The 54,909-nt window shown below is 68.5% G+C and carries 60 protein-coding genes, 1 tRNA gene and 1 other RNA gene (2 of these 62 cut by a window edge); 26 read left to right on the top strand and 36 right to left on the bottom strand.

Translation table 11 applies throughout. The features are described 5' to 3' along the window. The 4 genes in view from A3CU_RS0113985 to nth are tightly spaced (each overlapping or abutting the next) and all read right to left on the bottom strand, a layout consistent with a single transcriptional unit that may run on beyond the window. Positions 1–1,011: the 5' portion of a MarP family serine protease gene (locus A3CU_RS0113985; protein WP_027942819.1), read on the bottom strand. 186 nt of this gene lie to the left of the window's left edge; the window shows 1,011 of its 1,197 coding nt (coding positions 1–1,011); it begins with the start codon at positions 1,009–1,011; its stop codon lies off the left edge, out of view. After that, positions 1,008–1,673, bottom strand: a complete 666-nt coding sequence (locus tag A3CU_RS0113980) for an NUDIX hydrolase (protein ID WP_027942818.1) — start codon at positions 1,671–1,673, stop codon at positions 1,008–1,010. Before A3CU_RS0113980 ends, A3CU_RS0113985 begins: the two co-directional genes overlap by 4 nt. Beyond that, on the bottom strand, positions 1,670–2,260 hold the full coding sequence (locus A3CU_RS0113975; RefSeq protein WP_027942817.1) for a TlpA family protein disulfide reductase: 591 nt from the start codon (positions 2,258–2,260) through the stop codon (positions 1,670–1,672). Before A3CU_RS0113975 ends, A3CU_RS0113980 begins: the two co-directional genes overlap by 4 nt. Next, the gene (nth, locus tag A3CU_RS0113970; RefSeq protein ID WP_027942816.1) at positions 2,257–2,940 is read right to left on the bottom strand and encodes an endonuclease III; all 684 of its coding nucleotides are present in this window, start codon (positions 2,938–2,940) and stop codon (positions 2,257–2,259) included. Before nth ends, A3CU_RS0113975 begins: the two co-directional genes overlap by 4 nt. 172 nt (positions 2,941–3,112) lie before the next feature. On the opposite strand from nth, the gene A3CU_RS0113965 reads away from it, so the two are divergent. From A3CU_RS0113965 to A3CU_RS0113955, 3 genes are all read left to right on the top strand, one after another. Beyond that, a complete protein-coding gene (locus A3CU_RS0113965; protein WP_027942815.1) occupies positions 3,113–3,364 on the top strand; it encodes a hypothetical protein in 252 nt (83 codons plus the stop codon). A 166-nt stretch (positions 3,365–3,530) separates the two neighbouring features. Next, positions 3,531–4,205, top strand: coding sequence for a Crp/Fnr family transcriptional regulator (locus A3CU_RS0113960; RefSeq protein ID WP_027942814.1), 675 nt, complete (start codon positions 3,531–3,533; stop codon positions 4,203–4,205). Positions 4,206–5,025: 820 nt separating this feature from the next. Further along, positions 5,026–6,222: an MFS transporter gene (locus A3CU_RS0113955; protein WP_245617081.1), complete on the top strand. Its 1,197-nt coding sequence runs from the start codon at positions 5,026–5,028 to the stop codon at positions 6,220–6,222. A gap of 301 nt (positions 6,223–6,523) precedes the next feature. Here A3CU_RS0113955 and A3CU_RS0113950 read toward each other — a convergent pair whose 3' ends face one another. The 6 genes from A3CU_RS0113950 to sp36 all read right to left on the bottom strand — a co-directional run bounded on the left by A3CU_RS0113950 (position 6,524) and on the right by sp36 (position 10,625). Further along, a complete protein-coding gene (locus A3CU_RS0113950; protein ID WP_027942812.1) occupies positions 6,524–7,303 on the bottom strand; it encodes an MBL fold metallo-hydrolase in 780 nt (259 codons plus the stop codon). Next, complete coding sequence (locus A3CU_RS0113945; protein ID WP_156960372.1) at positions 7,300–8,046, bottom strand: NUDIX hydrolase; 747 nt, start codon at positions 8,044–8,046, stop codon at positions 7,300–7,302. Before A3CU_RS0113945 ends, A3CU_RS0113950 begins: the two co-directional genes overlap by 4 nt. A 134-nt stretch (positions 8,047–8,180) precedes the next feature. Continuing rightward, positions 8,181–9,278: a hypothetical protein gene (locus tag A3CU_RS0113940; RefSeq protein ID WP_027942810.1), complete on the bottom strand. Its 1,098-nt coding sequence runs from the start codon at positions 9,276–9,278 to the stop codon at positions 8,181–8,183. A gap of 39 nt (positions 9,279–9,317) precedes the next feature. Beyond that, on the bottom strand, positions 9,318–9,932 hold the full coding sequence (locus A3CU_RS0113935; protein WP_027942809.1) for a hypothetical protein: 615 nt from the start codon (positions 9,930–9,932) through the stop codon (positions 9,318–9,320). Beyond that, complete coding sequence (locus A3CU_RS0113930) at positions 9,932–10,387, bottom strand: RidA family protein (protein WP_027942808.1); 456 nt, start codon at positions 10,385–10,387, stop codon at positions 9,932–9,934. Before A3CU_RS0113930 ends, A3CU_RS0113935 begins: the two co-directional genes overlap by 1 nt. Before the next feature lie 76 nt (positions 10,388–10,463). Further along, a complete protein-coding gene (sp36, locus tag A3CU_RS52405; RefSeq protein ID WP_156960366.1) occupies positions 10,464–10,625 on the bottom strand; it encodes a Sp36 family protein in 162 nt (53 codons plus the stop codon). Between the two features lie 245 nt (positions 10,626–10,870). Between sp36 and bagA the strand changes: the two genes are divergently transcribed. Next, the gene (bagA, locus tag A3CU_RS0113920) at positions 10,871–11,875 is read left to right on the top strand and encodes an ATPase BagA (protein WP_027942807.1); all 1,005 of its coding nucleotides are present in this window, start codon (positions 10,871–10,873) and stop codon (positions 11,873–11,875) included. 40 nt (positions 11,876–11,915) lie between these two features. After that, entirely contained in the window at positions 11,916–13,070 is a 1,155-nt protein-coding gene (gene bagB, locus A3CU_RS44740; RefSeq protein ID WP_052371711.1) for an ATPase BagB, read from the top strand. Positions 13,071–13,129: 59 nt separating this feature from the next. On the opposite strand, the gene A3CU_RS0113910 is transcribed toward bagB, so the two are convergent. Beyond that, complete coding sequence (locus A3CU_RS0113910) at positions 13,130–13,420, bottom strand: WhiB family transcriptional regulator (RefSeq protein WP_027942806.1); 291 nt, start codon at positions 13,418–13,420, stop codon at positions 13,130–13,132. A gap of 358 nt (positions 13,421–13,778) precedes the next feature. Here A3CU_RS0113910 and A3CU_RS0113905 point away from each other — a divergent pair, with 358 nt between their 5' ends. The 4 genes from A3CU_RS0113905 to A3CU_RS0113890 all read left to right on the top strand — a co-directional run bounded on the left by A3CU_RS0113905 (position 13,779) and on the right by A3CU_RS0113890 (position 17,750). After that, positions 13,779–15,941 (top strand): transglycosylase domain-containing protein, encoded by a 2,163-nt coding sequence (locus A3CU_RS0113905; protein WP_027942805.1) that lies wholly within the window; start codon positions 13,779–13,781, stop codon positions 15,939–15,941. Between the two features lie 454 nt (positions 15,942–16,395). Further along, complete coding sequence (locus tag A3CU_RS0113900; RefSeq protein WP_027942804.1) at positions 16,396–16,686, top strand: hypothetical protein; 291 nt, start codon at positions 16,396–16,398, stop codon at positions 16,684–16,686. Continuing rightward, a complete protein-coding gene (locus A3CU_RS0113895; RefSeq protein ID WP_052371710.1) occupies positions 16,670–17,647 on the top strand; it encodes a metallophosphoesterase in 978 nt (325 codons plus the stop codon). Before A3CU_RS0113900 ends, A3CU_RS0113895 begins: the two co-directional genes overlap by 17 nt. Positions 17,648–17,676: 29 nt before the next feature. After that, positions 17,677–17,750, top strand: a tRNA-Pro gene (locus tag A3CU_RS0113890). 331 nt (positions 17,751–18,081) lie between these two features. On the opposite strand, the gene A3CU_RS0113885 is transcribed toward A3CU_RS0113890, so the two are convergent. Beyond that, entirely contained in the window at positions 18,082–18,831 is a 750-nt protein-coding gene (locus A3CU_RS0113885) for a methyltransferase domain-containing protein (RefSeq protein ID WP_027942802.1), read from the bottom strand. A 38-nt stretch (positions 18,832–18,869) separates the two neighbouring features. Here A3CU_RS0113885 and A3CU_RS0113880 point away from each other — a divergent pair, with 38 nt between their 5' ends. Continuing rightward, the gene (locus A3CU_RS0113880; protein WP_027942801.1) at positions 18,870–20,702 is read left to right on the top strand and encodes a S9 family peptidase; all 1,833 of its coding nucleotides are present in this window, start codon (positions 18,870–18,872) and stop codon (positions 20,700–20,702) included. A gap of 277 nt (positions 20,703–20,979) precedes the next feature. Beyond that, positions 20,980–21,345, top strand: coding sequence for a nuclear transport factor 2 family protein (locus tag A3CU_RS0113875; protein ID WP_027942800.1), 366 nt, complete (start codon positions 20,980–20,982; stop codon positions 21,343–21,345). A gap of 66 nt (positions 21,346–21,411) precedes the next feature. Here the strand turns inward: A3CU_RS0113875 and gad are convergent, their stop codons facing one another. The 3 genes from gad to A3CU_RS0113860 form a co-directional block, all read right to left on the bottom strand. Next, a complete protein-coding gene (gad, locus tag A3CU_RS0113870) occupies positions 21,412–22,803 on the bottom strand; it encodes a glutamate decarboxylase (protein WP_027942799.1) in 1,392 nt (463 codons plus the stop codon). A 74-nt stretch (positions 22,804–22,877) separates the two neighbouring features. Beyond that, complete coding sequence (locus tag A3CU_RS0113865; protein WP_027942798.1) at positions 22,878–23,354, bottom strand: Dps family protein; 477 nt, start codon at positions 23,352–23,354, stop codon at positions 22,878–22,880. Positions 23,355–23,447: 93 nt separating this feature from the next. Further along, positions 23,448–24,014, bottom strand: a complete 567-nt coding sequence (locus tag A3CU_RS0113860; RefSeq protein ID WP_027942797.1) for an NADPH-dependent FMN reductase — start codon at positions 24,012–24,014, stop codon at positions 23,448–23,450. Positions 24,015–24,118: 104 nt separating this feature from the next. Here A3CU_RS0113860 and A3CU_RS0113855 point away from each other — a divergent pair, with 104 nt between their 5' ends. Together A3CU_RS0113855 and A3CU_RS0113850 are read left to right on the top strand one after the other, a co-directional pair. Continuing rightward, the gene (locus A3CU_RS0113855; RefSeq protein WP_027942796.1) at positions 24,119–25,162 is read left to right on the top strand and encodes an alpha/beta hydrolase; all 1,044 of its coding nucleotides are present in this window, start codon (positions 24,119–24,121) and stop codon (positions 25,160–25,162) included. A 221-nt stretch (positions 25,163–25,383) separates the two neighbouring features. Continuing rightward, the gene (locus A3CU_RS0113850; protein ID WP_027942795.1) at positions 25,384–26,517 is read left to right on the top strand and encodes an MFS transporter; all 1,134 of its coding nucleotides are present in this window, start codon (positions 25,384–25,386) and stop codon (positions 26,515–26,517) included. A 380-nt stretch (positions 26,518–26,897) separates the two neighbouring features. Here the strand turns inward: A3CU_RS0113850 and A3CU_RS0113840 are convergent, their stop codons facing one another. The 3 genes from A3CU_RS0113840 to A3CU_RS0113830 form a co-directional block, all read right to left on the bottom strand. Next, positions 26,898–27,254, bottom strand: a complete 357-nt coding sequence (locus A3CU_RS0113840) for a hypothetical protein (RefSeq protein WP_043841143.1) — start codon at positions 27,252–27,254, stop codon at positions 26,898–26,900. Between the two features lie 64 nt (positions 27,255–27,318). Then, positions 27,319–28,353, bottom strand: coding sequence for an aspartate-semialdehyde dehydrogenase (locus tag A3CU_RS0113835; protein WP_043841096.1), 1,035 nt, complete (start codon positions 28,351–28,353; stop codon positions 27,319–27,321). After that, positions 28,353–29,615 carry an aspartate kinase gene (locus tag A3CU_RS0113830; RefSeq protein WP_027942792.1) on the bottom strand — a complete coding sequence of 421 codons (1,263 nt, stop codon included), beginning with the start codon at positions 29,613–29,615 and terminating at the stop codon, positions 28,353–28,355. Before A3CU_RS0113830 ends, A3CU_RS0113835 begins: the two co-directional genes overlap by 1 nt. Positions 29,616–29,792: 177 nt before the next feature. On the opposite strand from A3CU_RS0113830, the gene A3CU_RS0113825 reads away from it, so the two are divergent. Both A3CU_RS0113825 and A3CU_RS0113820 read left to right on the top strand, forming a co-directional pair. Continuing rightward, positions 29,793–30,383, top strand: a complete 591-nt coding sequence (locus A3CU_RS0113825; protein WP_027942791.1) for a nitroreductase family protein — start codon at positions 29,793–29,795, stop codon at positions 30,381–30,383. A gap of 144 nt (positions 30,384–30,527) precedes the next feature. Further along, positions 30,528–31,085: a dihydrofolate reductase family protein gene (locus A3CU_RS0113820; protein ID WP_027942790.1), complete on the top strand. Its 558-nt coding sequence runs from the start codon at positions 30,528–30,530 to the stop codon at positions 31,083–31,085. A 61-nt stretch (positions 31,086–31,146) separates the two neighbouring features. Here the strand turns inward: A3CU_RS0113820 and A3CU_RS0113815 are convergent, their stop codons facing one another. The 3 genes from A3CU_RS0113815 to A3CU_RS0113805 all read right to left on the bottom strand — a co-directional run bounded on the left by A3CU_RS0113815 (position 31,147) and on the right by A3CU_RS0113805 (position 32,463). Then, the gene (locus A3CU_RS0113815; protein WP_027942789.1) at positions 31,147–31,473 is read right to left on the bottom strand and encodes a winged helix-turn-helix domain-containing protein; all 327 of its coding nucleotides are present in this window, start codon (positions 31,471–31,473) and stop codon (positions 31,147–31,149) included. After that, positions 31,473–31,949, bottom strand: coding sequence for a hypothetical protein (locus tag A3CU_RS49785; RefSeq protein ID WP_052371709.1), 477 nt, complete (start codon positions 31,947–31,949; stop codon positions 31,473–31,475). The genes A3CU_RS0113815 and A3CU_RS49785 overlap by 1 nt, the downstream gene beginning before the upstream one ends. A 133-nt stretch (positions 31,950–32,082) precedes the next feature. Further along, complete coding sequence (locus A3CU_RS0113805; RefSeq protein ID WP_027942788.1) at positions 32,083–32,463, bottom strand: hypothetical protein; 381 nt, start codon at positions 32,461–32,463, stop codon at positions 32,083–32,085. Positions 32,464–32,698: 235 nt separating this feature from the next. On the opposite strand from A3CU_RS0113805, the gene leuA reads away from it, so the two are divergent. After that, complete coding sequence (leuA, locus tag A3CU_RS0113800) at positions 32,699–34,453, top strand: 2-isopropylmalate synthase (RefSeq protein WP_027942787.1); 1,755 nt, start codon at positions 32,699–32,701, stop codon at positions 34,451–34,453. Between the two features lie 170 nt (positions 34,454–34,623). Here leuA and A3CU_RS0113795 read toward each other — a convergent pair whose 3' ends face one another. Then, positions 34,624–35,517 carry an RNA polymerase sigma-70 factor gene (locus A3CU_RS0113795; RefSeq protein ID WP_052371730.1) on the bottom strand — a complete coding sequence of 298 codons (894 nt, stop codon included), beginning with the start codon at positions 35,515–35,517 and terminating at the stop codon, positions 34,624–34,626. Between the two features lie 249 nt (positions 35,518–35,766). On the opposite strand from A3CU_RS0113795, the gene A3CU_RS0113790 reads away from it, so the two are divergent. From A3CU_RS0113790 to A3CU_RS0113775, 4 genes are all read left to right on the top strand, one after another. Beyond that, a complete protein-coding gene (locus tag A3CU_RS0113790) occupies positions 35,767–36,264 on the top strand; it encodes a carboxymuconolactone decarboxylase family protein (RefSeq protein ID WP_027942785.1) in 498 nt (165 codons plus the stop codon). A 41-nt stretch (positions 36,265–36,305) separates the two neighbouring features. Then, positions 36,306–37,058 (top strand): SDR family oxidoreductase, encoded by a 753-nt coding sequence (locus A3CU_RS0113785; RefSeq protein ID WP_027942784.1) that lies wholly within the window; start codon positions 36,306–36,308, stop codon positions 37,056–37,058. A gap of 95 nt (positions 37,059–37,153) precedes the next feature. Beyond that, complete coding sequence (locus A3CU_RS55125; protein WP_281174118.1) at positions 37,154–37,288, top strand: hypothetical protein; 135 nt, start codon at positions 37,154–37,156, stop codon at positions 37,286–37,288. A 58-nt stretch (positions 37,289–37,346) separates the two neighbouring features. Next, positions 37,347–37,778: a hypothetical protein gene (locus A3CU_RS0113775; protein WP_052371708.1), complete on the top strand. Its 432-nt coding sequence runs from the start codon at positions 37,347–37,349 to the stop codon at positions 37,776–37,778. A gap of 25 nt (positions 37,779–37,803) precedes the next feature. Here the strand turns inward: A3CU_RS0113775 and A3CU_RS44725 are convergent, their stop codons facing one another. Further along, complete coding sequence (locus A3CU_RS44725) at positions 37,804–38,748, bottom strand: LysR family transcriptional regulator (protein WP_043841094.1); 945 nt, start codon at positions 38,746–38,748, stop codon at positions 37,804–37,806. 59 nt (positions 38,749–38,807) lie between these two features. Then, positions 38,808–39,560, bottom strand: coding sequence for an SDR family NAD(P)-dependent oxidoreductase (locus A3CU_RS0113765; RefSeq protein WP_027942782.1), 753 nt, complete (start codon positions 39,558–39,560; stop codon positions 38,808–38,810). Between the two features lie 179 nt (positions 39,561–39,739). Here A3CU_RS0113765 and A3CU_RS0113760 point away from each other — a divergent pair, with 179 nt between their 5' ends. After that, on the top strand, positions 39,740–40,648 hold the full coding sequence (locus A3CU_RS0113760) for an EamA family transporter (protein ID WP_027942781.1): 909 nt from the start codon (positions 39,740–39,742) through the stop codon (positions 40,646–40,648). Here the strand turns inward: A3CU_RS0113760 and A3CU_RS0113755 are convergent. From A3CU_RS0113755 to A3CU_RS0113720, 8 genes are all read right to left on the bottom strand, one after another. After that, entirely contained in the window at positions 40,603–41,253 is a 651-nt protein-coding gene (locus tag A3CU_RS0113755; protein WP_027942780.1) for a DedA family protein, read from the bottom strand. The genes A3CU_RS0113760 and A3CU_RS0113755 overlap by 46 nt on opposite strands. A gap of 327 nt (positions 41,254–41,580) precedes the next feature. Beyond that, on the bottom strand, positions 41,581–42,681 hold the full coding sequence (locus A3CU_RS0113750) for an ABC transporter ATP-binding protein (RefSeq protein WP_027942779.1): 1,101 nt from the start codon (positions 42,679–42,681) through the stop codon (positions 41,581–41,583). Beyond that, complete coding sequence (locus tag A3CU_RS0113745; RefSeq protein ID WP_027942778.1) at positions 42,678–43,676, bottom strand: ABC transporter ATP-binding protein; 999 nt, start codon at positions 43,674–43,676, stop codon at positions 42,678–42,680. The genes A3CU_RS0113750 and A3CU_RS0113745 overlap by 4 nt, the downstream gene beginning before the upstream one ends. Before the next feature lie 5 nt (positions 43,677–43,681). Continuing rightward, the gene (locus A3CU_RS0113740; RefSeq protein WP_027942777.1) at positions 43,682–44,626 is read right to left on the bottom strand and encodes an ABC transporter permease; all 945 of its coding nucleotides are present in this window, start codon (positions 44,624–44,626) and stop codon (positions 43,682–43,684) included. Continuing rightward, positions 44,623–45,627, bottom strand: coding sequence for an ABC transporter permease (locus tag A3CU_RS0113735; protein WP_027942776.1), 1,005 nt, complete (start codon positions 45,625–45,627; stop codon positions 44,623–44,625). The genes A3CU_RS0113740 and A3CU_RS0113735 overlap by 4 nt, the downstream gene beginning before the upstream one ends. 81 nt (positions 45,628–45,708) lie before the next feature. Then, positions 45,709–47,355, bottom strand: a complete 1,647-nt coding sequence (locus tag A3CU_RS0113730; RefSeq protein ID WP_027942775.1) for an ABC transporter substrate-binding protein — start codon at positions 47,353–47,355, stop codon at positions 45,709–45,711. Between the two features lie 232 nt (positions 47,356–47,587). Beyond that, entirely contained in the window at positions 47,588–48,184 is a 597-nt protein-coding gene (gene recR, locus A3CU_RS0113725; protein ID WP_027942774.1) for a recombination mediator RecR, read from the bottom strand. A gap of 48 nt (positions 48,185–48,232) precedes the next feature. Next, entirely contained in the window at positions 48,233–48,595 is a 363-nt protein-coding gene (locus tag A3CU_RS0113720) for a YbaB/EbfC family nucleoid-associated protein (RefSeq protein WP_027942773.1), read from the bottom strand. A gap of 118 nt (positions 48,596–48,713) precedes the next feature. On the opposite strand from A3CU_RS0113720, the gene A3CU_RS0113715 reads away from it, so the two are divergent. Next, positions 48,714–49,484, top strand: coding sequence for an N-acetylmuramoyl-L-alanine amidase (locus A3CU_RS0113715; RefSeq protein WP_084143266.1), 771 nt, complete (start codon positions 48,714–48,716; stop codon positions 49,482–49,484). Between the two features lie 124 nt (positions 49,485–49,608). Continuing rightward, positions 49,609–49,947 carry a VOC family protein gene (locus tag A3CU_RS0113710; protein ID WP_027942771.1) on the top strand — a complete coding sequence of 113 codons (339 nt, stop codon included), beginning with the start codon at positions 49,609–49,611 and terminating at the stop codon, positions 49,945–49,947. Between the two features lie 91 nt (positions 49,948–50,038). Here A3CU_RS0113710 and A3CU_RS0113705 read toward each other — a convergent pair whose 3' ends face one another. From A3CU_RS0113705 to A3CU_RS0113700, 3 genes are all read right to left on the bottom strand, one after another. Then, on the bottom strand, positions 50,039–52,021 hold the full coding sequence (locus A3CU_RS0113705) for a DNA polymerase III subunit gamma and tau (protein WP_027942770.1): 1,983 nt from the start codon (positions 52,019–52,021) through the stop codon (positions 50,039–50,041). Positions 52,022–52,448: 427 nt separating this feature from the next. Then, positions 52,449–52,541, bottom strand: an RNA gene (ffs, locus tag A3CU_RS50570) — signal recognition particle sRNA small type. A gap of 100 nt (positions 52,542–52,641) precedes the next feature. Continuing rightward, entirely contained in the window at positions 52,642–53,076 is a 435-nt protein-coding gene (locus A3CU_RS0113700; RefSeq protein ID WP_027942769.1) for a tautomerase family protein, read from the bottom strand. A gap of 80 nt (positions 53,077–53,156) precedes the next feature. On the opposite strand from A3CU_RS0113700, the gene A3CU_RS0113695 reads away from it, so the two are divergent. Then, a complete protein-coding gene (locus A3CU_RS0113695) occupies positions 53,157–53,666 on the top strand; it encodes a winged helix-turn-helix transcriptional regulator (protein ID WP_027942768.1) in 510 nt (169 codons plus the stop codon). 153 nt (positions 53,667–53,819) lie between these two features. Here A3CU_RS0113695 and A3CU_RS0113690 read toward each other — a convergent pair whose 3' ends face one another. Then, entirely contained in the window at positions 53,820–54,074 is a 255-nt protein-coding gene (locus A3CU_RS0113690; RefSeq protein WP_027942767.1) for a DUF397 domain-containing protein, read from the bottom strand. Between the two features lie 218 nt (positions 54,075–54,292). Between A3CU_RS0113690 and A3CU_RS0113685 the strand changes: the two genes are divergently transcribed. Both A3CU_RS0113685 and A3CU_RS52400 read left to right on the top strand, forming a co-directional pair. After that, positions 54,293–54,757 carry a hypothetical protein gene (locus tag A3CU_RS0113685; RefSeq protein WP_245617061.1) on the top strand — a complete coding sequence of 155 codons (465 nt, stop codon included), beginning with the start codon at positions 54,293–54,295 and terminating at the stop codon, positions 54,755–54,757. Then, on the top strand, positions 54,754–54,909 hold the 5' portion of the coding sequence (locus A3CU_RS52400) for a hypothetical protein (RefSeq protein WP_156960365.1). It continues 18 nt past the right edge of the window; only the first 156 of its 174 coding nucleotides appear in the window; the start codon lies at positions 54,754–54,756; its stop codon lies off the right edge, out of view. The genes A3CU_RS0113685 and A3CU_RS52400 overlap by 4 nt, the downstream gene beginning before the upstream one ends.

The following is a 54,909-nucleotide window of genomic DNA, read 5'->3' as shown; positions in this document are numbered from 1 at the left end:
CTGGGCCCGGATGGTGAACACGTCCCGGCGTACCGTGCGAGCGTCGTAGATGTCCGGTCCCTGCAGGGTTATCTCGTTGCGGATCCGGGCCGCGGTCGCGGTGTAGGGGCCGTCGAGCGGATACCCGAGCACGATCGCGCTGTCCCCGGACTTGGCCGCCTCGGCCGAGAGCGAGAGCGGGGACGCCTGCAACCGGGGCACCGCGAGCACCGCGAGGTCCACCGCGGGATCGAAGTACACCACCCGTGCCGACAGCCGCCCCTGCGCCGTCTCGACCGAGGTCTCGTCGGTGCCGGCGACCACGTGCGCGTTGGTCACCACGCGCTGGGGCGCCACGACGAATCCAGTGCCTTCCAGGGCTCTCGAACACGACGACGCCGTGCCACGGATCTTCAACACACTGCCGCGCAGTTGTTGCACGACCGCACTGTCCTGCAGCGCCGTGTCCGGCGGCGCGGTTTCGCTGATCTCCGTCTTCTGGAAGGGGTCCACAATGGACGGGAAGCCGGAGACGTCGAGTAGCTTCCGCAGGTCCGCGGGCAGGCTCTCGGCCGAGGCCGGGACCGCCCGGTCGACCGCACCGAGGACCATGGAGTTGTTGATCGCTCCCGCCAGACCGGGAAGGGCCGCCACGCCGGTGAGCGGAACCGCGATCAGCCAGGCGACCAGCAGCACCACGGTGCCCTGCACGAGCGCGCCGAGCGTCTGGTCGATCCCGGACAGCTTCTGGGTGTTGAACCGGTCCTTGATCGCCCCCTTGAACCGCCGCCCGGCCCACACGCCGACGGTCTCGCCCAGTGCGACCAGGAACACCAGCGTGGCGACCGCGAACGCGACCTTGGCCGCCGGGTTGGTGAACAGGTCGACCACCAGCGGCGCGAGCCGGATGCCGGCGATCGCGCCGCAGGTGACGCCGACCAGCGCGGGCAGCGCGATCACGACACCCTGGCGCGCGCCGGAGATGGCCGCCAGCAGGGCCAGCACGATCACGAGTAGATCGACCCAGTTCACTTCGGCTCCCACCCGGCGAGGTCACGCACGTCGCCTCGATCCCACTCGCGTTCCCAGCCCGCGACGGACAGGAGCGTCGACAGCAGGCCGCCGGTGAAACCCCAGATGAACATGCCGTCCACGGCGAACGCGGGTCCCTTCCAGTTCGTGCCCGCCCGCCGGACCTGGAACCGGTTCGCCGGGTCGACGAGATCGGCCACGGTGACCCGGGCCACCGCAGCCGTCTCACCTGGATCTACGGCGTGCACCGACGATGGGTTCACCCAGTGCGCCAACACCGGCGTGACCGCGAAGCGGGACACCGGCACGAACAGCTCCGGCAGCAGTGCGACCGGCCGCACGCCGGCCGGGTCGACCCCGGTCTCCTCCTCCGCCTCGCGCACCGCTGTCGCCACCGGGCCGTCGTCGTGGTCCTCGGCCCCGCCACCGGGAAAGGCGACCTGACCGGCGTGCGAGCCGAGGGTGTCGGCCCGGCGCAGCAGGAGCACATCCGGACCACGGGCGGATTCGCCGAAGAGGATCAGCACCGACGCCGAGCGGGCCTGCCCGTTCGGCGGCGGACGGACCCGGGTGAAGGCCGAGACATCGAGCTGCGCGCTGGCTTCGACCAGGGGCCGCAGCCAGGAGGGCACGGAGGCCACGTCCACGAGTGGTCCGTTCACCGACCCTCCACCGCCGCGCGCACCTGGTCAGCATTGACGAAGGTGCGTGGGTTCGAGATGAAGCGAACCTGCCCGTCCGCGGTCACCACGTAGGAGGCCGGCAGCGCGGGCGGCACCTTCAACGCCTCGCTCACCGGCCCGGAAGTTCCCATTCCGTCATACACCACCGGCAGGTGTACACCCAACTGGGTGAGTAGCGCGAGTCCGTCCGAGGGATCGCTCGCCGTCTGCACGGCCAGAACCTTCGCGGCGCCGGGTTGGGCCGCGTACGCCTCAAGCACCGGCAGCTCCGTCCGGCACGGCTGGCACCAGGTGGCCCAGACGTTGACCAGCGTGGTGTGTCCAGCTAGCGCCTGTCCCAGGTCGACGGTCGTGCCGTCGCCGAGACACTCCGCGGTGACCCCCTTCAGCTGGGCGATCTCTCCCGTGCCGGTCGGGCAGGGCGCCAGCGCGGCGACCGCTCTGGCCGCGGAGAGGTCGGGCGAAGGGGCGTTCGGCGGAGGCGTCGACTGGCGCGGGAGGATCGCGACGATCAGCCCGAGCACCAGGATTCCGACCGCCAACGCCCACTTCGCCGCCGTGGTCACCGTGCTTGCACCAGAGCCAGCAGATGATCTCGTTCCGGCCCCTTGACCAGCTTCGCGGCCTGCTCGAAGTCGGTCGGGCCGGTGCCGTAGGACGGGCAGTCACGGGCGAGCGGACAGGCGCCACAGGCGGGCTTGCGCGAGTGACACACGCGGCGTCCGTGGAAGATCACGCGGTGCGACAGCTTCGTCCACTCCTTGCGGGGGATCAGCTCGCCGATCACCTTCTCCACCTTGGCCGGGTCCTCCTCCGTGGTCCAGCCCCAGCGCCGCACCAGCCGCCCGAAATGCGTGTCCACCGTGATACCGGGCACCCCGAAGGCGTCGCCGAGCACGACGTTCGCGGTCTTGCGGCCGACGCCGGGGAGTGTGACCAAATCGTCAAGGCGTCCGGGCACCTCGCCGTCGAAGCGCTCCACGAGCGCCGCGCCGAGGCCGAGCAGCGAGTTGGCCTTGGCCCGGAAGAACCCGGTCGGCCGGAGGAACTCCTCCAGTTCGGCGCGGTTCGCCCCGGCGTAGTCGGCCGCGGTCCGGTAACGGGCGAACAAGGCCGGCGTGACTTCGTTCACGCGCTGGTCGGTCGTCTGGGCCGAGAGCACGACCGCGACCAGCAGTTCGAGCGGGTTGCTGAAGTTCAACTCGCAATGCGCGTCCGGATACGCCTCGGTGAGGCAACGCACCATGCGGCGTGCGCGTCTTACCAGAGCTAGCCGAGTCTCCTCACCTTTTCGGGGTGGCTTGTAACGGACGGCGTTGGGCACCCCGATAGCCTACGGAAAGGCCCCGGGACACGTTGACGAGGCCGACTGGCTGCTAGCACTCGAGATCAAAGCGGTAAGCGAGGGTCTGACGTCAATGACTGCTTGGTTCGTAGTCGCAGTGCCTCTGGTGATGATGTTCTTCGCGCTCGCGATGGAGCGCGTGGAAAGCCGCCTCAAGCACGTCGCCGTGCAGGAGGAGGAGGTCGAGGAGTTCCTCGAGCAGGCCCGGCCCAACGAGGTCAGGGCGCTTTACGGGCACGGCATCGGCCGCGCCCTCGAACTGTTCCGGCTGCGCCGGCTCGGCGGAAGGGCAGCCAAGCTGCGTCCTCGTCGCACGCGGAGTTAAGCTGCTCGATCGGACGAGCCCGTTCTCACCCATATGGGCGTTACGAAGGTGCGTTTGGGTGAGCCGTGCAGTGTTCTCGCCCGAACGGCTTACACTGCACGCACGCAAGTGACCGACGCCTTGTCCTGCGCTTCAGGACGCTGCGTCACCGATGAGGAGGCACGAGGTGGACGAGACCCTGGCCCGAGCGGGCATCTTTCAGGGTGTGGAACCAGCCGCGGCCGAGGCGCTCGCACAGACCTTGGAGACCGTGGAGTTCCCGCGTGGCCACGTGATCTTCACCGAGGGCGAGCCCGGCGACAAGCTGTACATCATCCTGTCCGGCAAGGTGAAGATCGGGCGAAAGTCCCCCGATGGACGCGAGAACCTGCTGTGGATCGCCGGTCCGTCGGACATGTTCGGTGAACTGTCCATTTTCGACCCGGGCCCGCGCACTTCCAGTGCCACCACGGTGACCGAGGTTCGTGCGGTGAGCATGGACCGCCCGTCGCTGCGGAAGTGGATTTCCACGCGTCCGGAGATCGCCGAGCAGTTGCTGCGGGTGATCGCGCGGAGACTGCGCCGGACGAACAACATGGTGGCCGAGCTGATCTTCACCGACGTGCCGGGGCGGGTGGCTCGCGCGCTGTTGCAGCTGGCCCAGCGGTTCGGCAGCCAGGAGGCGGGCATCCTGCGGGTCACGCACGACCTCACGCAGGAGGAGATCGCCCAGTACGTCGGTGCGTCGCGGGAGACCGTGAACAAGGCTCTCGCGGACTTCGCGCACCGCGGCTGGCTGCGTCTGGAGGGCAAGAGCGTGCTGATCCTCGACCCCGAGCGCCTGGCCCGCCGCGCCCGCTGACCCCCACCACAACGCCGAAACTCTCCGCCGGGCGGCGCCGACCCACCCAACCGGCACCGCCCGGCGGAAGCGGCTGCCAACGCAACCCCTTCGCAGCCCTGGGCCCTTCGCCTGGCCCACATCCAGTTCTTCTGCTCGCCCTTACCTGGCGGCGCAACGCCCCCAGCCGGCAGCCCAAGCTGCTACCCCTGGCCGGCCAGGCACGCGCGACGTCACGATGAGTTCGCAGTCTCGACGAAGAGCCGCCCCACAAAGCGGCGAAAGCGGCGTGTTGAACAGACTTTGGCGACCAGACGGTTGGTGACCGAACCCACCCAACCGGCACCGAACCGGGGGTCCAGGGGGCTTGCCCCCTGGCGGGGGTCCGGGGGTTCGACCCCCGGTGTAATCCCCGACGTGCGCCCCGGCGAGCGCCCCACGGGCGCGAGTAGGGGGCGCTACGCACGTCGGGCCGGGCGCCACCCCCGACGTGGCGCACCGGCCCTCCGTGTTGCGCGGGCCATCCCCCGACAGTCCGCGCTCCCCGCCCTCCGGCTGTTAGGCCCCGACCCGATATCCGGAGGGATTCTTTGACAACTCAACAATGCCACGGCCCCTACCCCGATGTTCAAGGCCGTTCACCCGCAAAGACGCGGCCGTGGCCGGTTCGTTGCCCCGGCTCGGACAGAAGTCGGTCCTCGTTACCGAATCGAGATAAATCCAGCCGAACCTGATGGCGGGTAACAATTGGTACTACAGTACCACTTTTGGCATACTGGTACGTGTGTCCCAATCTCACCTTCGCCTGAGCGACTATCGCGTCGCGCTCCGCACTCCCGGCATGGCCCGCCCGATCGTGGCCTCGGTCCTGGGGCGCCTGCCGATCGCGATGGTCGGCCTGTCCGCGCTGCTCTACGTCCAGCGCGAGACGGGCTCGTTCGCCGTGGCAGGGCTGGTCTCGGCGGGCAGCCTCGTCGGGGTCTCGCTTGGCGCGGTCGGGCAGGGACGGCTCATCGACCGACTGGGCCCCACCCGGCCGCTGCTCGCCGTGGTGGCGTTGTTCGCGACCGCGATGGCAGGACTCACGCTGGCGATCGAGACGCACGCACCGACTTGGGTGCTCGTGCTGCTCGGCGGCGCGATCGGGATCACCGAGCCGCAGATCGGGTCCGCCTCCCGGGCGCTCTGGGGCCGCGTACTGACTGACGAGGGCGTGCACGGCGCGGCCCTGTCGTACGAGGCGATCAGCATGGAAACGTTCTTCATCCTCGGCCCCGGGTTGGCCGGCCTGCTCGTCGCCGCGCCTTGGCCGGGCACCGGGATGATCGTCGGGGGTCTTTGCATGGTCACCGGCGGGGTGCTGTTCGCGCTCAGCCCTGCGGTGCGGTCCTGGGGCCCGACGAGCACCGAGCGCCGCGCGGCGCTGGGCGCGCTGGCCAGTCCGGGAATGCGCACGCTGGCGCTGGCGGTGCTCGGGTTCGGGGTGGTGATCGGGTTCATCGAAGTGGCGGTGCCGGCCGCGGCGACCGAGGCCGGAGAGCCCACGCTCGGGGGCCTGCTGCTTTCACTGTGGTCGGTGAGTTCGGTCGCCTTCGGCGTGGCCTACAGCCTCCGGCCCTGGCCCCGGCGCATGTCGTTGCGGCTGCCGGCGCTGCTGGCCGGCTTCGCACTGCTGGTGGCGCTTTCGGCGGTGCCGACGACGCTGTGGGGACTCGCCTTGGCCCTGCTCTTGGCGGGTGCGCTGATCACGCCGCAGTCGGCCACCCACTCCGCGGCGATCGAGATCGTGGCTCCGAAGGGAACCGCCGCCGAGGCCTTCGGCTGGGTGATCACCGCGGTGACGCTGGGCCTGGCCTTCGGCCAGTCGGTCAGCGGCTTCCTGGTCGAGCACTACGGCCCCGCGGCGTCCTTCCTGGCCGCCGCCGCGATCGGCCTCACGCTCGCGGCGGGGGTGTGGCTGCTGCGCAGCACCGTCCGCCCGCCGCGGGAGGACTCCTACTCCGCCGGGCTCCGCGAGTCCCACCTTCCCGTCGTGTGAGTCCCCCGTTCCCGTCGTGTGAGTCCCCCGTTCCCGTCTACCGGAGTGTGGAACACGCGCTACCGGAGCGTGGAACACGGAGTACGGGAGTGTGGGACACGCGCTACCGGAGCGTGGAACTCGCGGTACGGGAGNGTGGGACACGCGCTACCGGAGCGTGGAACTCGCGGTACGGGAGTGTGGAACTCGCGGTACGGGAGTGTGGGACACGCGCTACCGGAGCGTGGAACTCGCGGTACGGGAACGTGGGACACGCGCTACCGGAGCGTGGGACACGCGCTACCGGAGCGTGGGACACGCGCTACCGGAGGGTGGGACTCGCGCCGCCGATGAGGTAGTCCAGTTGGGCGCGGACGCTGTGCTCGGCCGGACCCCACAGCGCCGGATCGACGTCGGCGTAGACATGCTCGACGATCTGGCGCGCCGTCGCGTCATCGCCGAGTTCGGCCAGCGCCGCACGGACCTGGTCGAGCCGCTGCTCCCGGTGGGCCAGGTACTCGCGCACGGTGGCCCGCAGGTCGCCGATCTCGGGTCCGTGGCCGGGCAGCCCGGTCAGGCCGGCCGGCAGGAGGAGCAGCTTCCGCAGCGAATTCAGGTAGGAACCGAGGTCGGACAGGACGGTCGTGCCCCGGCCCAGGATCGTGTCACCGGTCAGCAGGTGGTCGCCGAAGCGCAGGCAAGCCGAGTCCGCGGTGTGCCCAGGAGTGTGCACGACCTCGATTTCCAGTCCCGCGGCGGAAATCGTCTCGCCCTCCGCGAGCGGCTCCGCGTCCCGGCACAGGGCGGGATCGAGGGCCCGCACCGGCGCACCGACACGTTCGGCCAGCCAAGGCGCGCCTTCGGCGTGATCGGGATGGTGATGGGTCAGCAGAATCAGCGTCACCGGCCCCGGTTCGGTGAGCTTCGGCAGGTGATCGAGATCTTCGTAGCCCGGGTCGACGATCACGCTCTCCGCCGCGCCGGGCGCACGCAGCACCCAGGTGTTGGTGCCTTCGAGGGTCATCGACGAGGGGTTGTTCTCCAGCAAGACCGAGGCGGTCGCCGAAACCTGACGTAGCTGTCCGTAGGCCGGGTGCTTCACTTCACCACCACCCGAAGTCCGTCCCCGTCGCGGACGATCGTCGGAGTGATCGGCACGATCGTGCGGTCCGCGGCGAGAACATCAGCGGCCGAAGGGAACTTCGCGAGTTCGGTCAACGTGTGCCAGGTCGGCGGCATCAGCATGCTTCGGCCCTCCTCGGCATCGGCCAGCGCGTCCTGGGGACGTTGCCAGCCGGCGGACTCGGCTTCGGTGGTGACGCCGTCGGCATGCTGTCCATCCGGAAGCACGGCGACGAAGAACCTCGTGTCGTAGCGGCGTTTCTCCTGAGCCGGCGTGATCCAGTGCGCCCACGGCCGGAGCAGGTCGGCGCGCAGGATCAAGCCCTCGTCTCGCAGGAACGAGGCCAGCGACAGCTCACGCGACACCAGCGCCTGCCGCGCGTCGCCGAACCGCGTCGCGTCCTCGACCACGCCTTTCTCGGTGCCGGCCAGGAGAACTCCGGACTCCTCGAAGGTTTCCCGTACGGCGGCGCAGACCAGGGCCCGCCCGAGCGGCTCGGTACCCGCGAACTCCTCCGCCCACACGCTGGGCTCCGGCCCCGCCCAGCGCACCGACTCGTCGGCGTCACGCTGGTCCACACCGCCTCCAGGGAAGACGGTCATCCCGGGTGCGAAGGCCATGGCGGCCACCCGGCGGAGCAGGAACACTTCGAGCCCCTGGTCGGAGTCGCGAAGCAGGACAACGGTCGCCGCGTCACGGGGAACGGCCGGGTTCTCCGGCATTTCTTCGGAGAACCGCAGCCGTCCCGGCAGCCGGAAATTCAGTTCGGACACGCTGACAGTGTGACGCACGACAGGCCGGTAACGCACCGATCTTCGCGCGACGCCACAGCCTGCGTTATTCGAAACCCTTGGCCTCAGCCGGAGAAGCCGTCCACCCAGCGCGCTTGGTCATCAGCGGCGCCCGAGCCGTTCAGGTGCACCTTCTCCCCCTCGGCCCGCTCCCGTTCGGCGAGCTCGGCGTGCAGCTCGCGTAAGAGCTGACGATCACGCTCGGACAGCTGCGGGTCGTCCAGGTCGAGCTCGGGAATCTCGATGACCTCGTCGGGGCCGATGGCCGCGGCCGCGATCGCCTTGCCCCGCCGCTCGTCGTCCTCCGCCAGCGCCGCACGCAGCTGCGCGACCTCGGCGGAGGTGAGGTCCATGGTCCGCTCGACGCGGTCGGCGTCCGGTTCCTCCTCGCGGGGGCCGAATATGTGTCCTGGACCACTGGACGCCTGAACCGGCTCCGGGGAAGCGGGTGCGTCCACGGCGACGTGTCGTCCGGCCTGGTCGGTCGTCTCGGTCGTCTCGGGCGAGGAGGGCGGCGAGGAGTGCACGGTGGAGCCGGCCAGCCACACCGCGGTCGCCGAGTTCAGCGCCTGGTCGTAGTACCGGGTCCGCTCGGTGTCCGGACCGGTCACCTCGACGACCGCGCGGATGCCCGCCCGGCGCAATGCGGCGTCGATCCGGTACGCCGCGGCCGGCGGGTTGCCCTCCGGGCCGATCTCGACGAGCACGACCCGCTGCGGGAGCGGCCCGGGCACGCTGCCGGCCGGGGTGTTGCGCCAGATGGCGTGCACCGAGCGCAGATCCGGCAGCACCTGCAGGGTGCGGTCGAGCGCGTCGGCGATGCCCTCCTCAGGGTTGTTGTCACCGGTGAAGCGGTGCAGCACGCCGTTGTCCGCTTCCGCGTCGTCGACCATCAGGTGATCCGCGAGTGCCGCGTCGGAACGGCTCAGCTCGAGGATGAGCCCCAGCTCGTGCTGTTCGGTTTCGCGAACCGGCAGCTGGCCGGCGATCAGCGCGCCGGCGATCAACTCGGCCGCCTCATCCAGCCGGGCTCGCGCGGTCAGCTCTCGCGCTTCGGACAACGCAGTGTCATCCAGCCTCCCGGCCAGCGCGAGCAGTAGGTTGTGCAGCCGCAACGGCACCGCGAACCCGTCGGCCGCGATCCCGTCATGGACGTCCGCCATTTGCCCTTCTCCCTCCAACGGCTCTTGCCGGGCGAGCCGCTATGCGGCGAGCCGGTGACCGCCCTCAGCCGCGCCGGTGCAGACCAGACCGGAACTGGCCAGCGCGGCCTGGTGATAGGTTGGCGGCTCGAACCGCGGCGGCATGACCTCCACGCTGGGCTCCTCGTCCCCCAGCACGCGCAGGACCCGCTGCAGCTCGCCGGTCAACCTCGGCAGGCCGGCCAGTGCGGTGATCAGCAACACCCGCTTCGGTTCCCCTTCACCGTGCCGCCAGCTTTCCCGTACCTCGCCCACATCCGGCCGGCCACGTAACGTGGCGTGAACCAGCGCGGACACTGGATCGACAGAGTTCACCCGATCGGGCGCACTCTCGGTGAATGTGTACCGGTTCTCGCCGATGTCGTCTACCCCGAGCGTCGAACTGACCTGGTGCCAATCCGCGCCGTGCGGAACCAGCCCGGCGACCAGCAGGCGATACTCGGGTTGATCAAGGTCAATGTTGTGCTTTAGCAAAGTGCGCGGAAGGATGCGCGCGAGGGTGGTCATCGCGCCTTCGCCCAGCCAGTCCCGGAATCGCCAGAGCAACTGGTCCGGCATCCGGCCGGCCAGACGCAACAGCAGTTCGTGACAAGCCGCCTCGATGTCCGGATCCATCACTCCACCTCCACGATCAGTTCGATCTCGACAGGTGCCCCCAACGGAAGCTCAGCGACCCCGACGGCCGACCGCGCGTGCGCGCCCGCCGCCCCGAAGATCTCGCCCAGCGCCTCGGACGCGCCGTTGACCACGGCCGGCTGCCCGGTGAACCCCTCCGCCGACGCCACGAACCCGACCAGCTTGACCACGCGGACCACCGAGTCGACGCCGACCAGGGCGTGCACCGCGGCGAGGGCGTTGAGCGCGCACGTGCGGGCGTGCCGCTTGGCCTCCTCCGGACTGACCTCGGCCCCAACCTTGCCGGTCGCGGCGAGTTCCCCCTCGATGAAGGGCAGCTGGCCGGAGGTGTAGACGAGGGATCCGGTACGCACGGCCGGCACGTACGCGGCGACCGGCGCCGCGACGGCGGGCAGGGTGATCCCGAGTTCGGCCAGCCGGGAAGACCAGCTCACGCCAGTCCCTCCGCGAGGAGGCACGCGGGGTGCGCGTGCTGGTCACCGTTATTGCCGCGGCTTGGCACGAGACTGCTCACCCCTTCACCCGCTTGAGGTACGCGACGTGCTGTTCGCCGGTCGGGCTCGGCAGCACGGTGACCAGCTCCCAGCCGTCCTCGCCCCACTGGTCCAGGATCTGCTTGGTCGCGTGAATCAACAGCGGAACAGTGGCGTACTCCCACTTGGTGGCGCTCATGGGCTGAGCGTAACGAGGGGATCAAGTAGGTGCCGAACGACCCGAGCCAGGTAGCGGAGCGTGATCAACCTGCCCGCCGCCGTCGCCAACCCTCCGGGTGCACCGATCTCGACCGTTTGTCCTTTATGGATACTTTATAGACGCGACGGTGACGGGGCGGCACAACAAGATCGCCAAGCGGCGAGACCGTGGTTTGCGTCTCCCCGCGGCCCCCGGCGGACCTCCCGGCTGGCTACGCTTCGCTAGTGACCACACCCCTGGCAGGTTGGACCGACGAACTCGCCCGCGCTCGGCTCCACTTCGTGACCGGGAAGGGCGGCACCGGCAAGACGACCCTTGCCGCGGCCCTCGGCCTCGCGCTGGCCAACCGGGGACGCCGGGTGCTGCTCATCGAGGTCGAAGGGCGACAGGGCTTCGCTCAACTGTTCGACACCGAGCCCCTGCCCTACGCCGAGCAGCGGATCGCGTCCGCGCCGGGCGGCGGCGAGCTGCGCGCCTTGCACATCGACGTGGAGGCCGCGCTGCTCGAATACTTCGACATGTTCTACAACCTGGGGTTCGCCGGGCGCACGTTGCGGCGGATGGGCGCGATCGAGTTCGCCACGACGCTCGCGCCGGGCCTGCGTGACGTGCTGCTCACCGGGAAGATCAAGGAATGTGTCGGGCGGACGGACGCCGACGGCCGGCACACCTATGACGCCGTGGTCGTCGACGCGCCACCGACCGGGCGGGTGGTCAAGTTCCTCGACGTCACCAAGGCGCTGACCGATCTGGCCAAGACGGGACCGATCCGCAGCCAGGCGGAGGGCGTGGTGCGGCTGCTGCACTCCGGCGAGACCGCGGTGCACCTGGTGACGCTGCTGGAGGAGATGCCGGTGCGCGAGACGGTCGAGGCCGTCGCCGAACTGGATGGGGCGGACCTGCGGCCGGGCGCGGTGCTGGTCAACCGGGTGCGCCCGCCCCGGCTGCCCGCGCGCTCGATCAGCCCCGCGGCGGACGGCCGGGTCGACGCCGGCCGGGTACGCGCCGGGCTCGCTTCCGCCGGGCTCGAACTGCCCGAGCACACGATCGACGCGCTGGCCGAGGAAACCGTCGAGCACGCGATCTCACTCGCCGCCGAGCAGCGCGCCCGCGACCAGCTGGCCGAGGCCGACCTGCCTACGCTGGAACTACCCGATCTCACCGGCGGGGTCGACGTGGCCGCCCTGTACGACCTCGCCGAAGCCCTGGTAGACCAGGGGGTGCGGTGATGGCCCGCGCGCCCGGTCGCAACCGCGAAGGAGCTTGGCAGTGAGCCAGCGGGAAATCGACATCGACGCCCTGATCGACGACCCGAAGTCCCGGGTGATCATCTGCTGCGGTTCGGGCGGCGTCGGCAAGACCACGACCGCGGCCGCGCTCGCCCTGCGCGCGGCCGAGCGCGGCCGGCAGACCGTCGTGCTCACCATCGACCCGGCCCGGCGCCTGGCGCAGGCGCTGGGCCTGCGAGAGCTGGGCAACCATCCCCGGCAGGTGCAGGTCGCGGGGTTCGAACCCAAGGGCGAGCTGTGGGCGATGATGCTCGACATGCGACGCACCTTCGACGACATGGTGCGCACGCACGCCGGGCCGGAGCGCGCCGAGCAACTGCTCGCCAATCCCTTCTACCAGACCATTTCCACGTCGTTCTCCGGCACGCAGGAGTACATGGCGATGGAGAAGCTGGGGCAGCTCGCCGCCACCGACGAATGGGACCTCATCGTCGTCGACACCCCGCCGAGCCGCTCGGCGCTGGACTTCCTCGACGCGCCCTCACGGCTGTCCAGCGCGCTCGACGGGCGCATGATCCGGTTGCTCACCGGCCCGGCGAAGGCCGGGGGCTGGGGCATCCGGAAGGTGGTCACCACCGGGTTTTCGATCTTCGCCAAGGCGGTGTCGACGATCATCGGCGGGCAGTTGCTCACCGACGCGTCGGCGTTCATGCAGGCCTTCGACAGCATGTTCGGCGGCTTCCGCGAGCGGGCGCGCAAGACCGCCCAGCTGCTGCGCTCGGACGGCACCGCGTTCCTGGTCGTGGCCGCGCCCGAACCGGATGCCCTGCGGGAGGCCAGTTTCTTCGTCGAACGGTTGTCCGTGGAGTCGATGCCGCTGTCCGGTCTGGTGGTCAACCGAACCCATCCGGTGCTCGCCGAGCTGTCGGCCACCGCGGCCCTGTCCGCGGCGGAGAAGGTCGAGACCACCGCGCCGCTGGCCACCGCGGTCCTGCGCCTGCACGCGGACCGCGTCGCACTGGCGGAACGGGAAGGACGGCTGCTGGCCAGGTTCACCCGGGCGCATCCGGACGTGCCGATCGCCGGCGTGCCCGCGCTTCCCGGCGACGTGCACGACATCGCCGGACTCCGGGAGATCGGCGAACGACTGGCGGCCGGCCCGGTACCCCTTCCTACTCCTCAGGCCGGCGCTTAGCGGGGGCTCCGCCCTCACATCCCCGTCCGAGGGCAAGCCCCATACCCCCTCCTGACTTACTAGGAAATCGCAGCGTAGTCGCGCTTGGCGGATTCGAGCAGGTCGGACCAGGACCCCACCTCCGGACGGCGGCGGAGCAAGGCGCGCCGCTCACGCTCGGTCATCCCACCCCAGATGCCGAAGTCGATGCGGTTGTCCAGGGCCTCGGCCAGGCACTCGGTCCGTACCGGGCAGCCCATGCACACCATCTTGGCCCGGTTCTGCTCCGCTCCGCGCACGAAGAGTTCATCCGGATCGGTGTCCCGGCACAACGCGTCAATACGCCAGCTTTGTTGTTGGTTGGAGTGCATGCCCCCAGCTCCCTCGACTCGGCTCACGTGCCCCTCGTACGTGAGACGTTGACGGACCTTAGGCCCATCTGGTTCCCCTCGCCAAGATGGTAGCCACAATTTGTTACCGGAAGACCTCGCGCCACCCCCGCCTGACGTGGTAAGTCATTCAAAAGTCCGTGTTCGTGCATCGGCGGGTGGAAGACGCGCCGCCGAAGGCTTCGCGAACGCGGCCGCGGGCCGCCAGCCTGGTCGGCCGGATGTGCGTTCCCAGGTCACGGTCCGTAGACGCGTTCGTCGATCGCGCGTTTTGAATGACACAGTGGTAAATGACGTACAGGTCCGGGTGTTGATGTCCGATGCGGCTACCCTGGCTGTTGTGTGGAAGACGGATGCGTTCTTCAAGCTATTCGGCCTGTGTCTGCTCGCGGGGATCCTGGTGGCGGGACTGCTGTTCCCGCTCGCCGGTGGTCTGGGGGTCGCCTCCAACAAGGCCAGCGAGACCGTCGACTCGATGTCGGCGGAGCTGGCGAACGTGCCGCCGCCGTTACTGACCACGATCACCGATTCGGCGGGCAATCCGATCGCCACGCTGTACGACCAGTACCGCATCCCGACCGCGACCAGCGAGATCAACGATGCCATGAAATGGGCGCTGATCTCGGTGGAGGACAGGCGTTTTCTGGACCACCACGGCGTCGACTGGGCGGGGACGCTGCGCGCCGCGCTCAGCAACAGCACCGGCGCCGACACCCAGGGTGCGTCCACATTGACCCAGCAATACGTCAAGAACTACTTGATCAACGTCATCTACCGCAACGACGAAGCGGGACAACGCAAGGCGCAGGAGCAGTCGCTCGCCCGCAAGCTCAAGGAAGCGCGGATCGCGATCCAGCTCGAGACGAAGATGTCGAAGGACCAGATTCTCACCAGCTACCTCAACGTCGTCGAGTTCTCGCGCAAGATCTACGGAATCGGCGCGGCCGCGCGGGCGTACTTCAACACCACGCCCGACAAGCTCACCGTCACCCAGGCGGCGCTGCTCGCCGGGATGGTCAACAACCCGCCCGTCTACGACCCGTGGAACAACCCGGAGCGGGCCATGCAGCGCCGCAACCTGGTGCTCGACCGGATGGTGGACAACAACAAGCTGGCCCCGGAGGACGGGCAACGGCTCAAGGCGGAACCGCTCGGCGTGGTCCCGGATGGACCGTCCAAACCGGCCTCGAACTGCACCGGCGCGGGCCCGGAGAACGGCTTCTTCTGCCAGTACGTCCAGGATTACCTGCTGACGCACGGGATGACGAAGCAAGACCTCTACAGCGGCGGCTACACCATCCGCACCACGATGGACCAGAACGCCAACCACCTGGCGAAGGTCTCCGCCGAGACACAGGTGAAAAAGACCCAGAAGAACGTGGCCAACACGCTTTCCTTGGTACGGCCAGGAAAGGACCGTCACGAGGTGGTCGCCCTGGCGGCCAACCGTGACTACGGCACGGACGCGACCAAGGGCCAGACCACCTACGCGCTGCCGTCGGACGTGTCCAATGTGACCGGTGCCGGGTCGAGCTACAAGATCTTCACCACGGCCGCCGCGATGGAACAACACAAGGTCGGCATTTACAGCACCATCCAAACACCGCAGAGTTACAGCTCAAGGGTGTTTCTCGGCGGCAAGCCGGGTTGCCCGCAAGTCGCGCAAGCCACATATGCCTACTGCATGTCAAATTACGGTGAAGGCAATTATGGGTCCACGATGAGCCTGCAACAGGCGTTGGCGACCTCACCCAACACCGGTTTCGTGATCTTGGAAGAACAGGCCGGAATCGGTGCGGTGCTGGACATGGCCTACCGGCTCGGCATGCGGAACACGATGATGTCGAACGCGGCCAACGGTGGTGCTGTCGACCCCGACGGCCAGTCGCTGGCTTACAAGATGCCGCAGCAGAAGTACTACGGACCGGAAGGCCCCCAGAAGAGCGGGTTCGGTTCGTTCACGCTGGGCGTCAGCCCGACGAGCGGCCTCGAACTGGCGAACGTGGCGGCGACCATCATGAGCGGCGGCGTCTGGTGCCCGCCGACGCCGCTCAGCTCGATCACGGACCGAGAGGGCCAAGCCGTCTCACCCATCCATGAGGATGCGTGCGAGCAGGTGGTGCCCGAAGGACTCGCCAACACCCTGGCCGTCGGGATGAGCAAGGACATCACCGAAGGCACCGCGCACGCAGCGGCCGCCGCGGTCGGATGGAACCGCCCGGCGATCGGCAAGACCGGGACCACCGACGTCAGCGGCTCGTCCGCGTTCGTGGCGGCCGTGCCGCAACTGGCCGGTGCCGCCATGATCTTCCGCCCGGACTTCCCGATCGGCGGGCTGATCGACGGCGGGGTGGGCAATGTCAGCGCGGTGCAGGGTACGGGCGACGGGAACATGTTCGGCGGCAAGACACCCGCACGAACCTGGTTCGGTGCGATGGTCCCCATCCTCGGCAACCAGCCGGCCCTGCCGCTGCCTCCGTCCGACCCGGCCTACGAGCATTGAACCGCTGAGCGCCGTTTCGGCTCGTAAGCCGCCGGAGATTTCCGGCGGCTTACGAGCCGATTGTGACCGTGCTGACGATCGGAATCCCCTGCTGCGTCGCCTGGCAAGGCTGGTGGCGCGGCAGGCCGGCTACGTCGGCCTGAAAGCCTCCCTGCGGGTCACCGTGACCAGACAAAACCGTAAATCGGTCCGGTGCGTAGTTAGCTGATATTGACTTCAATGTGGTTGTTCAACTCCCCCTGGACCACCCAGGTTTGATTCTTACGCCAACCACATGGGCACAGCCGGCGACAATCGGCCGAACAGCGTAAAGGACGCAAGCTTGGCGGTCCCTTTCAAATTCGCACAACGGAGGGCTTCCTTGTTTGCCGCCGCCGAGCGCTCACCTAGACTAGCGGCTAACATGGTCGTGACCGGCGTCCTTGGGCGGTGACTGGTCAGGGGGTTGACGAGCGTGGGTGTCGTCTTGTTCATCCTGCTGCCGATCATGGTGGTCACGATCGGACTGCCACTCATCCCCTGGCGACCGCTGGTACTGCGTCTATTCCTGCTTGTAGCACAGGTCGTCGCCACCGGCTTCCTGATCGCACTGGTGCCACTGCGATGGGAGGTATGGGCCGTCGTCCTCGGCCCGGGAAGCGCGCTGGCGATCCTGCGCGGGCTCGAAGCCGCGCTTGACATGCGGGACAAACACCGTCAGCGCTCGGGCAATCACCTATTCTGGAGACGTGAGCACAGTCGGTAACAAGCACCCAGCGAAGACGGCGACTCGTCTCATCACGGGAACCCTGGCACTCGGTGCGGGCGCACTCGGCTACGCGGTGGGCATCGAGAGACGGCTCTGGACGCTGCGCACCGCCGAACTGCCCGTGCTCGCGCCCGGCGCCCGGCCGATCCGGGTGTTGCACGTGTCCGACCTGCACATGCTGCCCGGGCACGAGTCCAAGCAACGCTGGGTCAGCGCGCTGAACGAACTCGAACCCGACCTCGTCGTCAACACCGGTGACAACCTCGCGCACCAGCAAGCGGTGCCCTACGTGCTCCGCGCCTTCGGCCCGCTGCTGGACCGGCCGGGCGTGTTCATCTTCGGCAGCAACGACTACTACGCGCCCAAGCCGAAGAACCCGGCCCGCTACCTGATGCCCCGCGGCAAGAAGAAGCGCATCCACGGCCGGAAACTGCCCTGGCGTGACCTGCGCGCGGCGTTCCTCGAGCGCGGCTGGGTCGACCTCACCCACGTGCGGCGCACCATCGACGTCGCGGGCCAGACCATCTTCGCCGCCGGACTCGACGACCCGCACCTCCGCCGCGACCGCTACCCCGAGATCGCCGGACAGGCCGACCCCGACGCGGTGCTCCGGCTCGGCGTCACCCACTCACCCGAGCCCCGCGTACTCGACCCGTTCGCCGCCGACGGCTACGACCTCGTCATGGCCGGGCACACCCACGGCGGCCAGCTCCGCATCCCCGGCATCGGCGCCCTCGTCACCAACTGTGAGCTTGATCGCTCCCGCGCCCGCGGCGCCTCCCGCTGGGGCGCGCACATGTGGCTGCACGTCTCGGCCGGACTGGGCACCTCACCCTACGCACCAGCACGTTTCGCCTGCCCACCCGAGGCCAGCCTGCTCACCCTCGTCCCACGCCCCACCCCCACCCGCGAGGCCGAAACCGAAACCCGGAGGAAGGCACCCAGCGACGTCCGCTAGACTCTCCCTCGACCCGCTAAGCAGTACCTCGGGGTGTGGCGCAGCTTGGTAGCGTGCCTCGTTCGGGTCGAGGAGGTCGTGGGTTCAAATCCCGCCACCCCGACGCGTCAGACGGCAGACCCCTGCCTGCGGAAAGCGCAGGCGGGGGTCTGCCGCGTTATTACACTGGGGGTCGAACCCCCAGACCCCCGCCAGGGGGCGAGCCCCCTGGACCCCCCGCGAGGTAGCTGGGGCTTACGGCGAGTGCCGCGCGTGAAGTAAGCGGCGGAGCCGCGAGATGAGCGTTGGCGAGATCCATTTAGTGCGTGGCTGGGTGGAAAGCAGCCGCGATAATGGTTGGGTGGCGGCGGGTGGTGAGCGGGCGGGGGCCGCGAGGTGCGTCTCGCGGGGCGAGGCCTTTGTCGCTGAGAGTTGGGCGTAGTTGTGCCTGTCGGTTATTTGGTGGCGGTTAGTTCTATCCAGCATTGGGTGAAGTCGCCGTCGCCGGAGTGGGACCATGACCAGGCGGAGCGGGCGGCGCTGGCGAGTTGGTCGCGGTCCGTGGTGGAAGCGGTGAGCGCCTCGTCCAGGCGAGTTTCGATATATCTGGCCAACGCCCGGTAGGGCATGTCGGGCCGAAAACGCGCGTGCGTGTTCACGTCCCGGAACCCCGCCCGGCTCACCAGATCAGCCACCTTCCGGCCGGCGAACGGATCCCCGCCCGCGCGACGGCGGAGCAGGTAATGGCCACGCAGAGCCGCGTCGACATTGGCCGTCCTCGGCCGCAACCGGGCGCGACTCCAGTCCGAAGTGGACAAGGCGAGGCGGCCACCGGGTCTGAGTACCCGGCGAAGCTCCGCCAGTGCCTCGGCGGGGCGCGCCAGATGTTCGAACAGGGCGTGCGCGAAAACCACGTCGAAACTGTCCGCGGGAACGGGCAAGGCGTACACCGAACCGGCCACGAAATCCACAGTGGACTCGCCGGGGAACTGGGCGAAATACGGATCGACGCCGAGCACCCGGCCGGAGTCACCGACGAGCGGGGTGAAACCAGAAGTGATCGTGCCGGGGCCGCAGCCGACGTCGAGGACGCGTAACCCGGGCCGCAGCAGGCGCAGCACGAAGGCCGCCCGGTCACTCGCCGTGCGCGCCGACATCATCGACAGCGCGTCATCGGCGTAACCCGCCGCGTATCCCTCCAACACGGGTCCACCGTACGGGTTACACCTGGCAGGATCGAGGGGTGACTACCCAGCATCCGCCCGCTGTGATACCTGACCGGATCTTCGATGACGCCGAGGCCGAGGCACGCTGGCGCGCACGCTTCCGAGCGCCGCGCATGTCGCCGCCGGACTGGGCCGTCGACGCCCCTGACGCCAACATCTACGTGTCGAACGCCAGCGGCGTCTGGGAGGTTTACTCCTGGAACCGCGCCACCGGAGAACACCGGCAGGTCACCGACCGGCCCAACGGCACCCTGTCCGCAACCACCTCGCGCGACGGCGCGTGGATCTGGTGGTTCGATGACACCGACGGTGACGAGTTCGGCTCCTGGGTACGTGAACCGTTCGCCGGGGGCGGCGCCCCGGAGCGGGCCGTGCCGGACGTGCACGACGGCTACCCGGCCGGTCTCGAGATCGGGCACCGGCTGGTCGCGGTCGGCGTGTCCACCGATGACGGCAGTGAGCTGTTCGTCCACCGCGACGGAGAGACCGCCCGCTTCTACGCGAGCAAGGACGACGCGAGCGTGGCCGCGCTGTCCCGGGACGAGCGCCTGCTGGCGATCTCACACTCCGAGCACGGTGACTCGCGCCATCCCGCGGTACGCGTGCTCGCCGCGGACGGGTTCGCGACCGTGGCCGAGAAGTGGGACGGCCCGGGCAAGGGCCTGACCCCGCTGGGGTTCTCACCGGTCGCCGGCGACACCCGCCTGCTCATGTTGCACGAACGGCGTGGCCGCGAGGAGTTGCTGATCTGGGACGTCGAGGGTGACGGTGAGACCGAACTGAGCCTCGACCTGCCCGGCGAGGTCACCGCCGGCTGGTACCCAGAAGCCGACGCGCTGCTCGTCGTGCATTTCCACGAGGGCCGCAGTTCCCTGTACTCCTACCACCTCGCGACCGCCAAGTTGTCCTCTTTGGACACGCCACCCGGGCGGATCGGCGGCGCGGGCGTGCGCGACGACGGCACGGTCGAATACTCTTGGTCCAGCGCGGCCGAGCCCACGGTGATCCGGGCGCGCACGCCGGAGGGCGCCGACCGCGTGCTGCTGACCCCGCCGGGCGAGCCCGCGCCCGGTTCGGCGCCGGTGAGCGACGCGTTCGTCGAAGGCCCCGGTGGCCGCGTCCACGCGCTCGTCTCGCGCCCGTCCGGCGCGCCGGATGGGCCGCTCCCGACCGTGTTCACGCTGCACGGCGGTCCTCACTCGGCCGACGAAGACCGCTTCTCCGCCTACCGGGCGGCGTGGCTGGACGCCGGTTTCGCGGTGGTCGAGGTGAACTACCGCGGTTCGACGGGCTACGGCTCCGCCTGGCGGGACGCGATCGAAGGCAGGCCGGGGCTCACCGAGCTGGCGGACGTGGCCGCGGTACACGACTGGGCCGTCCGAAGTGGACTGTCCGACGCGGAGCGGTGCGTGGTCGCCGGAGGATCCTGGGGCGGCTACCTCACCCTGCTCGCGCTGGGCACCCAACCCGGACTCTGGACGGCGGGCGTGGCCAGCGTGCCCGTGGCGGACTACGTCGCCGCGTACGAGGACGAGATGGAACAGCTACGGGCGTTCGACCGGGCGCTGTTCGGCGGCGACCCGGAAGCCAAGCCCGCGGTGTACCGCGAATGTTCGCCCATCACCTACGTCGACGCGGTGAAGGCGCCGGTGCTCGTGCTGGCCGGTGACAACGACCCGCGCTGCCCGATCCGGCAGATCGAGAACTACCTCGACCGCCTGGCTCGCCGTGGTGCGCCGTACCAGTTCTACCGCTACGACGCGGGTCACGGCTCGCTCGTGATCGAGGAAACGATCAGGCAGACTGCGGCCGAGGTGTGGTTCGCCATGCGCGCGGTGGGTCTGCGCTGACGCGAGTCCCACCTTCCGGTCACGCGAGTCCCCCGTTCCCGACGTCCGAGTTCCACATTCCCGTCTACCGGAACGTGGAACTCACGCTACGGGAGTGGGGGACTCACGCTACGGGAGTGGGGGACTCGCGACCAGGCGTCGGACAGGATTACTTGCGAGGTAATCGACTGCACCGCGTTGGCTTGCCAGCATGGACATTCCGGACAGGGCCGCCCGGCCCGTTCGCGCGGCACCGCCGGAGTGTCAATGTCAATCGTGCTGGAAAGGTAGGACCACCATGAAAACTTCCGAGTTCGTGGACCGCTTCGCTCGCGTGTGGAACGAGAAGGACGCCGAGACCCGTCGCACGGCGGTCGCCGAACTGTGGGCCAGCGATGGTCACTACGCGAACGTGAGCCAACAGTTCCGTGGGCACGAGGAGATCGACGGCGCGATTCGAGAGGCCTACCACGACTTCGTCGCAAAGGGTTTCCGCTTCACGGTGCACGACTATCACGAGAACCACGACGCGGTACGGATCGTCTGGCACATGGTCCCGGCCGCTGGCGGCACCGTCGCGGCCGTGGGAACCGAACACATCATCCGGGATGAGAACGGCCGTATCCGCTCCGACTACCAGTTCATGGACATGAACCCGAGCTAGTAGCTGACGGTGACGTTCCCGCCGGCCGGAGTCGTCGCCGGGTGATCTTCCCGGCGCGATGCAGGGCTAGTGGTGGAAGGCGGTGCTGGTCTCCGGCTTGGCCAACGGACCACTCTGCTGCTCCAACTCGGGCAACAGTCGGGTGAGATCCTGGATCAGCAGATCGGCCAGGTCGTGGGTGAAACCGTTGCGGCACACGATGCGCAGCACCGCCAGGTCCGTCCGGTTCTCCGGGAACGTGTAGGCGGGCACGAGCCAGCCGCGTTCCCGCAGCCGCCGCGAAACACAGAACACGTCGAAGGCGGTGATCTCCGGCTTCGTGGTGAACGCGAAGACCGGCAGTTGGTCTCCAGCGGTGAGCAACCGGAACGGGCCAAGGCTCGCGATGCGCTCGGCCAGGCTGGTCGCCACATCGCGGCAGGCCTGCTGCACCGCCCGGAAACCTTCGCGGCCCAGCCGCACGAACGTGTAGTACTGCGCGGCGACCTCCGCGCCCGGGCGGGAGAAGTTCAACGCGAACGTGGGCATGTTCCCGCCGAGGTAGTTGACGTTGAACACCAGCTCTGAGGGAAGCGCGGCCCGGTCCCGCCACAGCACCCAGCCGACGCCGGGATACACCAGGCCGTACTTGTGGCCCGAGGTGTTGATCGAGGCGACGCGCGGCAGCCGGAAGTCCCACTCCAGGTCGGGGTCCAGGAACGGCGCGATCATCGCCCCGGACGCGCCGTCCACGTGGATCGGGATATCGAGGCCGGTGCGGTCCTGCAGCGCGTCCAGTGCCGCGGCGATCTCGGCCACCGGCTCGTAGCTGCCGTCGAAGGTGGAGCCGAGGATCGCGACCACACCGATGGTGTTCTCGTCGCAGTGGGCGACGGCCTCGTCCGCGGTGAGGTGGAAGCGGTCGCCCTCCATCGGCACCAGCCGTGGCTCGACCTCCCAGTACTCGCAGAACTTCTCCCAGCACACCTGGACGTTGGCGCCCATCACCAGGTTCGGCCGGCCCGGGCGGCCGAGCTTCGACCACCGGCGTTTGAGGGCCATCCCGGCCAGCATGCAAGCCTCGGACGAACCCGTCGTGGAGCAGCCGATGACCGCTGCCGGATCGGGCGCGTGCCAGAGGTCGGCCAGGATGTTCACGCAGCGCCGCTCCAGCTCCGCGGTCTGCGGGTACTCGTCCTTGTCGATCATGTTCTTGGCCACGCACTCGGCCATCAGCTCGTGCGCCTGCGGCTCCATCCACGTGGTGACGAACGTGGCGAGGTTGAGCCGCGCATTGCCGTCGAGCAACAGCTCATCGCGGACGAGTTGCAGCACGGTGTCCGGGGGCAGCGGATCGTCGCCCAGGTGGTTGTGGGGCAAGGTCAGGTTGGCGGCATACGCCGGATCGGTGCCGGCCAGCATCGGGTTGCTGCCGCCCCGTCGCGTGGCGTCCTTGCCCTTGCCCGCATGCAGCACCATGGCCCCGGACCTTATTCCTGTGGAGGTTACGAAGGCCACCCCGGCGCGGCGAGGTGGCCTTCGTCTGACCCGGGTCAGGCCTGCTGGGCCTGCCACATCCAGTGTTCCTTCTCCAGTTCCTCCGTCATCTCGATCAACAGGTCCTGGGTGACCAGGTCACTCTTGTCGGTCTCGTCGATCCGCTTGCGGAGCCGCTGGATGATCGTGCCGAGGGTTTTCACGATCGCGTCGATGGTCGCCTCGACGCTCTGCCAGTTGTCCGGGTACTCGGGCATGCCCGAACTGTCCACGACGGTCTTGGCCTTGCCGTTCGGCGATACACCGATCGCGCTGGCGCGTTCGGCGACCTCGTCAACGTACTTGCGCGCGGCGGTGACCAGTTCGTCGAGCTGAAGGTGTGCGCTGCGGAAGTTCTTGCCCACCACGTTCCAGTGCGCCTGCTTGGCGATCAGCGAGAGGTCGATGAGATCGGCCAGGGTCGCCTGCAGGACGTTACCGGTGACTGTCTTGTCGCTTTCGGCGAGCGGGCTGCTGATCGGAGACTTCGCCATCGTCGGAATTCCTCTCCATGGACTTTGCCCCAGATGACCGTGAAACGGGTACCCCGCTACGCCGGAAGTTATGCCGCCACCGTCACCGGTCCATCAGCGGTCGCGGGCGAATTCCACGACCTGCCGGCCGATCAGGCGCAGGGTGTTCACGATCTTCTCGTCGGACGCGCCGCCGGACTCGTCGAACTTGACCTCGGCGCTGTTGACGGAGCCGCCCAGCGGCGTCGGCCAGCCGCGCAACGCGTGGGTGATGGTGCGCAGCTGTTCCAGGGTGGTGACCGCGGCCTGCCAGCCATAGGCGACCGCGACCAGCCCGACCGGCCGCCCGTGCAGGTAGGGCCGCGCATCCGGGCGCAGGTCTTCGACGTAGTCGAGCGCGTTCTTGATCAACCCGGACAGTGCGCCGTGATAGCCGGGGGAGACGATGATCACCCCGTCGGCCACCCGCAGCGCCTCGACCAGGCGCAGGGCCTCGGGCGGCCGGTCGTCGATGGCGGAGTCGTAGAACGGCAGCACCAGCTCGCTGCCGGTGATCGCACGCGTGCGGGCGCCCGCTTCTTCGGCGCCCTTGAGCGCGATGCGCAGTGCGCGTTCCGACTGGGAGCCCGCACGCAGGGAACCGCCAAGGCCCAGCACGTTGATCGCCGGATTCGATGTCACGCCCTTGAGGCTAACCCCTCCAGTTAGGTAGAGAGCCAGCATGCTCTGACTGCGGCGTTGATCACGTACTGGCACCGGGTTGTACCGACAAGTAATCTCCGTACATGCCGATTTCAGCCCGACGCCGTGCCGAGGCGGCCGCGCTCCAGCTGATCTACTCGTTGCCCCGCGGGGTGCGAAGGCTCATCGCGGGCCGGCCGATCCGCCTGGACGGCCAGGAACTCGCGCTCGACGCGCAGTTGCTGCTCCGGCTCCAGGCGCTGGGCCGCGTGCGGGTGGCCGGCGGCGACCCGGTCCAGGCCAGAGCCCGGCTGGCGAGGTCCCAGCACGCCGCCACCGGCAACCGAATCGAGCCGGTGAACACCCGCGAACTCACCATCAACGACCATCTGCCCGCGACGCTGTACACGCCGGATGGTCTGCCCCGGCCCTCCGGGCTGCTGGTGTTCTTCCACGGCGGTGGCTGGGTGCTGTGCACTCGCGAGAGTCACGACAACGCGGCACGCTACTTCGCCCAGCGCGCCGGGGTTCGGGTGCTGTCGGTGGAATACCGGCTGGCGCCGGAAAACCCGTTCCCGGCCGCCGCCGAAGATGCCGTGACGGCCTTCGACTACGCGTACGCCAAGGCGGACGACCTCGGCGCCGACCCGGACCGGATCGCGGTCGGCGGGGACAGCGCCGGCGGCAACCTGGCCGCCGTCGCCGCGCAGGTGACCACGCGTCGCGGCGGTCCGGCACCCGCCTTCCAGTTGCTGCTGTATCCGGGCGTGGACGCGACCACCCGACGCCGGTCGCGCGAGTTGTTCGGCGACGGGTTCTTCCTCACCGACGCCGACATGACGTGGTACCTGGACCATTACGCGCCGACCGGCGTGGACCGCACGGACACTCGCCTGTCTCCGTTGCTGGCCAAGGACTTCTCCGGCCTGCCACCGGCCTACCTCGCCACCGCCGGATTCGATCCACTCCGTGACGAGGGTGAGGCCTACGCGGAGAAGCTCCGTGCGGCCGGGGTGCCGGTGGCGCTGAGCCGCCAGCCGGACCTCATCCACGGCTACGTCAACCTCTTCGGCGTCGGCACCCGGTTCCGCGAGGCCATGGCCGAGGCCGCGGGAGCGTTACGAACGGGGCTGTCCCGGCCGTCCTGAACGAGCGCACCGTGGGTGGAAAGTGTTGTCCACACAACACTTTCCCCTCTTGGGGCCGCTGGAGTACGTCTCAAAGTCCGTGTTTCCGCCCAAAGTACCGATCGTGCGCCCCTTGAAACACTGTCGGTGGAAAAGCAGTTGCGGGAACATGCGAAGCTCGAAGTGTGCGGGCATATCGAAGAGTCCTGGGGGTGCCCGGCGTACCGGGAACGCTTGTCCTGATGTTCCTGGCGCGTATCCCGGTTACCGCCTTCGGGATCACGCTCACCCTGTACGTGGTCGCCGGACTCGGGCGCGGTTACGGCGAGGCCGGCCTGGTCGGTACCGCGACGATGGTCGGCACCGCCCTCGGCGCGCCGGTGATCGGCCGGATGATCGACCGCCACGGCCTGCGCCCGGTCCTCACCGTTTCCGGCCTGGTCACCACGGCGTACTGGGTCAGTACCCCGTGGCTGCCTTACGCGGTCCTGGTCGTGGTCGCGCTTCCGGCCGGCATGCTGGTGGCGCCCATCGCCTCGATCGCCCGGCAGGTGATCGCCGCGCTGGTCCCACCGGAACACCGTCGCGCGGCCTACTCGCTGGACTCGATCGGGCTCGAAGCGTCGTACATGATCGGCCCAGCGGTGGGCATCGCGGTCTCGACGCAGCTCTCCGCGGCGGTCGCGCTCACCGGCCTCGGCGTCGCGTTCGCGCTCCTGATGACCATCCTGTGCCTGCGAAACCCGCCCATCCGGGCCGAGGACGACCCGGGTGAACGGCCACCCCGCCGCGCCTGGCTCACCACCCGGTTCGCCGCGACCCTGCTCGTCGCCATCGGCGTGCTGTTCTGCCTTGCGGGCACGGAGGTGGCCACGCTCGCCGCGCTGCGCGCCAACGGCGAGGTGGCCTGGACCGGGCTGGTGATCGTGCTGATGTGCGTGGCCTCCGCCGCGGGCGGGGCCGTGCACGGGGCGGTGCGCCGGTCGCTGCCCATGCCCGTGCTGATGGCGCTGCTCACCGTGCTGGTCATCCCGGTCGGCCTGTTCGACCACCCCTGGTGGTTACTCGGGCTGGCCCTCCTGCCGACGAACGCCGCCTGCGCGCCGACCCTTTCGTCCACCGTGGAGGAGGTCAGCAGGCTGGTCCCGGCTGGCGCGCGCGGCGAGGCGATGGGCCTGCTCGACTCCGCGACCCGGATCGGCCTGGCGATCGGCACCCCCGCGGTGGGGTTCGTGATCGACCATTCCGCCGCGTCCTGGGGTTTCGCCGCTTCCGGCCTGGGCGGGCTGGCGATCGCCGGCCTCGGGCTGGGGCTGCACCGCTTGGCGCTCGCCACAGCCGCGGAACCAGCCACGGCTGACGCCGCCAAGCGCTGATCAGATCTGGCCGCCGATCTGCCGCGGCAGCGTGATACCTCACGATCGCCGACGCCGCGTCTGCCCCGGGCTGACGCCGCTCGCCACCGTCGGCTTGACGCTGACGGTGATCCTCGCGGCTGGTTTTCATATCACGCGGGGCGAATACGAATTGGTGCCTGCGAATCTCTTACTGGAGGCGTCGCGGCGTTCATCGCGATCGGACGATGGAAGCTCAGGCCCATGGCGCCCGCGATCATCACCACGTCACGCGCACTCAAGTCGCTCGCTGTCCTCGGCGTACTGGCCTTGCTGGCATTCGCTCCGACGTGGTACACGATGACTAACGTCCAATTCTGACCGGAACCGTCTGCCTGGCAATGAATTCAAGATTCGGGACATTAGAGGCAGACGGCGCGGAGGTTGTCCAGGTTGGCCGCATTGCGCTGGATCCAGTCGTTGACATCGGAGAGCCTGTCCACACTGCGCTTCTGCAGCGAAACGTAGGCATCGGCCACCGAGAGCAGATTCTGTTTCAGGTCCTGATCCGCGACCTTCTCCGCCAGTTGCCGCAACTCGTCGGCTTTCTGCCCGGCCACCTCCGGAAGTTGCGACGGGTCGATGTTCGGGTTCAGGTCGGCCAGGCCGAGGGCCTGGCTGCACGCGCTCGCCTTGTCCATCGCCGAGCCGACCTCATCGCAACCCGCCAGCAAAACCCCCAGCCCGATCACCATACCGAGCGCACGTACCAGTTTCATCATGTCACCGTACCGGCCACCTACGCCGCGTTTCCCGGAAAGTTCCGGGATTCCTCGGCGGGAGTCAGCGGTTTTCCGCGATCAGTTCGGCGATCTGAACCGCGTTGAGCGCCGCGCCCTTCCGCAGGTTGTCATTGGAAATGAACATGGCCAGCCCGCGGCCGTCCGCGACACCCGGGTCCACCCGGATTCGCCCGACGTAGCTCGGGTCGCGACCGGCCGCCTGCAGCGGCGTCGGCACGTCGGACAGTTCGACGCCCGGAGCCTTCGCCAGGAGTTCGGTGGCACGCTCGATGGACAGCGGCCGCGCGAACTCGGCGTTGAGCGACAGCGAATGGCCGGAGAACACCGGAACACGCACGCACGTGCCGGACACGAACAGGTCCGGGATGTCGAGGATCTTGCGGCTTTCGTTGCGCAGCTTCTGCTCCTCGTCCGTCTCGAACGAGCCGTCGTCCACAATGGACCCTGCCATCGGGAGGACGTTGAACGCGATCGGCCGCACGTACTTGGCCGGCTCGGGGAAGGGCACGGCCGTACCGTCGTGGGTGAGCTCGGCGGCGCGCGTGCCGACCGCGCCGACCTGGCCCGCGAGCTCCTCGACGCCGGCCAGCCCGCTGCCCGAGACCGCCTGGTAGGTGCTGGCGATCAGACGCACCAGCCCCGCCTCGTCATGCAGCGGCTTGAGCACCGGCATGGCGGCCATCGTGGTGCAGTTGGGGTTGGCGATGATCCCCTTCCGTGCTTCCTTGACCGCCTGCGGGTTGACCTCGCTGACCACCAGCGGAACCTCGGGGTCCATCCGCCACGCGGAGGAGTTGTCGATCACCGTGGCCCCGGCCGCGGCGAACCGCGGGGCCTGCGCCCGGGAGGTGGCCCCACCCGCGGAGAACAACGCGATGTCCAAACCGGACGGATCGGCGGTGGTCGCGTCCTCGACCACGACTTCCTTGCCCTGCCAGGAAATCGTCGAACCGGCCGACCGGGCCGAGGCGAAGAACCGGATCTCGCCGGCCGGGAAGTCCCGTTCGGCCAGCAGCCTGCGCATCACCGCGCCGACCTGCCCGGTCGCGCCGACCACTCCCACTCGCAATGACATCAACGACCACTCCCCGCGTAGACGACGGCTTCCTCGTCACCGCCAAGTTCGAAAGCATCGTGGATCGCGCGGACCGCGTCGTCCAGCTGCACGTCCCTGATCAGCACCGAGATCCGGATCTCCGAGGTGTTGATGATCTCGATGTTCACGCCCACCCTCGCCAGCGCCTCGCAGAAGGTCGCGGTCACCCCGGGGTGTGACCGCATGCCCGCGCCGACCAGCGACACCTTGCCGACCTGGTCGTCGTAGAGCACCGTGCCGAAGCCCAGCTCCTCCTTGAGCTTCTCCAGCTGCGCGACCGCCTTCGGGCCGTTCGCCTTGGACAGGGTGAAGGTGATGTCGGTGCGCCCGGCGGTGTTGGACACGTTCTGCAGCACCATGTCGATGTCGATCTCGGCGTCGGCGATCACCCGGAAGATCCGGGCCGCCGCGCCGGCGTGGTCCGGCACACCGGTGATGGTGACCTTGGCCTCGGAGCGGTCGTGCGCCACACCGGTGATCAACGCTTGCTCCACGGGCATCTCCTCAATCGAACCGGCCACAGTGGTGCCGGCCATGTCACTGTAGGAAGAGCGGACACGAATCGGAACGCCGTAACGGCGCGCGTACTCGACCGAACGCAGGTGCAGGATTTTCGACCCGCTCGCCGCGAGTTCGAGCATCTCCTCGTACGGGATGGTGTCCAGCTTGCGCGCGTTGGGCACGATGCGCGGGTCGGCGGTGTACACACCGTCCACATCGGACAGGATTTCGCACACGTCGGCGCCGAGCGCGGCGGCCAGCGCGACCGCGGTCGTGTCCGAACCGCCGCGGCCGAGCGTCGTGATGTCCTTTGTGTCCTGTGACACTCCCTGGAACCCGGCCACGAGCGCGATGTAGCCCTGCGCCAGCGCCTCGGTGACCCGGCTCGGCGTCACGTCGATGATCCGCGCGTTGCCGTGCACGGACGTGGTCACCACGCCGGCCTGCGAACCGGTGAACGACCAGGCCTCGGCGCCGTGCGCGGAGATCGCCATGGCCACCAGCGCGTTGGAGATCCGCTCACCGGCGGTGAGCAGCATGTCCATCTCGCGCTCCGGCGGGACCGGATTGACCTCCTTGGCCAGCTCCAGCAGTTCGTCCGTGGTGTCGCCCATCGCGGAGCACACCACCACCACGTCGTTACCGGCCTTTCTGGTCGCGACGATTCGCTCGGCCACCCGCTTGATGCGGTCAGCGCTCTCCAACGACGAGCCGCCGTACTTCTGGACAACGAGCGCCACGTGAACTCCGCGGGTAGTAGGTGCGCTTTCGATGCAGCCTACCGGGGCGCCGATGGGGTGCCACCGCGATTTGTGGCGCCAGCCACTCCAATACCCGCAGTGTTATTCAGTGACCAAGCGTGCTCGTCCCGCGTTTGGTCACCCTTCGAGGTCGAGCGTGTGGAAGTATGCCGGGTGATGCGGAAACCAGCTGAGAGCAGCGCCCCGTTGGCGGAGCTCATCGCGCAGCGGTGGAGCCCGCGGGCGCTCGACGAGACCGGCGAAGTGAGCTGGGACCAGTTGCGGTCGTTGCTGGAGGCGGCCCGCTGGGCGGCTTCCTTCGGCAACACCCAGCCCGCCCGTTACCTGGTCGGGCGGCGCGGCGACCCGACATTCCAGCGAATCCTGGGCGCGCTGACCGAGCGCAACCGATCGTGGGCGCACCGGGCGGGCGCACTGCTGATCGCGGTCATGGTCACCCGCAACGAAAAGGGCGACATCCCGTACGCGGAGTACGGCCTGGGCCTGGCCGGGCAGAACCTGGTGCTCCAGGCGGTCCACGAGGGCCTGGTCGCCCACCAGATGGCGGGCTTCGACCCGGAGGCGATCCGCCGGGACTTCGCCGTGCCGCCGGAGGCGGTCCCCCGCGTGGCGATCGCGGTCGGCGTGCAGGCCGACCCGGAGGTGCTCGGCGAAGAACGGGACGTACTCCGCGAACGCTCCCCGCGCCGTCGCATCGCGCTTGCCGACTTCGCCTTCAGCGACTCGTGGGGCAAGCCGACGTTCTGAGTCGGTGCGCAGCCACCACAAGATGGCCGCGATGATGATCTCCGACCGGAACCGTCCGGCCGGCCGATCGATGAGTTTCGGGTCGTGTGGAGGTCATAGTCCGCAGGACCGTTGGCAGACTGCGCTCGTACCTGAAGGGGACGCATGGCAAAGCTCATCTATTCGATGATCACCTCGCTCGACGGCTACGCCGAGGCGGCGGAGGGCGACCTCGGTACCGGGGCCGAAGTCCCGGAGGTGCATACCTTCATCAACGACCTCTTCCGCCCCGTCGGCACGTACCTCTACGGCCGACGGATGTACGAGACGATGGTCTACTGGGAGACCGCGCACACCCTGCCCGACCGGCCGCCGCACATCCTGCAGTACGCCCGCGACTGGCAGGCCGCGGAGAAGATCGTGTACTCCACGACGCTTGAGTCGGTGTCCAGCGCGAAGACCAGGATCGAGCGGACCTTCGACCCGGACGCGGTGCGCAAGCTCAAGGCCGAGGCCGATCACGACCTCACCGTCGACGGCCCGAACCTCGCGGCCCAGGCGATCGCGGCGGGCCTGGTGGACGAGTACCACCTGTTCATCACCACGAGCGTGGTCGGCGGCGGCAAGCGGTTCTTCCCCGACGGCGTGCGGCTCGATCTCGAACTGGTCGAGGAGCGTGCCTTCGACAGCGGACTGATCTACGCGCGCTACCGGACCCGCTGAGCCGCACCGGTTGGTGACGCTGCCGGGGGCCGGGCCAGGTGAGGCCGAGCCGACCAACCGTTCAGTGTGAACCGTCGGCCGGCTCGGGTTGCTGGGGCACGTGTGCGCTGGCCACGATTCGTTCGAGGGCGGCCGCGTGTCGTTGGAAAGCCCGCCGGCCTTCCGGGGTGAGGGTCACGTGGGTGCGCCGCACTCCTTGGTCCCGGCTTTTGCGCAATGAGACGTACCCGGCGCCGGCCAGCGCGGAGAGGTGTTTCGACAACGCGGAGTCGCTGGTTTCGATCGTGTCTCGCAGGAAGCCGAAATCCACCCGGTCGGCCGGGGCCAGCAGCGCGACGATCGACAGCCGGGCCGGGACGTGCAGGAACTCATCGAAGTCGGGATCCATCAGCGGCTCTTCGATCCCGCGACGGCGTGACGGGCGACTGCCCTGAACACCTTCCGGGCCGGGCGGGCGGTTGCCACGACCATCAGGGCGGTCATGGCGGCGGCGAACGTGTGCTGCGCGGGCAAGCCGAATTTCCAGGCGAAGACCACCGCGGCGACCTGGAACGCCACGCAGGCCACGAGGAAGACGATCGCCGCGGCGAGGTGGTACAGGAGTTCCAAGCCGGTGGGCTTCCGGTGGACACGGGCCCGTCGCTGCCAGATGGCCGACACCGTCGCGATCAGGCCGAGCCCGAGCGCGACGGCGAAGGTGTCCCATGGGCCGGGCAGGTCGAACGAGGCGAACGCGACGAACACGGCCAGCGCCGACAGCAGCACGTAGGGACGGGCGAAACCGTGATCGACGTACTCGTCGACGCTGCGGCCCTGGAGGCGCTGAATGGTGTCCAGTGAAGCCTGCGCGTCACGAGGAAGCATGGGTGGCTCCTTGATCGTCCAGCTACTTTCCTGAGAGGAAAGATACCGCCTTCTTTCCTTCGAGGAAAGTAGCTCGAGTCCCCGCGACGCGGCATGATCGTGGGACATGCCCCCGCGATCGCCGGGCGTACGGTCAGGGCGCGCCCCCGCCGATGCGCCGGATGATCCGGGCGACGATGCCGGAGGCGATCAACCAGAACAGCGCGGCGATGCCGAAGTTCACCAGCACGCGCAACTTGGCATCGCCGGGCTCGAAGAGATCCTGGAAGCCGATCGCGAACGTATCGGCCCAGCCCCGCACCCAGGACACGATGGCGTTGGCCGGATTCGCCGACCCGACCACGAAGATCACATGGAGGACCAGGACGGCGGCCAGGAGCAGGCCCGCCCAGCGCACGATGTCGGCGAGCAACCGGAACGCCTGGTTCTTCACCCGGCGCCAGTCCACCTCGCCACCCTTGCCTGCCCGCGGCGTCCCGTCCGTGACGTCGTTTCCTCTGGCATGCTCGGCCATATCGCGAGTCTGACACGTGACCGTAGCGCAGTGCTACCCGTGGGTAACAGTTCTGGTAACGGTTGGATGTCGGACCCGCGTTTCATCGCCGACCCAGCCCGGTTAAGGTGGGTTCGTGGCACGTGCTCTCCTGCTTCGCTGCCGCGACGGGGCCTGATCGGACCGGCCCCCCGTCGCGGGGCTCAGCGACGCCGCCGGTCGCCCAAGCGACAACTCGGCAGGAGAGATTTCCCTGATGAGCACCATCCGCAAGCCATCCCGTCCCGCACCCGCCGATCAGCCGGTGTGGAACCCGCAGCGCGGCAGCTCGATGCCCTTCCACCGGTATCAGCCGTGGTACCGGCTGGTCGAGAACATCGAACTGCCCGATCGCACCTGGCCCGGCCGCCGCATCGAACGCGCGCCGCTGTGGTGCGCGGTCGACCTGCGCGACGGCAACCAGGCCCTGATCGACCCGATGTCCCCCGCCCGCAAGCGCAAGTTCTTCGACCTGCTCGTGAGCATGGGCTACAAGGAGATCGAGGTCGGGTTCCCGGCGGCGAGCCAGGCCGACTTCGACTTCGTCCGCGAGATCATCGAAGAGGACGCCGTCCCGGACGACGTCCGGATCCAGGTGCTGACCCAGTGCCGCCCCGAGCTGATCGAACGCACCTTCCAGTCGCTGGAGGGCGCACCGCGGGCGATCGTCCACATCTACAACTCCACGTCGATCCTCCAGCGCCGCGTGGTCTTCCGCGAAGAGCGTGAAGGTATCAAGAAGATCGCGCTGCAAGGCGCCGAACTCGTCGCGGAGTACGCGTCGAAGTACTCGGACACCGACTTCCGGTTCCAGTACTCGCCCGAGTCCTACACCGGCACGGAACTGTCGTACGCGGCCGAGGTCTGCAACGCGGTCACCGACATCTGGCAGCCGACCCCGGCCCGGCCCGTGATCATCAACCTGCCGTCGACGGTGGAAATGGCCACGCCCAACGTTTACGCCGATTCGATCGAGTGGATGGGCCGCAACCTGGACCGCCGGGACGGCGTGATCCTGTCGCTGCACCCGCACAACGACCGCGGCACCGCGATCGCCGCCGCCGAACTGGGCTACCAGGCGGGCGCGGACCGCATCGAGGGCTGCCTGTTCGGCAACGGCGAACGCACCGGGAACGTGGACCTGGTGGCGCTGGGCATGAACATGTTCAGCCAGGGCATCGACCCACAGATCGACTTCTCCGACATCGACCAGATCAAGCGCACCGTCGAGTACTGCAACCAGCTGCCGGTGCCCGAGCGCTCGCCGTGGGGCGGCGACCTGGTGTTCACCGCGTTCTCCGGCAGCCACCAGGACGCGATCAACAAGGGCTTCGAGGCGCTGAACAAGGCGGCGGAGAAGGCCGGTGTCCCGGTCAACGAGTTCGGTTGGGAGGTGCCGTACCTGCCGATCGACCCCAAGGACGTCGGCCGCACCTACGAGGCCGTCATCCGGGTCAACTCCCAGTCCGGCAAGGGCGGCGTCGCCTACATCATGAAGAGCGAGCACGGGCTCGACCTGCCGCGACGGCTGCAGATCGAGTTCTCCCGGGTGATCCAGCGGCACACCGACACCAATGGTGGCGAGGTGGCCCCGGCCACCATGTGGAACGCGTTCGCGGCCGAGTACCTCGAACCGCGCACCCCGCTGGAGCTGGTCAGCCAGCACGTCACCGCCAACGGCGACTACAAGCTGAACGCCGTCGTCCGGCTGGACGGCGAGGAGCACGAAATCGCCGGCAACGGCAACGGCCCGATCGCGGCGTTCTTCGACGCGCTGTCGAGCATCGGCTTCGACGTGCGGCTGATGGACTACAGCGAGCACACGCTCACCCCGGGCGACGACGCGCAGGCCGCGTCCTACATCGAATGCGCCATCGACGACAAGGTCTACTGGGGCGTGGGCATCAACCCGTCCATCGTCACCGCGTCTCTGCGGGCCGTGGTCTCCGCGATCAACCGCGCGCACCGGTAAGCCATTCGGCTCTCGCGTTCTACGAATGGAGCGCGAGAGCCGCGTCGGTGCACGTCAGGTCTGGCCTGACGAACCTTCTTACGGTGCCCCCGGCGGGCCGAACTCACACCGTGACGTTCCCCTGTTCAAGTCGGGGGACCTGATCGTGCTGGGTTCCGTTCGAATGCTCCTCAGTGGCCAGGGAGTCGTCGGCTCACGGCGATTTCCCGCTCCACGCGCGACAGTTTCTCGGGGTTGCGCACGTGGTAGGCGCCGGTGACGTAGCCATTTTCCACGCGCACCGCCAGCACACCGTCGATCTCCCCGTCGACGCGGATGAGCAACCCCGGGCCACCGTTGACCTGTACCGGCTCGACCGACCTTTCCGCGTCGTGCTTCCACCAGCCGACGGCCAGCAAGCGAGCCACCTTGTCCACGCCCACGACGGGCCGCAGCAGGGCATGTTTGACCCCTCCGCCGTCGCTGAGGGCGACGACGTCCGGCGCGAGGATGTCGAGCAGGCCCTGCAGGTCACCAGTTTCGACCGCTGCTTGGAAGGCTTGGAGTGCGGCCCGGTGCTCGGCAGGGGAGCCGGTGCCGCGCGGTCTGCGCGCGGCGACGTGTGCCCGTGCCCGGTGGGCGATCTGGCGTACGGCAGCGGGGGTTTTGTCGACTGCTTGGGCGATTTCGTCGTAGTCGAGAGCGAAGACCTCGCGCAGCACGAACACGGCCCGCTCGGTCGGCGCGAGCGTCTCCAGCACCAGCAACATCGCCATCGACACGCTGTCGGCCAGCTCCACATCCTCGGCCACGTCGGGTGCGGTCAGCAGCGGCTCGGGCAGCCATGGGCCGACGTAGGACTCCTTGCGCCTGCCGAGCGTCCGCAGTCGTTTGAGCGCCTGCCGGGCGGTGATCCGGACCAGGAACGCGCGCCGGTCCAGCACCGTGTCGAGGTCGACGCCCACCCACCGCAGCCAGGTCTCCTGTAGGACATCCTCGGCATCGGTAGCCGAACCGAGCATCTCGTAGGCCACGGTGAACAGCATGTTGCGATAGGCCACGAACGCCTCGGTGGCCGCGTCCATGGCGCAGTCCACGTGGCTGTCACCAGCGATGGGGCCGGCCGTGTCCTTCGGTGGCGCGCTTCGCTCGCTCATCACCGGTTCCTGCCTGTCCGTTCGCGACCGTGCCATATCCCTACGATCCCGGCCCCCACCGCTTTGTGACACCAACGATCGGTGGCCTGTGCCACACGGCCGGGCTGTCACAGGGAGCGGGTCGCCGGGATCTTTTGCTCGCAACGACGTAACACCACGAGTAAGGGAGTCCCAATCATGTCCACAACGACGACAACGGACCTGCGGTCGCGCATGCCCAACCCTCTCCCGTTCGTCCCCGAAATGGCGGAGGTCGGCGCAGGTCTGCACAACGTCCTCAAGAACGGTGCGATTCCCCCGACGACCATCAGCCTGCTGCAGCTGCGCGCAGGACAGATCCTCGGCAGTACGTATTTCACCATCCGCGAAACCAACAACCTGCGCGCGATCGGGGAATCAGAGGAACGCATTACCGCCGTGGCGACCTGGCAGGACGCCACTTACTTCACCGACGCCGAACGGATCGCGCTGGAGCTGGTGGAGGCTGTCCTCACCCCGAACCCGTCCGGGGAGCGCGTCCCCGACGAGTTGTTCGCCAAGGCGTCCGCGCACTACGACGACAAGGCGCTCTGGACGCTGATCATGGCGATCGCCCATATCGGCTTCTTCACCCCCGCCGCTCTCATCGCCAAACCGATCCCCGGTATGCCGCCCGGCCAGAACTACACCGGCTGACCACCACTCGAACACCGTTCAGCACCCAAGAAAGGCATGATATGAGCAAGTTCGCAGTGGCAGGAGCAACCGGGCGGCTGGGACGACACGTCGTCGACGTCCTCACCGAGCGGGGACACCAAGTGGTGCCGATGTCCCGGGCCACCGGCGTGGACATCATCACCGGTGACGGCCTCGCCGAGGCGCTCACCGGGGCAGACGTCATCATCGACGTCGCCTCGTGGCACGCCTCCGATCAGGAGGCGGCGACGGAGTTCTTCCGCACGTCGGCCCGCAATCTGCACGAGGCGGGTCAGCGGGCCGGAGTCGCCCAGATCACCATGGCCTCCATCATCGGCGTCGACAACGCGACTGCCGGTTTCGTCGCCGCCAAGAAGGTGCACGAGGAGCTCGTCCTGTCCGGCCCGCTCCCCGCTCGCATCCTGCGGGCCGCGCAGTTCCACGAGTTCGTCACTCAGCTCCTGGACTGGCGGCAGGGCGACGTCGCCTACATCCCGGCGCTGCCCACTCAACTCGTGGCCTGCCGCACCGTGGCCGAGGAACTGGTCGACCTGGCCACCGACCCCGGCGGCCCCACCCCGGGAACACCGATCCCGGAGATCGCCGGACCCCGCAGGGAAACCATGGCCCAGGCGGCCCAACTCCTCGGCGCCCGCCGAGGCATCAAGGTCGTCGGCGTCGACGGCTCCGGCATGCCCGACGCCGACATCGCCGCCAACGGCGGGTTCCTGCCCAGCCCGCACGCCAAGCTCGCCGGACCCACGTTCCAGGAGTGGCTCGACGCCCAACCGTGAGCCGATGGCACGGCCTTGCCCTTGTTCCCGAACGCCACCGGAGCTTCGGGAACAAGGGCTTCCTCCCCAAATGCCTCGGGGCACCGCTAGCACGGATGGAGCTGCGCATCGCCTTCCCGGCACTACTGCGGCGCTTCCCCGGCCTCGCCCTCGCCGAGCCGAACGAGCAACTGGACTTCCGCGTTTCCAGCCTCGTGTACGGCCTGCACACACTACGAGTGACCTGGTGAACGGACAGCCGCCCAGACCCAACGCCTCACCCACACCCGGCCGCCAAGGAGTCATCCCATGTCAACATCGACCAAACTGCCCTCCCCAGCTCACGCCGGCCGGCCCGTGCAGCCCCGGTTCTTCGGCCTGATGAAGGCAAGCACGCTGTTCCTGGCCGCCGCACTGCTGGTGCAGGGGATCACCGCTGGACTGCTGCTGTCCAACGAGGGCAGCCGCCAGTTGCACCATGCCACGGGCGCCGTCGTCACGGCCGCAATGGTCCTGCAGATCATCGCCGCGCTCCTGGTGTGGCGGGCGGGCCACGGATCGGCACGATTCCCGGCCATCAGCGCACTTCTGTTTCTGCTGATCAGCGTCCAGTTCGTGGTCGGTTCGAGCGGCAATCTCGCCGTCCACGTCCCGCTCGGTGTGGCGCTGTTCGGCGCGGGTGCGGTCCTGGCGGCACAGGTATGGTCGATCCGCCCTGCCCGCGCGCCCCGACCGAACTGAGAGCCCGCATCACAGCTGGTCGTCGTCACTGCTCATCGGGCATCCGCTGACCGGTAAGGCTCCCGTGCTGTTGGGTCTCCTCGGAGACGGTGTCATGCAGGCAGGACAGGACGGCCGCGACGGCCGGGCGCGCCGAGGCTCCGGTACGGAGTACCGCCTCGACGTGCCGGGCCGCGCGGATACCGGAGAGCGGCCGGCGCGCGAGACGGCCGCCGGTGACGTCGAACGTGTAGCGCGGCATCAGCGCGATGCCGTAGCCCGCCGCGACGAGCGCTTCGGTGATGCGGAAGTCGTTGATGCGCTGGACGATTCGTGGCCGGATGCCGGTGCGAATCGCCAGCGAGCGGAGCACGTCGTCCACCGGGAAGCCGACGTCCACCGAGATCCACGACTCCCGCGCGAGCTCGGCCAGGCCCACGGACCCGCACGAGGCCAGCGGGTGACCGGCGGGCAACGCGATGTCGAGCGGTTCCCGCAGCAGATGGACCACGTCGAGCCGGCCGGATGGGAACGGCTCGGCGTGCTCGTCCCGGTGCGCGACCACGATGTCGAAGTCCGCGAGCAGCCCGGGTACGTCCGGCGGGGTCATGTCGACGTCACGGACCTCGACGTCCAAACCCGGTAACTCGCCGACCCGGCGCAGCAGGCCCGGCAGCAGAAGCAGAGCCGCGGACGGGAAGACGGCCAGCCGGACCAGGCCGCGGGGCGCGCTGCGGTAGGTCTCCAACTCCGCTTCCGCGCGGTCCAGCGCGGCGAGCACTTCGTCGGCGTGGACGACGAGTGCGCGTCCCGCGTCGGTGAGCCTCAGCCCGCGCCCGGCCGGTTCGGTGAGCGGCAGCCCGACCTCCCGTTGCAACACGCGGAGTTGCTGTGAGACCGCCGAAGGCGTGCAGTGCAGGGCCCGTGCGGCGGCCGTCACGGTGCCACGGTCGGCGAACTCCCGCAGCACCCGCAGCCTGCCGATATCCACTCGTCGCAGCCTAGATCTTCTTACTTCGACTGGGCGAGCGTCGGTGCTTCCGCGCGGAGTCAGCCGTGTGGTCCGCCACTCACGTAGAGGACCTGGCCGGTGACGAAGTCGGCGTCTTCGGCGACGAAGAACAGCACGGCACGTGCGATGTCGTGGGGTGTGCCGACTCGGCCTCGGGGGATCGATTCCGCCTGTAGCCGCAGGTGCTGTTCCAGCGTCCGCCCCGCGCGGGCGGCGCTCACCTCGGTCATCGCCGTGTGTACGACACCCGGCCCGACCGCGTTCACCGTGATCCCGTAGGGGGCGAGGTCGGTCGCCGCGGCGCGGGTCAGCCCTTCCAACCCGGCTTTGGCGGCGACGTAGTTGACTCGATTGCCGCCACCGAGCGCGGAGATGCTCGAGATGTTGACGATGCGCCCCCACCCGGCCGAACGCATGGCGCCTGCCGCGGCCTGGAGCATCAGGAAGCTACCCCGCAGGTGCGTGGCCACCACCGCGTCCCAGTCCTCGAGTGGCATGTCCAGAACCATGTTGTCCCTGGCGAATCCGGCGTTGTTGACCAAGATGTCGACCGGTCCCCACGTCGACACCACCTCGTCGATGGCTCGGGTCACGTCGCCGGGTTCGCTGACGTCCGCACGCACCGCCATTGCCGACCCACCGGAGGAGCCGATCTCGTCGACGGTCTGTCTGGCGGTCTCGGCCGCCCGATCAACCACCGCGACCTGATGCCCGAGAGCGGCCAACGATCGGGCGACTTCTGCGCCGATACCAGAACCACCACCGGTGACAAGCGCGACACGTGACTGCACGTCGGTATCTTGCGGGCCGCCTGACCGCTCCCGCCACAAGAATTCATGCGGTCTTAGCCACATCCACGTCTTTGCAGCGTGGCTGAACGGTCATTGCAGTTAATGTCGCTGGTGCTTGATAGTTAGGTCGCGCAAGCTGAGAGTGTTCCACTGATCTGCTCTGGGGAGCCAGCCCTGCCATGTCCCAGCGAGACCGCTTGCTCGCCGTCTTCGTCGCCTTCCTGTGGGGCCTCAACTTCCTGGCCGTCCACGTCATGCTCGGCCACTTCCCGCCGCTGTTCGCGGGCGCGCTGAGGTTCGTGGTACTCGCCGTGCCGACGATCTTGTTCGTCCCGTGGCCGAAGGTGCGGCTGCGGTGGCTGATCGGGTATGGCCTCGGCTTCGGCACCGGACAGTTCGCGTTCCTGTTCATCGCCATGGACACCGGGATGCCGACCGGTCTCGCCTCCCTCGTGCTGCAGGCGTCCGCGCCGTTCACCGTCCTGCTCGGCGCGTTGTTCCTGCGCGAACGCATCACGCCCGCGCAGCTTGCCGGCATCACGCTGGCGGTGGCCGGGATGGCGGTGATCGCCTGGCACCGGGCGGAGAACGCGACGCTGCTCCCCGTCGTGCTCACCGTGCTCGGCGCGCTCTGCTGGGCGATCGGCAACGTCTGCTCGCGGCAGGCCCGCCCGGACAACCCGCTGCACCTGACCCTGTGGATGTCGGTCGTGCCGCCGATACCGATGTTCGTGCTGTCCCTCGTCTTCGAGGGACCATCCGCGCAGTGGCAGTCACTGGCGACCCTCGGCACCGCGAACGGGTGGCAGGGCCTCGCCGCCTTCGGCTACGTGGTGGGGTTCGGCACGGTGGTGGGTGCCGGCATCTGGGTCACGCTCATGCGCCGCAACCCGGCCGGAGTCGTGGCGCCGTTTTCCCTGCTGGTCCCGTTGGTCGGCATGACCACGTCGTTCCTGTTCCTCGACGAGCGTCCCGCGCTGGTCGAGATCCTCGCCGGGATCGTCGTCGTGGCCGGGGTGTTACTGGGCTCGATGCGACGGCGTCAGCGGTCGACGCCGGCCTTGGACCTCGCCGGTTCCCCGTCGTGAGCGTGCTTGCGGCCCATCCGCTTCTTGATCAGCAGGCTGATGATCACCCCGCCGACCACGGCGATGCCGAGCGCCACATACGAGAACCGCGAAAGCCACTGCTCGGCGACGACGCCCAGGTAGTACACCGCGGCGGTGGTGCCGCCGGCCCAGGCGATGCCGCCCAGCGCGTTCGCGGCGAGGAACTTGGGGTAGCGCATGTGCAGCGAGCCGGCCAGGGGGCCGCAGAGGATGCGCAGAAGGGCGACGAACCGGCCGAAGAAGACGGCCCACACGCCACGTTTCTGGAAGATCCGTTCGGCGTTGGCGATATGTTCCGGGCCGAAGTGCTTCGGGAACTTCCGTCCCGCCCAGTCGAAGAGCCGTTTACCACCGACGCGCCCGATCGAATAGCCGATGCTGTCGCCGACGATCGCGCCGATGCTGCCGCTGATGCCCACCCACAACGGATCGATGCCGATGTGCCGTGACGCCAGCAGCGCGGAGCTGACCAGCACGATCTCACCCGGAAGCGGGATGCCGAGGCTTTCGAAACCGATCACCCCGCCCACCAGGAGGTAGACGAGAAGAGGTGGAATCGCCTCTAGCCACTGGTCGATGTGCAAATCCGGCTCCCCTGTCGAAATCCCTTCACCGTGCAGGGTACGCGGAAGCCCGCATCATCGGAGCGGAACGGCCGCATCCCGCCTCACCCGGCCGAGACAAAGGGGGTCTCGGGGCTTGCCCCAGTCGGGGGTGTGGGGGCGGAGCCCCCGCAAAGCAGAGCGTCTGGGGGCTTGCCCCCAGTCGGGGTGTGGGGGGCGGGAGTCCCCATAGGACACCGGTCTGGGGCTTGCCCCAGCCGGGGCGGCGGGGGCGGGAGTCGCCACGGGACACGGGTCCCTGTCGGCGGTGCAGGGGCGGAGCCCCACACCGCCGAACATCAACACAGGTCAGGGTTCCAGCAGTTCGGTGACCGAGGCCGCGTGCGGGATGGCGTCCGACCCGATCGGTGTCGACAGGTCCGCCAACTCGGGCCGCACCTCGTGGGGCTTGATCCGCCCGGCCTGGATGTCCTCGGCGTAATGGCAGGCAACCCGGTGGCCGGTGCCGATCTCCCGCAGTTGCGGCCGTTCGGTGTCGCACCGGGTCTCCTGCCGCCACGGGCAGCGCGTGTGGAACCGGCAACCCGCGGGTGGGGCGGCCGGGGAGGGCAGGTCGCCGGCCAGCAGGATCTGCTCGCGGCTGTCCTCCACCGCGGGATCGGGCACCGGGATCGCCGACAGCAGCGCCCGGGTGTAGGGATGCAGCGGGTCGGTGTAGAGGCGTTCCGAGTCGGTCTCCTCGACCAGCGAACCCAGGTACATCACGCCGATCCGCTCGGAGATGTGGCGCACCACCGCCAGGTCGTGCGCGATCACCAGGTAGGTGAGGCCGAGCGACTCCTGCAACTCCTCCAGCAGGTTGAGCACCTGCGCCTGCACCGAGACGTCCAGCGCCGACACGGGCTCGTCCGCCACGATCAGGTCCGGCTCCACGGCCAGTGCCCGGGCGATGCCGATCCGCTGGCGCTGGCCACCGGAGAACTCGTGCGGATACTTGCGCAGCGAGCCCGCCGGCAGCCCGACCGCCGAGAGCAGCTCCCGCAAACGTTTGCCGGTGCTCTCCTTCGACTTGTCGAGGCCGTGCGCACGCATGCCCTCCACGAGGATCGATTCCACCGACTGCCGGGGATCGAGGCTGGAGAGCGGGTCCTGGAAGACCATCTGCATCCGCCGACGCATCTTCCGCAACGACTCGCCCTTCAATGTCGACAAGTCGATATCGTCGAAGACCGCGCGTCCACCGGTCGGCTCGATCAGGCGCAGCAGGGCGCGGCCCAGCGTGGTCTTCCCACAACCCGACTCGCCGACCAGGCCATAGGTCTCCCCACGACGGATCTCCAGATCCACGCCGTCGACGGCGTAGACGTGGCCGACCGTGCGGTCGAGCACGATGCCACGCTTGATCGGGAAGTGCACTTCGAGGCCTTCCACGCTCACGAGCGCGGTCATGACTGAACCCCCTGCTTCGCCGCGGTCATGGGGCCGACGGGATTGTGGCAGCGCAGCAGGCCGCCGCCGTCCGGTTCCAGCGCCGGGGTCACCTGCCGGCAGCGCTCCAGCGCGTTGGGGCAGCGCGGAGCGAACGCGCAGGCGTCGTCCCACGGGATATTGTCCGCGACCGAACCCTTGATGGGCACCAGCTTGTCCCCACGGGGCGCGTCCAGCCTCGGGATGGACTCGAGCAGGCCGTGCGTGTACGGGTGTCTCGACGAGTTGAACAGCGCGTGCCGCTCGGCTCGTTCGACCACGCGGCCGCCGTACATCACGTTGACCTCGTCACACAGCCCGGCGACCACGCCGAGATCGTGCGTGATCATGATCAGCGCGGTGCCGGTGTCCTTCACCAGTTCGGACAGCAACGCCAGGATCTGCGCCTGGATGGTCACGTCGAGGGCGGTGGTCGGCTCGTCGGCGATCAGCAGCCGCGGGCGGCAGGCCAGCGCGATCGCGATCAACGCGCGCTGCCGCATGCCCCCGGAAAGCTGGTGCGGATACTCGGACAGACGTCGCGACGGATCCGGGATGCCGACGCGGTTCAGCAGGTCGGTCGCCTCCACGCGCGCCTCCCGGCGCGGCATCCCGCGATGCCGCTCCAGCACCTCGGTGATCTGCAGGCCGATCGGGATGACCGGGTTCAGCGAGGACAGCGGGTCCTGGAACACCATCGCCAGATCGCGACCGCGGCGGTCACGCATTTGCTTGTCCGACAAGGAGCGCAGGTCGGTGTCCTCGAACCGCACCGAGCCGCTGACCTCGGCGCCACGCTTGGGCAACAGGCCCATGATCGCCAGCGCGGTGACCGACTTACCGCTGCCCGACTCACCCACCAGTCCGACCGTCTGGCCGGGCTCGACCTCGAAGGTCACGCCGTCCACCGCGGTGAACGGCCTGGTTCCCTTGCGCCGGAACACCACGGACAGGTCCCGGACTTCAAGTAGTGCCATGCGCGCTACCGCCTGTTCTTCGGGTCGAGAGCCTCGCGCAACGACTCTCCGAGCAACGTGAAACCAAGGGCCACCACGATGATCGCAATCGCCGGGTAGAACGCAAGCTCCGGCTTGACGTCCAGGAAGGACTGCGACTTGCCCAGCATCAGACCCCACTCCGCACGGCTCGGGTCGGAGTCGCCGAGACCAAGGAATGACAGTGCGGCGGCATCGATGATCGACGTCGCCAGGGTCAGGGTCGCCTGCACGATCACCGGACCGAGCGAGTTGGGCAGCATGTGCCGGAACACGATGGTGCGCCGGCGCACGCCCAGGGCCGTGGCGGCCAGCACGTGATCGCTCGCGCGCTGGGCCAGCATGGCACCGCGCAGCAACCGCGCGAAGACCGGCACGCTCACCACCGCGACCGCGATGATCACCGTCCACTGTGTACCGTGGAGGAACAGTGCGGCGATCGAGATGGCCAGCAGCAGCGAGGGAATCGCCAGCAGGATGTCGGTGAAGCGCATGAGCAGGGTGTCCACCCAGCCGCCGAAGGCGCCCGCGAAGCCACCGATGATCATGCCGAGGAGCACCCCGATCAGCGTGGCAGCCACCCCGACGATGAGGGTCTGCTGGGAGCCGACCAAAAGCCGCGAGAAGAAGTCGTAGCCGTTCTGGTCACTGCCCAGCAGGAAGCCCGGCATGGGGCCCGGAATGCTGTCCGGACGCAGGGTGTTACGCAACTCGTCGTAGGGGATGTAGGGATTCTTGGGCGCCAGGAACGGCGACAGGATCGCCAACAGTACGAAAAGGACGGTGATGACCGCACCGGTGATGGCCACCGGGCTGCGGCTCATCCGCTTCATCGCGTCGACGGCCAGGCTGTTGCCACCGGACTCACTCAGCTCGTCGATCCGGTCTGCCTTGCGTTTGAGCAGGTTCGGCGTGGTCTTCTGTGTGGTCACCGCACTCGCACCCTCGGATCGATGATCGCGTAGGAAACGTCGACCAGCAGGTTGACGATCACGTACACCAGCGCGGCGAGCAGCAACAACGCCTGCAGCCGCGGGTAATCCCGGCGCTCGATGCCCTCGGCCAGCAGTGAGCCCAGCCCCTGCCAGTTGAACACCTTCTCGGTCAACACCGCGCCGGCGAGCAGGAGGCCGGTTTGCAGGCCGATGGTGGTGGACACCGGCAGCAGCGCGTTACGCAGGATGTGCCGCCGCCGGATGATCGGGGCGGTCAGGCCCTTGGACTCGGCGGTGCGCACGAAGTCCTCCTGCTGCACGTCCAGCACGGACGCCCGGGTGATCCGCACGATCACCGCGAACGGGATGCTGGCCAGTGCGATCGCCGGTAGGATCAGATGCTTTATCGCGTCCCACATGGCGTCGAACTCGCCGGTCAACAGGCCGTCGAGGGTGAAGAACCCGGTGATGTGCGTGGCATCGATGGTCACGTCCTGCCGGCCCGACGGCGGCAGGATGCCGAGTTTCTGCGCGAAGATGTACTTGAGCAGAACGCCGAGGAAGAACACCGGAACAGCGACACCGACCAACGTGGTCATCACCGTGGCGTTGTCCAGGAACCGGCCGCGATAACGGGCGGCGACGTAGCCCAGCGGAATACCGAACACGACCGCGAGCACCAGCGCGCAGACCGACAGCTCGATCGTGGCGGGGAACCGGCGGCCGATCTCGGCCAGCACGCTGTCCCCACTGGCCAGCGAGCTTCCGAATTCGCCGGTCAGCACCCGGCCGAGGAACTTGAAGTACTGCACGAACACGTTCTGATCCAGGCCGAGAACATGGTTCAACGCGGCGACGTTTTCCGGGGTCGCCTTGTCACCGAGCAGCGCGCCCGCCGGGCCGCCGGGCAGCAGGCGCAGCCAGGCGAATACCAGGATGGACAGCACGAACAACGTGGGAATCGCCTGCAGCAAGCGGCGAATGATGAATCGAAGCATGTGATGGGGCCCTTGACGTAGGGCGCAATCGCGGGAAAGTGCCCTCGCGAGGAGGGCACCTTCCCGCAATCAGCGCCTGGATTAGCCCTTCGTGACGGTGTAGAAGCGCTCGTCGGTCAGCGGGGACGGGACGAGGCCGTGGACATTCTTCGCGACCACGAGTGCGGGCGGCGACGAGCAGAGCGGAACGGCCGGGATGTACTGCGAGATCAGCACGCTGGCCTCCTCGTACGCCTTCTTCTTCCCATCGGGGGTGGTCTGAGCGTCCGCGTTGGACAGCGCGTTGAAGATCTCCGGGTTGTTGAACCCGAACTCGGGCTTCTGCCGGCCGAAGAACGTGCCGATGAAGTTGCCCGGGTCGGCGTAGTCACCGGTCCAGCCCAGCAGGTGGAGGTCCTGCTTGCCGGCCTTCTGCACGTCGTCCTTGTAGCCGCCGTTCCACGGCTCCTGCACGACGTTGACCTTGATGCCGACCGCCTTGAGGTCCTCGGTGATCGCCGACGCCATGTCTACCGGGTTGGGCATGTACGGCCGGCTGATCTCGGTGGGCACGTAGAAGTTCAGCGACAGATCGCTTGCGCCGGCTTCGGCGAGCAACTGCTTGGCCTTGTCCGGGTTGTAGGGGAACTTGGCCACCTGGTCGGTGAAGCCGGGAACGTTGTTGGGCAGCAACTGGTCCTGCACATAGGCGCCTTCCGGCATCTTGTTCTTGACCAGCTGGTCCTTGTTGACGGCGTACTCGATCGCCTGCCGCACCCGCACGTCCTGCAGCTTCGGGTTGTTCTTCTGGTTGATGCCCAGGTAGGTGACGCCGAACGCGGGCCGGATCAGCACCTGGTCCCCGGCCTGCTTGAGGGAGTTGTAGTCGGCCGGGTTCGGGAAGTCGTAGGCGTCGATGGTGCCGGCGGCCAGCTCCTGCTTCCGGGCGTTCTCGTCCGGAATGATCTTGAAGATCAGCTTCGCGGTCTTGGCCTTCTCACCCCAGTAGTCGTCGTTGCGCACCAGGGTGATGGTGTTGTTGGTCTTGTCGAAGCTCTCGAACTTGTACGGCCCGGTGCCGGTCGGATGCTGGGTGGCGTAGGCCGGGTAGCTGAAGGAATCACCGGTCTGCGTCACCGCGTCCGCGTCGTACTGCTTCAGCGCGGCCGGGCTGGACATGGACAGCGAGGTCAGGCCGAACGCGTCCGGGAACGCCCCCTTGGCCTTGTTCAGGTGGACCACCGCGGTGTTGTCGTCCTTGGCCTCGCAGGACTTGTACACCGGGTCCCCGTTGGTGTCGCCCTCGTTGTGGGCGAAGCCCTCGAAGACGTCGCCGTAGTAGATCATCTGGCTCTGGGCGGCGGCGCCCTTCATGTTGTACCAGCGGTCGAAGTTGAAGCAGACCGCCGCGGCGTTGAACGGCGTGCCGTCGTGGAACTTCACGCCCTGCCGGAGAGTGAACGTCCAGGTCTTGGCGTCGTCACTCGGGGTCCACGCGGTCGCGAGGTCACCTTCCAGCTCCGTCGTGCCGGCCTTGTAGGTGACCAGCGTTTCGTACATCTGCCGGACCGGGCGGAAGCTCTCCCCGTCGTCATTGAAGATCGGGTCGAAGTTCTTCGGGGCACCGGCGGCGCCGAACACGAACGTGTCGTTGGCGCCACCACCGCCCCCCGAGCCACGCTGGGACGCACATGCCGACATCGTCACCGCGAGTGCGCCAGCGAGCCCGATCAAGGCAACGCGGCGCATTCTGGCCACCGGCTTCGGGAGCATGGTGAAACTCCTTGAGGACTTTGCGGTTGGTGATCGACGACACTAGCGGGAACTTCGCCAATGCTTAAAGCACCCGAGGTTACGATCGCGCTACGTAAGTGGGCACGGCTACACGAACGGCAGGCAAATAGTAACTCTGCGTATGCAAATACGGCGATTCGGCGGCAGGGCGCTACGCCGAATGGGCGAACGTACCGCCCGGTAAGTTTCAGAGCGTCCGGCGACCGGACAGGGCGCGGCCGAGCGTGAGCTCGTCGGCGAACTCGAGATCGCCACCCATGGGCAGCCCCGACGCGAGGCGGGTGACGGTCAGGCCCGGGAAGTCCCGCAGCATGCGCACGAGATAGGTGGCCGTGGCCTCACCTTCGGTGTTCGGATCCGTCGCGATGATCACCTCGGTGACCTCTGCGCCGCCGATCCTGGCCAGCAGTTCACGAATGCGGAGCTGATCGGGCCCGATGCCGGACAGCGGATCGAGCGCACCGCCGAGCACGTGGTAACGCCCCTTGAACTCGCGCGTGCGCTCCACCGCGAGCACGTCCTTCGGCTCCTCGACCACACAGATGACGGTCGTGTCGCGCCGGGTGTCCCGGCAGATCCGGCACTGCTGCTGCTCGGACACGTTGCCGCAGACCTCACAGAACTGCACGCCCTCGCGGACCTTGCCGAGCACCTCCTGCAGCCGCGCGATGTCCGCGTGATCGGCGGTCAGCAGATGGAACGCGATGCGCTGCGCGCTCTTCGGGCCGATGCCCGGCAGACGCCCGAGCTCGTCGATGAGGTCCTGGACAACACCCTCGTACAAGCCTGTATCCCGTCAGTATTGTTCAGAGCCCGCCCCGCCGTGGCGGGCTCAGCCGAGTCCGGGCAGCCCGAGGTCGCCGAGACCGGGCATGCCGCCGCCGAGCGCGCCGGCCACCGGGCCGAGCTTTTCCTCGGTGAGCTTCTGGGCGTTGGCCGTCGCGTCGCGGACCGCGGCGACGACGAGGTCGGCCAGCGTTTCGACGTCCTCGGGATCGACCACCTTGGGGTCGATCGACAGGCTCTTGAGCTCGAGGCTGCCGCTCACGGTCGCGGTCACCAGGCCACCGCCGGCGGTGCCGGTCACCTCGGCTTGCGCCAGCTCCTGCTGCGCGGCCACGAGTTGCTGCTGCATCTGCTGCGCCTGCTGCAGGATCGCCTGCATGTCGGGCATTCCACCACCGGGCTGGACCATGATTGCTTTTTCCGATCCTTGAGGGATTCCGCTCCGGCCCCAGCGTATCTCGCCCGGCTGTGGCACCGTGTTCGCCGTGCGAAGGTGGCGTGTCCTGTTTGTGATTCTCCTGGGTTCGATGGTGCTCACCGGGTGCCGCACCGACCAAGCCTCGCCCGGCGGACCCCGCCCAGCACCGAGCGAGGCGCCTCCGGCCAGCACGACCTCGGCGTCACCGCCCAGCCGGCCGGCACCGGCGTCACCGGCCCGTGTCGTGGTCCTCGACCCGGGACACAACGGCGGAAACGCGCGCGATCCGAAGGCGATCAACCGGCTCGTGCCGGCCGGCCGTGGGCAGACGAAACCGTGCAACACCACCGGGACCGCGACCAACGCCGGGTACGGCGAACACGCCTTCAACTGGGACGTGGCGCAGCGGGTCGGCGCGGACCTGTCGGCGAAGGGCATCTCCGTCGTGTACACGCGGGCCGATGACACCGGCGTCGGCCCGTGCGTCGACGAGCGGGCCGCGACAGGCAATCGGACCGAAGCGGCAGCCGTCGTGTCCATCCACGCGGACGGCTCGAATTCGGCCGGAGCGCACGGCTTTCACGTCGCCTATTCGGCTCCGCCGCTGAACGCCGCCCAAGGGCAGCCGTCGACCTCCCTGGCGAGCACCCTGCGCGACCGGCTTCGCGCGGCCGGCTTCGACGTGTCGAACTATCTGGGCCGCGACGGTCTGGCACCCCGCAACGACCTCGCCGGGCTCAACCTGTCGGAGCGGCCGGCCGCGCTGATCGAATGCGGCAACATGCGTGACCCGGCCGAAGCCGCGCTGATGTCCACATCGGACGGTCGCCAGCGGTACGCGGATGCGATCGCCGACGGCATCCTCGCGTACCTGTCTTGACGCTGTCCCGCAAGTGATGCCGCCCGGACAGCTTTGGGTCAGGTCATGGCAAGCCGGACAACGATGAATCTTCGACGCTGCCGACGTCAGTTTGGACAACACATCGACCGCATTTGGAGGCAACGTGGCGCTGGACCTCTTCGCCGGCATCCCCGTGACCGACTTCGCCGCGGCGCTGCCGTGGTACGAGCGGTTCTTCGGCGGGCGCCCGTCGTTTCTGCCGAACGACACCGAGGCGGTGTGGGAGGTGGCCGAGCATCGCTACGTCTACATCGTGGAGGACCCGGAACGGGCGGGGAACGCCCTGGTGCTTTCGTTCGTCGACGACCTCGACGAACGAGTCGCCGAGATCTCCCGGCGGGGCATCGAGCCCGCGAAACGCGAGACGTACGACGGCGGCGCGACCAAGGTGATCTACCGAGACGCGGATGGCAATGAGATCAGCTTCGGCGGCCCGGGCTGACACCGCTGAGCATCCTGCCGGGCTTGACACCCCCGCCGGTCTGACGCGCGGCAAGGGCGTCCGATCCGGGAGACCTCGGCCGTTGCCGCGATCAGTCGATCGGGCGGGCGCCGAGATGTTCGGCGAGGAGGCGGTGCGCGACGGCCTCGGCATCGAGGGACTCGGCGGGCAGTGAGATCTCCGCCACCCCGCTCGGCTCCTCAACGAACATGCTGTCGTCGTCCTCCGGCTCGGGTGGCAACGGGATGTCCGGCTCCGGGGGAGCCTGCTCCCGCGCCGGCGCCGGGGCGGGCTGCGCCGGTCGCTGGTACGAGCGCTCGGGTGCGGCGGCGCGCGGCGGCGGGTTCGGTTGCGGGCGCGGCCCAGCGGGCCCACGGCCCGCGCCTCCGCCGCCACCGGCGTGTACGCACCGCACCTGCCAGGTTCCGCCGAGCACCTCGTGCAGGGCGGCGGCGATGAAGTCGGTGTTGCGCGGCTCGGACAACCGGCGGGCCAGCGGCTCCGCGGTGTGCGCCAGCACCACCGTCGAGCCGTCCACGCTCTGCACGGTCGCGTGGGTCAGCATGGCCTCGGTGCTGCGGCTGGTCTTCCGGATCGCGGCCAGCAGGTCCGGCCAGACCCGGCGGATCGCGGTCGCGTCGACGGCACCGGTAGCGGCCGGCGGAGACGGTTCCGCCACTGGGGCCGACTCCGGGACCGGCACGGAGACCGGCGCCGAGACCGGGGGCGCGGTCCGGGCTTGCGCGGCGGGCTGCGAAGGCCGGGCGGGCGCGGCGGGCGGTGGCTCGGCGGCGGCACGTTGCGATGGCCGCTGGAACGACCGCTCGGCGTGGGCCGGAGGCTTGGGGGCCGTACCCGCAGACGACGCGGGCGGCTGAGGACCAGGTGTCGCACCCCCAGCGGACACGGGAGCGGCGGACGGGCGCCGCTCCAACTGTTCCAGTCGTTGCAGGAGTGCGGCCTGGTCGGTGGACACCGACGGCAGCATCATCCGCGCGCAGAGCAGTTCGAGCAGCAGCCGCGGCGCGGTCGCGCCCCGCATCTCCAGCAGTCCATTATGGACGATCTCGGCGTAGCGGGTGAGCGTGCCGAGACCGAGCCGCCCCGCCTGCTCGGTCATCCGGGCGAGCTCGTCCTCCGGCGCGGACACCAGGCCGCGCGACGCGGCATCGGGCACCGAGCGCACCAGGATCAGGTCGCGCAGCCGGTCGAGCAGGTCGGAGGCGAACCGCCGTGGATCGTGCCCCGCCTCGGCGAGCCGCTCCACCGTGCCGAACACCGCGGCCGAATCCTCCTCGGCCAGCCCCTTGATCAGGTCGTCGATCAACGCGACGTCGGTGACGCCGAGCAGCGCGACCGCGCGGTGGTAGTCGACCCCCTCCGGGCCGGCCCCGGCCAGCAGCTGGTCGAGCACGGACTGGGTGTCACGCGCGGAGCCGCCTCCGGCGCGGATCACCAGCGGGTACACCGCCGGGTCGACCTCGATGCCCTCGGCGGCCACGTTGCGCTCCAGCAACTCCCGCATCGCACTCGGCGGGATCAGGCGGAACGGGTAGTGGTGGGTACGCGAGCGGATGGTGGGCAACACCTTGTCCGGCTCGGTGGTGGCGAAGATGAAGATCAGGTGTTCCGGCGGCTCTTCGACGATCTTGAGCAGGGCGTTGAAGCCCTGCGTGGTGACCATGTGCGCCTCGTCGATGATGAACACGCGGTAGCGCGATTCGGCCGGCGCGTAGAACGCGCGGTCACGCAGCTCGCGCGCGTCGTCGACGCCGCCGTGGCTGGCCGCGTCCAGTTCGGTGACGTCGATGCTGCCCGGGCCCTCCGGGGCGAGCGCGCGGCAGGAGTCGCACTTGCCGCACGGATCGGGTGTGGGCCCCTCCGCGCAGTTCAGCGATCGGGCCATGATCCGCGCGCTGGAGGTCTTACCGCAGCCACGTGGGCCCGAGAAGAGGTAGGCGTGGTTGATGCGGCCGGATGCCAGCGCGGTGCGCAACGGTTCGGTGACGTGCTCCTGCCCGACGACCTCGGCGAAGGTCGCCGGACGGTACTTGCGGTAGAGCGCCAGAGCCACGACGCGAGACTACCGCCCAACCCCGACACGATCCCCGCGGGCAGAACCGACGCTGGTCACCCCCCACGCACCCAGCGCCACCACACCATCCACCGGGAAGAACAGACCCTGGTCACCCCCACGCACCCAGCACAGCCAGCAAGCCCACCGTCCGCCGGCAAAACAGACCCTAGCCACCACCCCACACGCCCAACGCAGCCAACCACACCACCATCCACCGGGAAAAACGGACGCTAGTCACCACCCCACACGCCCAGCACAGCCAGCCACACCACCACACCGGGAAAAACGGATGCTAGTCACCACCCAACGTGCCCAGCGCCCGCCAAGGTGAGGAGCTCGCACCGTGGGGGGTTTGGGGGGCTCGGCCCCCCAAAATAATGACGAGGTGCGGGCCGGAGGGAAGGTGCGCCCGAAGGGCCACCGAACAAGGGGACCCCCGCACCCGTCAGAGCCTGCTTATCCTTGCTGCCTTCCGGCCCTGGGGAGATTCGCAGGGTGGACGCCGCGGGGGTCCGATTGCAGTATAGGGCAGGACTGGGTGCACCGGTCGGGCAGGTCGCCGCCACTGGTTGTGCGCGGGACCGTAGCCGGATCCGCCGCGCGGTCCGGCCGAGGGCCTAACCGCTGGTCACCAAGGCCGCGATGTCCTCGATGCGCACGATCTCTCCGCCCGCTCCCCAGTTGCCCTCCGGAATCTCATTGATGTGCACCCAGGCGGTGGCGGCCTGACTGAACCGTTCCGGATCCGCGTCGGCGTCGGCGAGTACCCGCGTGACGCGCCGCACGATGTCACGGCGTTTGTCGTCGTTCATCGAACCGGCCGGTACTCCCACTCGCACCACGTATCTCGGCTTCTCTCCGTCGGACAGTTGCCGGCCGCCCACGAACCAGGCGTCGATCTCGTTCACCACCAGCCACGAGATGGACCTTGCCGCCTCGGTGTCCGGGGCACCCTCGGCGAGCATCACCTCCGACACCAGTCGCCCACCGATCTTCTCGCGGCGCTCCTGATCGAGCGAGCCCTTGGGAACGAACAACTCCACGAACGGCACGAGTCAGTCCTTTCATTGAACTCTTAACGTCCGCAACGTACAACGGTGAGTTCAATGAATCAACCCTCTACACTTCAGGCATGCAACGGACCAGCTTCGCGGAGATGCACTGCTCGATCGGGCAGTCCCTGGAACGGGTCGGCGAGTGGTGGACGCCGCTGATCGTGCGGGACCTTTACCTCGGCCTGCATCGCTTCGACGACATCGCGGAGAATCTCGGTATCTCCCGCAACCTGCTCACCCGTCGGCTCGAGACGCTGGTCGCCGGCGGCATCGTGGAGCGCCAGGCGTATCAGGAGCGGCCGCCGCGATACGAGTACCACCTCACCGAGGCCGGCCGCGAACTCGTGCCGGTACTGATGGCGCTGATGGCCTGGGGCGACAAATGGGCGACACCGGCGGGAGGTCCGCCGGTGCGTCTCGTGCACCGTGAATGTGGTGCGGAATTCACCCCGCAGGTCTGCTGTTCGGCGTGCGGGAAGCCGGTGACCACCGCCAATGTGACGTCGCTGCCCGGTCCGGGCGCCGCCTCCGGGCCGGGGACCAGGGTGCTGGCCCGGCGCAGCGGCATCGCGCCCGAGGAGTGGTGACCGGCGAGATCATGGTGGGTTCGCGTAAGGCATCCTGCCGCTGGTCGCGTTCCCCGTGGTGGCGTGGCGGCGAACCTGGGCCCAGGTGGCGGGAAGAGTTCCGGCCACCTGAGTAACTCCACGGTCAATAACACACGAACGTAATTATTCCAGTCAGGACAGGAGATCGAACTGGCCGGCCTTCACGCCGGCCAGGAAGGCCTCCCACTCCCCCGCGTCGAAGACGAACACGGGACTGGCCGACAGCTTCGTGTCGCGGACCCCCACCAGCCCGTCGCCGCTGATGTTGACTTCGACGCAGTTGCCCCCGTTGGGCTCACTGGCGAAGGACTTGGCCCACTTCTTCTCGTCGAAGAGACTGCCCGCGGTGTTGGGGTCGTAGTCGTGTGGGTGCAGTTGTTGCGCCATGGGTCGTACCTCCGTGCGTGCTCGGCCGCTCGTCCGAACTGACGAGTTGGCCCCCCGAGATCGCTTGGACCCCCCGTGGGTCCAGCCGGGTGATCTAATCCTTGACCACTCGACACCGAGATTATTCCAGTAGTAAGATTAATCACTGCTGGCGGGTATGCGGTCGCATCCGCCGCCCGATATGGCCTAGACCTGCACTTCTGGGGGAGGTTCCACCGGTGCTCACAGCTGACACCGTTGTCGCGCCCGTGCGCTACGGCGACGGGGCACTCCTCGATGTGTCGCCGGCCCCGGTGCCGGCGACACCGTTCATGGTCGTCGGCCGGGTCAACGGCCGCGAAGAGGCGGTCAGAGCCGCCACCCCCGCCGAGGCGCTGGCCAGAATGCTCGACTGGCTGCGGCGCGACGAGGACGCGTCCGCGGTGTGGTACCTGCGCGAGGACTGGCCGGGCACGGTCACGGTCATCGGCCGGCCAGCGCCCGGCGTGGTCGGTGAGACCCGGCGCTGCGCGCACCTGTTCCCGCTCAGCCCGGGCATGGTGCTGTACGGATCGATGGTCTCCCACTGTGGAGCGGAGCTCTTCCTGACCGACATCGAATGGCTCGGGTTGGGCTCCGGGATGCCCTGCGAATGCTGCCTCGCACTGTCCGAACCGGCACGGCCCTGTTTGGAGGGATCATGACGGTCAGAATTGGGAATGCCGAGCGGACGGGCCAGCCGCGGGGTGACTGCGAGCAGTTGGCCTGGGTGTCCTTCCCCGACGCCGAGCACATCGCGGGACACCGGTCGTTCTCGCCGCGCTGGCTCGTTTGGCGGTTCGCGCCGCACTCGGGC

Origin of the sequence: Amycolatopsis taiwanensis DSM 45107 (genome assembly GCF_000519205.1) — a bacterium.
Lineage (GTDB): Bacteria > Actinomycetota > Actinomycetes > Mycobacteriales > Pseudonocardiaceae > Amycolatopsis_E > Amycolatopsis_E taiwanensis.
Note: the sequence above shows the minus strand (reverse complement) of the source record. Positions and strands in the feature narration are given on the sequence as shown.

What these genes read in the sequence shown, in the direction of transcription:
- A3CU_RS0113795 (WP_052371730.1), bottom strand. Translation starts at nt 35,517, where the DNA reads ATGGACGCGGCCACCGAGGCGTTCGTGGCCTATCGCAACATGCTGTTC.
- A3CU_RS0113750 (WP_027942779.1), bottom strand. Translation starts at nt 42,681, where the DNA reads ATGACCGCGCTCGTGAGCGTGGAAGGCCTCGAAGTGCACTTCCCGATC.
- A3CU_RS0113760 (WP_027942781.1), top strand. Translation starts at nt 39,740, where the DNA reads ATGTCCCAGCGAGACCGCTTGCTCGCCGTCTTCGTCGCCTTCCTGTGG.
- A3CU_RS0113715 (WP_084143266.1), top strand. Translation starts at nt 48,714, where the DNA reads ATGGTGCTCACCGGGTGCCGCACCGACCAAGCCTCGCCCGGCGGACCC.
- A3CU_RS0113865 (WP_027942798.1), bottom strand. Translation starts at nt 23,354, where the DNA reads ATGGCGAAGTCTCCGATCAGCAGCCCGCTCGCCGAAAGCGACAAGACA.
- A3CU_RS0113695 (WP_027942768.1), top strand. Translation starts at nt 53,157, where the DNA reads ATGCAACGGACCAGCTTCGCGGAGATGCACTGCTCGATCGGGCAGTCC.
- A3CU_RS0113875 (WP_027942800.1), top strand. Translation starts at nt 20,980, where the DNA reads ATGAAAACTTCCGAGTTCGTGGACCGCTTCGCTCGCGTGTGGAACGAG.
- A3CU_RS0113805 (WP_027942788.1), bottom strand. Translation starts at nt 32,463, where the DNA reads ATGGCCGAGCATGCCAGAGGAAACGACGTCACGGACGGGACGCCGCGG.
- A3CU_RS0113840 (WP_043841143.1), bottom strand. Translation starts at nt 27,254, where the DNA reads ATGAAACTGGTACGTGCGCTCGGTATGGTGATCGGGCTGGGGGTTTTG.
- A3CU_RS0113720 (WP_027942773.1), bottom strand. Translation starts at nt 48,595, where the DNA reads ATGGTCCAGCCCGGTGGTGGAATGCCCGACATGCAGGCGATCCTGCAG.
- A3CU_RS0113955 (WP_245617081.1), top strand. Translation starts at nt 5,026, where the DNA reads ATGGCCCGCCCGATCGTGGCCTCGGTCCTGGGGCGCCTGCCGATCGCG.
- A3CU_RS0113945 (WP_156960372.1), bottom strand. Translation starts at nt 8,046, where the DNA reads ATGCCGGAGAACCCGGCCGTTCCCCGTGACGCGGCGACCGTTGTCCTG.
- A3CU_RS0113775 (WP_052371708.1), top strand. Translation starts at nt 37,347, where the DNA reads ATGTCAACATCGACCAAACTGCCCTCCCCAGCTCACGCCGGCCGGCCC.
- A3CU_RS49785 (WP_052371709.1), bottom strand. Translation starts at nt 31,949, where the DNA reads ATGCTTCCTCGTGACGCGCAGGCTTCACTGGACACCATTCAGCGCCTC.
- A3CU_RS55125 (WP_281174118.1), top strand. Translation starts at nt 37,154, where the DNA reads ATGGAGCTGCGCATCGCCTTCCCGGCACTACTGCGGCGCTTCCCCGGC.
- A3CU_RS0113940 (WP_027942810.1), bottom strand. Translation starts at nt 9,278, where the DNA reads ATGGCGGACGTCCATGACGGGATCGCGGCCGACGGGTTCGCGGTGCCG.
- gad (WP_027942799.1), bottom strand. Translation starts at nt 22,803, where the DNA reads ATGGTGCTGCATGCGGGCAAGGGCAAGGACGCCACGCGACGGGGCGGC.
- A3CU_RS0113850 (WP_027942795.1), top strand. Translation starts at nt 25,384, where the DNA reads ATGTTCCTGGCGCGTATCCCGGTTACCGCCTTCGGGATCACGCTCACC.
- A3CU_RS0113910 (WP_027942806.1), bottom strand. Translation starts at nt 13,420, where the DNA reads ATGCACTCCAACCAACAACAAAGCTGGCGTATTGACGCGTTGTGCCGG.
- A3CU_RS0113825 (WP_027942791.1), top strand. Translation starts at nt 29,793, where the DNA reads ATGCGGAAACCAGCTGAGAGCAGCGCCCCGTTGGCGGAGCTCATCGCG.
- leuA (WP_027942787.1), top strand. Translation starts at nt 32,699, where the DNA reads ATGAGCACCATCCGCAAGCCATCCCGTCCCGCACCCGCCGATCAGCCG.
- A3CU_RS0113835 (WP_043841096.1), bottom strand. Translation starts at nt 28,353, where the DNA reads ATGTCATTGCGAGTGGGAGTGGTCGGCGCGACCGGGCAGGTCGGCGCG.
- sp36 (WP_156960366.1), bottom strand. Translation starts at nt 10,625, where the DNA reads ATGAGCGCCACCAAGTGGGAGTACGCCACTGTTCCGCTGTTGATTCAC.
- A3CU_RS0113690 (WP_027942767.1), bottom strand. Translation starts at nt 54,074, where the DNA reads ATGGCGCAACAACTGCACCCACACGACTACGACCCCAACACCGCGGGC.
- nth (WP_027942816.1), bottom strand. Translation starts at nt 2,940, where the DNA reads ATGGTGCGTTGCCTCACCGAGGCGTATCCGGACGCGCATTGCGAGTTG.
- A3CU_RS0113815 (WP_027942789.1), bottom strand. Translation starts at nt 31,473, where the DNA reads ATGGATCCCGACTTCGATGAGTTCCTGCACGTCCCGGCCCGGCTGTCG.
- A3CU_RS0113820 (WP_027942790.1), top strand. Translation starts at nt 30,528, where the DNA reads ATGGCAAAGCTCATCTATTCGATGATCACCTCGCTCGACGGCTACGCC.
- A3CU_RS0113730 (WP_027942775.1), bottom strand. Translation starts at nt 47,355, where the DNA reads ATGCGCCGCGTTGCCTTGATCGGGCTCGCTGGCGCACTCGCGGTGACG.
- A3CU_RS0113735 (WP_027942776.1), bottom strand. Translation starts at nt 45,627, where the DNA reads ATGCTTCGATTCATCATTCGCCGCTTGCTGCAGGCGATTCCCACGTTG.
- A3CU_RS0113935 (WP_027942809.1), bottom strand. Translation starts at nt 9,932, where the DNA reads ATGGATCCGGACATCGAGGCGGCTTGTCACGAACTGCTGTTGCGTCTG.
- A3CU_RS0113745 (WP_027942778.1), bottom strand. Translation starts at nt 43,676, where the DNA reads ATGGCACTACTTGAAGTCCGGGACCTGTCCGTGGTGTTCCGGCGCAAG.
- A3CU_RS0113785 (WP_027942784.1), top strand. Translation starts at nt 36,306, where the DNA reads ATGAGCAAGTTCGCAGTGGCAGGAGCAACCGGGCGGCTGGGACGACAC.
- A3CU_RS0113790 (WP_027942785.1), top strand. Translation starts at nt 35,767, where the DNA reads ATGTCCACAACGACGACAACGGACCTGCGGTCGCGCATGCCCAACCCT.
- A3CU_RS0113965 (WP_027942815.1), top strand. Translation starts at nt 3,113, where the DNA reads ATGACTGCTTGGTTCGTAGTCGCAGTGCCTCTGGTGATGATGTTCTTC.
- A3CU_RS0113855 (WP_027942796.1), top strand. Translation starts at nt 24,119, where the DNA reads ATGCCGATTTCAGCCCGACGCCGTGCCGAGGCGGCCGCGCTCCAGCTG.